Origin of the sequence: Dehalobacter sp., assembly GCF_030063005.1 — a bacterium.
GTDB classification, from domain to species: Bacteria; Bacillota; Desulfitobacteriia; order Desulfitobacteriales; family Syntrophobotulaceae; genus Dehalobacter; species Dehalobacter restrictus.
Genome location: NZ_JAPDHR010000026.1, coordinates 1 through 57671, shown reverse-complemented (window position 1 = coordinate 57671; position 57671 = coordinate 1). Strand labels below are relative to the sequence as shown.

Below are 57671 nucleotides of genomic sequence, written 5' to 3'. Positions count from 1 at the left end.
GTATGGCCTGCCTCGGGTAGAATATTGATCTTACCCTGCGGAACCAATGTTTCCATCCGCCGAGCAGTCTTCGCCGAATGAAGCATGATATCTTTGCCGCCGACAAATAAAACTACCGGCATCGTCAAGGACTTCAGTTCCTGATCGGGAAAAATGGGTATCATTTCACGGCGAAAGTTGAAACTCTTGCCAATCAGCAATTGATAATCCAGCACGATATCGGGGATAGGCTGATTACCATTCACTTTATAGAAAAGTTTTTTTAGTCCGCGATCTCCAAAACACATATAGAACATCGCTGTAAAAAGGAAAGAACCCTTTTGCGGTCCGACGCCGGATGGGCAAAGCAAAACAAGCTTTTCTACTTTTTCCGGCCGGAAAACAGCATACTTGATCGCGAGCCAGGCACCTAAAGAAATCCCGATTATACTTGCTTTATTGATCGCTAACGCTCCAAAGACATCATCAAGCCACTCCGCATAAGCAGAACTGTCGAAAGGCAGCTGTTCTTCGGCACTTTTCCCAGGTTCCCCTGGAATATCGACGGCCGCGAAAATGCTTCGTATAGGTCGGCATATCACCCAGCCACATCACGGAATTCATCCCGCTGCCATGGAGAAGAATCAGCGGCGGCGCGTTCGGATCGCCTCCTGCTAAAACAAACGTTTTGCCATACCGGGTAGTCAGATGGATCATCTCATATTGCGTTGACCATTGTTCCAATAAAGCATCATATATCCTGAGAACTTCTTTTTTCCCTTCCGGAGTACGGAAGGCCATTCTGTTTTTCATAGCTTTCCCTCCATTCGATATTCATCTGCCATTTTCTTCTTGTCGTGTATTCATTGCTGGAAATCGCTGCCGAGCTTATTCCGGACCGTTTCCAGCCAGCTCAGTTCACTTTCATAGGATGAAATGATATTCTCTTGAATCATCCCCCACATAGTAAGTTCCCTTCTGCTTCTGGCTGGTGAAAACCTGCCTCTGCGGCTTTTCTCTTTTTCCAGGATGATCTGCATTTTTATTTGCTCTTCATATGCCAACAACAAATTTTTCAATTCCTCATCATTCAGGAGATCCGACCAGGCAAGCTGTATCAGAAATGTTTTTTTGATTTCCGCGATTTCCGGCGTTGAAAGCACCCATTTTTTCAATTCTACGATCCCCTCTGCCGTGATCGTATAGATTTTTTTGGCAGGTGAACTTTCCTGCATCTGGATTTCATTGGTCACAAAACCCAGGTTCAGTAGTTCAACCAAGGCTTTATAGATCTGATTGTTATTGCCGGACCAATACATAAACGATGAATCCTGAATAATTTTTTTCAGATCATACCCCGTCAGAGACTGCGTACTGAGAATTCCCAGAATCGCATAATTAATGGACATCATCATGGACATCATTTGTTCGTCTTCACTTCCATTTTAAAAAATACAGTAACATATGTTATTAATAACATATGTTACTGTATTTGTAAAGTGCTATCCCATTTATAAAGAGTTTTAATATCAAATCAGGTCTAATGCCTAATGCTTGTGATGCATATCCGGTGCATGATGATGCGCATGTTGTATGGTTTCATGTTCGTGCGGATGACTGTGCTCCCCTGTCGTAAAATCAGCGTGAACATGGCTATGATGGCCGTCACCATGATGATGGCGATGGTCATGACACAACGCTTCATGACGATGTTGATGGTCATGTTTCTCCCTAGCCGCATAATAGGCCCCGAATATCATTAGAATGGCTGCAATGATAAAATTACTTGTTATGGGTTCTTTGGCGACAATAAAAGATAAGCCAACGCCAATAAACGGTGCAACAGCATAATAGGCGCTTGTTCTAGCCGCCCCGAGGTCTCTCTGGGCTCTGACATAGAAAAGGATACTGAGGCCATAAGCAAAGAATCCCAGTATCAGCGTAAAAAGAATATAGCTGTAATCGGCTGTCATTTGTTTGGTGACAAAGGCAATAAGCAAGGAGCCAGCTCCAGATCCCAATCCTTTAATGACGACAATCTGCATAGGATCTTTCAGCGAAAGCATTTTCGTAAAATTATTCTCTAATCCCCAGCAGAGACAGGCCAGTAATACAAATATTGAGCCTGCGGAGAATGACAGTCCTTGAAGATCTTTTAGTGATAAGAGTATGCTGGAAGCAGTAATGAGAATGATTGCCGTCCAGAGCCTTGGCCCGATTGTCTCCTTAAAGAGCCACAAGGCAAGAAATGCCGTCGCCGCGATTTCAAAATTGCTCAATAGAGATACATTAGCAGCCGCAGTCGTAGTCAATCCGACCAGGAGCAGGATAGGCGCACTCATATCCAAAAGAACCATTCCAATTGTAAAGGGCAGATCCTTCCTGGCAATACCTGCTTCTTTAGATAACGGCTTATTTACTTTAATTATCAATCGCAGCACCAACATGCCGCTCCCTGCACCCAGATAGAGAAGCGCAGCCATCATGATCGGTGATAAATGGGACAATAGCAATTTGGACAATGGCGTGCTTATCCCGAAAAGTGCGGCTGCCAGGAGTGCCTGGAATACTGCAAACTTTTGTTTCTGCATCGAAAACTCCCTGCCTTACCTTGTCATAATCTCCGCGTTACGTGATGACATTTTGAAGTCAGTTAATACAGGTCCGACCTTCTCTGGGCAAGAAGCGGCAATTCACGGCGTACTTTTGTAACTTCAGCCAGGTCCAGATCCTGCATAATAAAACCTTCCCGTTCATCCATTTGCTGCAAGACATTCCCCCATGGTCCGACCATGATCGTGTGCCCCCAGGACGTATATCTGGCTTCCGGATCACGGGCTGGAGCAGCGCCCACCGTAAAAACCTGATTATCCACTGACCGGGTACGGAAAAGGATCTCCCAGTGGGCCGGACCGGTCGTCATATTAAAGGCTCCCGGCACAATAATGATCTTCGCACCCTGATCAACCATAAGCCTCGCCAGTTCCGGAAAGCGTAAGTCATAGCAAATACAGACTCCAATCGTTCCGAATTCCGTGTCAAATACAGTGGCCTTGTTTCCAGGGCTTAAGGTATCCGATTCCCGAAATTGCTGTCCGCCCTCAATCTCGATATCAAAGAGGTGAACTTTGCGGTGTTTGCCTATTTGCCGGCCTTGGCGGTCAAACACGTACGATGTATTATATATCTTGTTCTCCGGATCTCTTTCCGGCATCGAACCTGCAACGAGGTACATTTTATACTGTGCCGCCAGAGATGAAAGCTTCTGCCAGCATGCCCCGCCCTCTTCCTCTGCATAATCAGGAAATAAAGACGTCTGATACGGACAGTTAAACATTTCCGGAAAAATGACCAGATCGACATTCCCTTTAGCCAGGCTGTCCAAATGTTGTTGGAGACGGTTGAAGTTCTCCATTTTGTCTGGAGATACTTGTAACTGAAGCGCTGCAGCTCGAACAATAGACAAGAAGATCCATCCTTTACACGTTTTTTATTCTTATACATTCTCAATTTATCAAGCTGAACAATCATCAAAATAATATAGCACAAAAAAAATCCTAAAATACTTCTATTTAGGATTTTTATCTGCTTACTATCCATTATCATACACGTCCGGAAAAAGTCAACTGGTACCTTGTCAACTCTAACTTTACTTCATCCGGTCCAGCGCTTTCAAGATGCCGTAAATGATGGCCTGAGGCCTCGGTGGGCAGCCAGGGATATAGACATCCACCGGTACAAGTGAATCTATGCCGTTGCTGGTGGCATAGGAATCCTTGAAAATGCCGCCGCTGCAGGCGCAGGCACCTACTGCTACGACCAGTTTTGGATCAGGTGCTGCATGATACGTCTTCACCAGCGCCAGCTGCATATTTCTCGTCGCGGTGCCAGTCACCAAAAGCATATCGGCATGTCTTGGCGACGCCACAAAACTGATCCCGAGCCTTTCAATATCGTTGACAGGATTGTTCAGCGCATTTATTTCATAATCACAGCCGTTGCAGGAGCCAGAATCCACCTCTCTGATCTGCAGGCTCCGGCCGAACATTTTTTTAATCTTTGCTTCCAGGTCCATGCAGACCGCTTTGTAGGAGGTGTCAGGCAGGTTGTTTTCATCAATAATCAGCGTTTGATTTTTGACAGCCACTGTTTTATCCACGTGGAGCATTGCTTTATCCTTTTCAGCCAGCTCAAATTGATTGGTGGTCGTTACTGCGCCTGTCGGACAGACTTCTTCACACAGCACACAGAAGATGCACGCGTCATAGTTAATCCCAATGATTCCTGCTTCCTTAGCCATCACGATTGCCTGAGATGGACAGCGCAGGACACATTCCCCGCAAAAATTGCACTTTTCAGGATTGATTTCGGTCTGCCCCAGGAACGGACCTCCACTGGCGGGTACTTTGGGATATTCCTGGGTAAGCCTTGGATATTGAATGATCTTTTTTAGCGTCTTAAACATTTTTCGTCTTCCTTGCTCGTACCGTATATTTTGTTATCTGGGGTATGTCTGCATGCCACAATACCGCTTTCGGCCTTTTGTGCCATGGATGGCACAAAAGGCCGGAAAGTGGTATTGTGGCCCTCAGACCTGCCCTAGATAATGGTTTTTGATATATATAATAGAGGATGTGCCAAGAATCTGTATAGGTAATTTAAGAACGTGGTACTCATACATAGTACGCCGCTTGCTTTAGAGATCGTTCCCTGCGTAGGAAAGGTTAAAGCTTTTATTGATCAGCGGAAAGTCCGGCACAATATTGCCTTTGACGGCATGACAGAGGGCCGGCCAGTTGCAGAAAGACGGCGTCCGTATTTTATAGCGGTACACAGTATTGTTCTCGCCTGTCATCAGCCAGTGGATGTTCTCGCCGCGCGGGGCTTCGGTCAAGCCGAAAGCAAAGCGATACGGTTCAACAGCCTCAACAAGTTCCAGTACTTTCCCTGAAGGCATTTGATTGATCGCTTGGATCATCAGGTTAATGGATTCAAAGCATTCCTCAATTTTGGTATTCAGCCGGCAGTTGATATCGCCGTTGTAATGTTTCGGGATATTAAAATTGAGCTGCGGATAAGCTGCGTACGGGAAAGATTTCCGGACATCATAGCGCAGTCCTGAAGCCCGGCCACCTGGGCCGACCGCGTTTAGATCGGCCGCAATTTCCAGCGTAAGGATACCGGTATTTTCAATCCTGTCAATAAACAAGCTGTTGGCTTTGATAATCTCGACAGTTTCCTCAAGCTCGCGGCGGATTTTATTCAGCTGGCCAATCAGACTGGTTTCCTTTCCTGCCACAAAGTCTTTTCTAATCCCGCCCGGCTTATTGACACTTCGCAGGAAACGCATGCCGCACAGTTCATCAGCTAAGGCGTAGGCCCAGCCTCTGATCATCCGAAACTGGAACGTTGCAAACCCATAAGCAGCGTCAAGACAAACACCGCCGAGATCGCCCAAATGGCTGGTCAGTCTCTCCAGCTCGGCAAAAATGACCCGGGTGTAGGCTGCCCTGATCGGAGCCTCGATTCCGGCAATTTTTTCGATGGCTTGACAGTACGCCAGGGAATTTGCAAAGGTCTCATCTCCGGAAATCCGTTCTGAAATATACAGGCATTTCTCAATGCTTTGCTGTTCGGCCAGTTTCTCTATTCCTTTATGGACAAAGTACAATTGCGCTTCAAGATTAATGATCGGTTCTCCGGCCACACTGAAACGGAAATGGCCCGGTTCAATGATTCCGGCATGGACAGGTCCGACCGGAATTTCATAGACCCCTTCCCCTTCAACTTTGCGAAAGCTGATTTCTTCTGCAGCCCGCTGTGGTCTGTACCCTGCTGGAAAAGCTTTGTGCAGTGGATAAACCCCGTTCGGCCAGTTGCTATGAAAAACCAGTCTTTTGGCATCCGGATGGCCTATTGGGATGATTCCGAATAGATCCTTAATTTCACGCTCATACGTTGCCGCAGCCTGGATGACATGACTGATTGACGGTATTTCCATTTTGTCAGGACTGACCAACGTTTTTATCACCGGAAGCAACGTATCCTGTCTGTCCGCAAAAACGTAATAAACGCCGAAGCAAGAATTCTGGCTTTGCTCATCATTGGCAAACATCAGAACGAGCGGATAACCCAGTTCTTTATTTAAGTAAGCGCATATTCCAGGAATACTTTCCGAAGCTATTTTTAGGTAAAGCTCATGCTCCCGGCCCTTCCTGTTTCTCCCGCCAATATCGGCCAACTCTGCAACGAAGAACTTTTCTGCGATTATTTGTTTTAATTCAGATGCCTTCATCATCTCTACCTCTATTTTCAGCAATATTTCATTGACTAGTACAACGTTCTCAAATTCCCTGCTCAAATAATTCATCCAAGCTTGATTAGCCAAAATTAGGTCTGGGGGTCACAATGTTGCTATCTTTAAACCATTTTGTTCTAACAGGATTTACGAATCCCTTCCTTAGATTGTACCCAGGACAATGCTCTGGGCCTGAATGATCAGCTCCCGGACTGTTTCCGGCAGATAGATCCCGCCGGCTGCAACGGCTGTCAGTAAAACAACCAGGCAGACTGTTCCGGGAATGTTGATTTCTCCTGTCCTAGGATCAGCAGCCTCCGTACTGTCCGGCTGACCATAAAACATTTTAAACAGCGTCACAGCGATTCCGGCAAAGACAGCCGCCAGAAGCAGAATGAACACAATTCCGACCCAGAGGTTTAATTGGTTGAAGATTGCGGCGGTAATGCTGAACTCACTCGCAAATACGCTGAAGGGTGGTGTTCCGGCAATTGCAAACAGACCTAGCAGAAAGACCGTTCCGGAAATAGGCAGCGTTTTCAAAATCCCTTTGATCTTGAAAATCTGTTTGGTGTCATATTTCTGCATGATATTACCGGCAGATAAAAACAGCATGGATTTGGTCAGCGAGTGATTGATCATATGCAGCAACCCGCCAAAAATAGACAGCGGTGTAAAGATCCCGATAGCAACAGCGATAATTCCCATATGTTCAATACTGGAATAAGCCAGAAGCCGTTTATAATCCTTCTGCGTCAGAATAAATACAGCCGCGGTAGCAATCGATAAAATCCCGATCCCGATGAGGAGCCTCCCGGTAAAGCTACTGCTCCCCTGATTGTGATTCACAATGGCCGTCGTCCGGATAATGCCATACATCGCGCTGTTCAAAAGAACACCGGACAGCATGGCACTAATCGGAGAAGGGGCCTGACTATGCGCATCAGGCAGCCAGGTATGCATCGGAGCAAGGCCGGCTTTCGTCCCGAATCCGACCAAAATAAAGATAAACGCCAGGCGCAGAACGGAACTTTTTAAGGATGCCGCGTTGGCGTACAGCGCAGTCCAGTCCAAAAATGAGCCGTTCTCCAATATTCCGGCCGAAGAAAGGTGTAGTAAAATGATGCCGAGTAGGGCAACTGCAATACCGACAGAACAGATAATCACATACTTCCAGGCAGCTTCCAGCGCATAACGATTGTTATAAAAGCCGACTAAAAAGGCCGAGGCCAGCGTTGTCGCTTCAATCGCAATCCACATCAGACCCATGTTTTTGACTGTCAGCGCCAGTACCATCGTAAAAATAAAGGTCACCATCAGCATATAGTACAGCCGGATTTTTTTGGCCGGCAGCTTACCCTGTTTGACTTCTTCCTCAAGATAACCGATCGAAAAGATGGCCGCCATCAAACCTATCATCAGGACAATATCCAGAATCATCATGCTCAGGGCATCGAGATAGAAAAATCCGCCCAGCGAAGAATAAGCAATCGCTCCATACAGTATGACTTTATAGGTCAGGACAGCTGCGATGATCAGCAGCAGCACAGCAGATGAGACGCTGACGAGGTGCAGCAGCCGCTTCGGTTTAAGTATAAAGAGCAGCAGTAAGGCAATGATTGGAATGACCAGAAGTAAAAAGCCCATATCGTTGTATCTTATCCTTTCAGATTATTGAGTTGATCCGTATCAATGGAGTCGAATTGGTCATTAATTCGAAACGTCAGCATACCCATGATCAGAACGAAGGTCACCAGGTCAATGAATATCCCAAGGTCCACAATGAAAGGCATTCCCTGCGTTGCGAGCATGGCCGTGATATACAGACCGTTTTCAATGACCAGAAAGCCAATGATTTGTCCAAGCGCTTTTTTACGGCTGATCATAAAGAAAAGGCCGATCCAGATCACGGAAACCGAGTTGACGAGCTGCATATTGGACATCCCCTGGCTGCTGCCGTCAATCGTTGCCAGCGTGAAGTAAGAAAAAACAACCAGTCCGCAACAGACCAGAACCAGAATTGGAATATTTAAGATAAAGTCTTTTTCAACTTTGTACCTTACAGAGGCATATGTCCTGTTCAGAAGACCTGGAATGTAGATGACTTTCAGAACAACAATCAGGATACAGACAATCAAAATATCCCAGCGTCCTTCGTCCGACAGGCTTCTGACTCCCATGACCCCGGCAGCCAGAGCAATCAGCATGGACTGAATCCGGAAAGACTTGATATAGGAACTGATTCGTTTATTGGCCATAAGCACAAAAGAAGAAAGTAAAATCAGCACAGATAAGGTTTCCAAAAGATTTTCAGACATGATAACCTCCCAGGATAAAGAATTGTAAAATTCCCAGAAAAGCGAGAATAAAAGATAAGGCAGCTAGATTCGGGATACTGAAAAGCTTAAACTTAACTGTATTGACTTCAATCAACGCGATGACCAGCGCCATAAGGGCCACTTTGAGCAAATAAAGCAGAAGTGACAAAATAACAGCGCCGAAGCCCATAAACGGAATCAGCTGGTCATGCGGAATGAAGATATTCACAAACAGGGTGATAAAAACCAACTGTTTCACGGCTGCACCGTATTCCAGTAAAGCCAGGTGCCGGCCTGAATACTCCAGGATCATCGCCTCATGCACCATCGTTAATTCCAGATGGGTGGACGGATCATCGACCGGAATTCTGGATGTCTCCGCAATGATAACGATCAGCAGCGCCAGCCCCACCATCATATAAACCGGATGAGCCAAAGGAAACCCTGTAACCTGTACGGTCTGCATAATGCGAGGCAGTGAAGTGGACCCGGAAAGGAGGCCTACCGTAAACAGGGTCACAAGGATGGATGGTTCAATCAGTGAAGAAATCATGGCCTCCCTGCTGCTTCCCATCCCACCGAAGGTACTCCCCGTATCCAGGGCTGCAGCCATCATAAAAAACCTGCCGAGTGCCAGGATGGAAACGAGCATAATAAAATCACCCGGAATCAGCACCGGTACAATCTTGGTTGACACAGGAACCAGTAGCGCGGCAGTCAGAGCTGTCGCAAAAACGATATACGGAGCTACCTTATAAATCCACGAAGATACCTCTGAAACGACAGAGGTCTTTTGCAGCAGTTTATAAAGATCAAAATACATCTGCAAGACAGGCGCACCTTTGCGCTTTTGGGTCAAAGCTTTGACCTTTTTGATCAGGCCGCTCACAAACGGTGCAGCCAAAAGAGTAACACTCAGTTGAATTAAAATATAGGTGATGCTGTTCATTGCTTCATTTCCTATCCTTCCCGGTGTACAGTCTTTCATTAAACTTCTGCCTCGAATGCAAATCCCTCAGTCAAATTGTTTAAGCCAAACGGTTATAGAGCATCAGTAAGAGAACTGCCGCAAATATATAGATCAAATAACTATGGATGCTGCCGGTTTGAATTTTATACTTTGTTCTTTGGGAAAACTTTTGAAGTCTTTTGATGACAGGATGATAGAGGTAATCTTCAAATATCGAGGCGACCGTCGTCGCATATTCGATTGACTCCGGATAATAGAAGGAGTCCCCCTCTGTCGTAATTTTCCTGGTTGGTCTAAACAGGATCCTGAAAACAATCTTGATCGGTTTGGAAAAACCGGTTGCGCTGTACTGCATGCGGGCATTCAGCGCTTCAAAGCCGCAGTCCCACGTTCCGTATTTCCGCTCGATATATTTACCACCAACGATCCGGATGACCAGAAGTGCCAACAGGATGATTCCGGCCAAGGCCAGGATCAGCGCAACTGGAGATATGCTGCCCGGGGAAACCGTCAGCGGATAATAAACCAGCATAAAGCCTCCCTGAAGCTGACTGAAGACCGAGCCGCCGCCGAGGCTGCCAACGACCGGATCCAGTAGCTTTAAGATCGTTAACGGAAAAAGTCCGATCCCGAGGCAGATCAACGCAAGAATGCCCATACCGATATTCATAGTTTTGGGAACCTCCTGCGCATTCGCGGCTTGTTCGCTTCGCGGAAGGCCTAGAAAGGATATCCCGAACAGCTTCACAAAACAGGCTGCAGCCAAAGCTCCGGTCAAAGCCAGCGCTGCCACGGCGACCGCCGAAAAGAAGTTTAAGCCGAACTGTCCGGGCAGTATATTGGCAAATAAGGACTGATATGTCAGCCATTCACTGATAAAGCCATTAAACGGTACAATGGCCGATATGGCCAAAGAAAAGCATAGGATCATGAAACCGGTAACGGGCATCTTTTTCAGAAGTCCGCCAAGTTTTTCAATATCTTTGGTATGTACAGCATATTGAATTGCTCCGGCTCCGAGAAACAGCCCCCCTTTAAACAGAGTATGGTTGAACGTATGCAGCAACGCTGCTGTTAAGGCCAGGCCGCCGATGAGCAAATGGTTCTGGGCAAAGGCGATATACGAGACCCCTAAGCCAATCAGGATAATCCCGATATTTTCTACGCTGTGAAAGGCCAGCAGTCTTTTAATATTATGTTCCATCAAAGCATAGGCAACCCCAAGTACAGCTGACAGCATGCCCAGAACAAGAATGACAATTCCCCACCAGGTATTCTGCACCCCTAAATAGCAAAGCACAAAACGGATCAGTCCGTAGATGGCCGTCTTGATCATGATTCCCGACATCAGAGCCGAGACATTGCTCGGGGCAGCCGGGTGAGCGTAAGGCAGCCAGATATGCAGCGGGATAACGCCTGCTTTTGTGCCAAAGCCAATCAAAAATAAGATGAAGGCAATGTTTCTGGCCACTTCGGGGATCGCTGCGCCATTTTGAGCTATCGTCAGGTCAAAAGAATGTGTGTAGTGATACATGATCATAAATCCAATTAAAAGACAAGCCGTTGCCAGATGGGTCATTACAATATATAACGTTCCAGCTTGCTGATTTTCTTCTTTTTCCGATTCGAATACCACCAGGAAATAAGACAGCAAAGACATTGCTTCCCAGGAGATATAGAAAAATACGGCATTGGCCGAGGTTAGTACAAAAAACATTGAAATAATAAACATTACATATAGAAAGTTAAACAGGCCGATGTTCCTTTTCCCGTTGTAATGGGAAATATAGCCGATCGAGTAGATCGAAACACAAAAGACCAGGATCGACAGCGCCAGAACAAAGAAAGCAGAAAGATTGTCAATACTGATATTTAGGGTAATGAACGGAATCGCGGATTGTAGCGAAAAAATGTTCAGCGTTCCAACGCCCGAGAAAATCTTTCCGACTGAAGCTGCCGCTGCGGCTGCGGAAGCCAAGATACATAGCGCATTGACAATCACATTGCCGGTATTTTGTTTTTTGACGAAGAGATATCCAAGGGAAATAACAGCTCCGAGCAGATAGCCAAATATTGAGACTAGATATAAATGATGCAGTAAAAGCTCCATGAAACATTCGTCCTCCATATGTGAAATCAACGTTTAACCATTTGAACAGATCCCCCGCCAGAAATTCTCCCAAATCTCCTCAAAATGGACAGTCACATCTTCAGGTTGATAAATGAGGATGCTTGACAGCAGCCCGTGCGTCATGGCCGTATAGGATATTGCCACGGATTCGGGATCCTGGCATCGGATAATCCCTTTATCCATATTGGTTTGAATAATATCTTTAACCATCTGGAACCGCTCTTCTGATAAGCAGTGGATTTTTGCAATCAGCGTTTCAGCGAAAGCTTTAGGTGGAAAAAGCAACAGCCTCTTCCAGAAATACAGTTTGGTCAGCGACTTGTCATAGTAATCGAAAATCATAACAAACATGCTTTTCAGATCATCACAATGCTCGTTGATCTCGAGAAAGTACTGGTTAATTTCCCGATTGATGACCGCATACAATAAATCTTCTTTACTGGAAAAGTGGGCATATATCGATGCTTTTTGGATGCCAACTTCACTGGCAACTTCGGTTAGGGAAAACTCTGTCCCTTTGTCTGCAAACAATCTGAAAGCCGAGTCCATCAGCTTTTGCTTCGTTTCCACCGTCGTGTTCCTCCAAAAAACAAAATGCCTACCTAACGTTAGGTAGCCTCAATAAATTATAGGATTGACCCAATAACTTGTCAAGCTCTTTAGAAAAGTTCATAAAGTATCTTGCGCCGGAAAATAATAGACTTAGATCAAAAAGAAAAAAGTGAGGCGTCACCATTGAAAAAACTCCATTTCAGAAACATAGGGGCCTTCAGTATTTTGCTCTCACTTTTATTATTCTGTTCAGGATGCTGGAGCAATAAGGAAGTCGAAACGCTAGCTTTTGTCACGCTAAGCAGCTTTGATTATACCCAAATTAACGGTCAGGATGTTTGGACTGCGGCCACGCTGATCCTGAAGCCTCAAAGCAGTCAGGGACAGGACCAAGGAAATAAGTCCGGTTCAAACAATAATATGGAACAGCTTATCACCGGTCAGGGACCAACAATGCAGACTGCAATTAGAAATTATTCCGCAAAATTGTCAACTGTCCCTTTTTATGGTTACGCTACAGGCTTTATTCTTGGAGAAGAGGCTGCCAAAGAAAAGGCACCTGAGATTATCGAACATTATGCCCGCTTCCCGCAGACCAGGCCACGCGATATTATTTTGGTGGCCAAAGGTGAAGCCAAGGAAATACTTAAGACGGGAGGCACAATGAACCAGTTGTTTTCTGAGGAGACATCCCAGTTTATCGATTTGAAAGCCACAAACACCGGCAAATCTTACGGTATGTATTTCTATAAGTTTGTATCCTGGCTGACAAGCACTGACCGTGATGCCGTTTTACCACAAATTAAGATTATGCCCTTGGAATCGGATAACAAAGAATCCGAAGCTAATCCCAAAACTGAAGGAAGCATTATCGAAGGCCTGGGTGTTTTTCAGTCTGGCCATTTGGTGGGCTGGCTTGATGAGGAACAAACGCTTGGTTTTCTGCTGCTGACGCAAAAAATAAACAAAGGCCCTATTTCCATCCCCGTTCAGAAGGACGGAACCATGTTTAACTATTTTCTAAGCAGTTCAACGTATAAAGTAAAACCAGTCGTCACCAACGGAGAGATATCTTACCAGGTTACAATTCAGACGAAAGGAGAAATTGATGAAAATAACGGTTTAATGCTGACTAAAGAAGATATTGAACAATTAGAATCTGTTGCTAGTGAAAAAGTAAAAAAAATAGCCACTGCAACAGTTAACCAGGCCAAAACCTACAAGGCTGATTTTTTGGGGTTCTCCGAAAAGCTGCATCATAAAGATCCCAAAACATTTCATGCTTTGGGATCGGAATGGCGGGAAGCTTTTGTGAACGCTAATGTTGAAATTACTGTGAAAGCAAAAATCATTAGCACCGGCAGACTAAAAGAAAAATTAGAAGTGAATCCTCCAAATGAATAAAATTCCTTTTAGAAAAGTTCATATATTTTCCTGTTCTGGGAAATAATATACAAATATTGTTTTAGATAGGATGAGGCCAACAAAAGATGTTTATAAATCGACTGACAAGAACCTTAAAAAGCTGGACAAATAAAGCACCTGAACCCACCGCTGCCCCTGAGCCTCCCAAAAAACAGCCGTTGTCCAGAAATTATGAGGATAACATAAAAAAACTGCAGCAGCTTTTTGCCAATTGTTCGGATGTCCAGTTCCATCCATTTCAAATTAATTTGGAAGAACCGGTAAGGGCTTTCATTATCTATGCCACAACTATCACGGATAATCAAGTGATCAGTGATTCTATACTGAAAACCCTGTTGGAAGAGACGCGCAAACTGCAGCAATTGACGAAGGGAGGCAACGCAAACCTGCTGCAGATCATTCAGGACAGCCTGCTGAATCTTACCGAAACCAGCATGGTTTCTAATCTGGATGAAGTCGAACGAAAAGTGTTTGCAGGCAATGCGGTTCTGATCATCGACGGTTCGTCTTCAGCCCTGGCTGCCGGGGTACGAGGCGGCGAAAATAGGTCCATTGTTGAGTCTGATACCGAACCAGGTGTGCGCGGGCCAAAGGATGGGTTCATTGAGTCCATTGATACAAACATGAGCCTCATCAGAAGACGTTTAAAAACCAGCAGACTTAAGCTGGAAACTTTAGAAGTTGGTGAGCTGACCCATACAAAAATTGCAATCTGCTATATTCAGGGGATCGTGAATGAACAACTGCTGCAGGAAGTGAAGCAGCGGATTGGCAGAATCAAAACGGACAGTATCCTGGAAGGCAGTTACATCGAAGAACTGATTATGGATGAGCAATATTCCCTGTTTCCGCTGGTACAATACACGGAAAGGCCTGATAAGGTCACTGCTTCGCTGTTGGAAGGCAGAATCGCGATTCTGGTAGATAATTCTCCGATGCCACTGCTCATTCCGGCGACATTTGTAACCATGCTGCAGGCAGCCGAGGATTATTATCACGGTTCAGTATTTGCGACGTTTACAAGGATTCTGCGCTTGATTGCCTTAAATTTGGCCTTGTTGCTGCCGTCAGTCACCGTTGCCGTTTTCTCTTTTCACCAGGAATTGTTGCCGACGCATCTCGTCAGTTCTGTGGCAGGAACGAGGCAGGGTTTACCGTTGCCAATTGCTTTGGAGATCCTTGTCATCGAGTTTACATTTGAACTTTTGCGGGAAGCCGGTATCCGGCTGCCGAAAACTATCGGTCAGGCTATCAGCACTGTCGGCGGTCTAGTTATCGGCCAGGCAGCTGTCAATGCAGGCCTGGTCTCCCCAATCTCCGTTATTGTCGTAGCGACCACGGCAATCGCGTCTTTTTCGATTCCAAATTATGATGCCGGCTATGCGCTCAGGATACTGCGGTTTATGTTGATTTTACTGGCCAGCATTCTGGGAGGAGTCGGTATCATGTTCGGCCTGATGATCATCCTGATCCATCTCTGCAGCCTACGTTCTTTCGGTGTCCCCTATTTGATTCCGTTTGCTCCTTTAAGCCTTGGCGAAATCAAGGATATCCTAGTCAGGGCTCCATGGTGGGCTATGTCCAAACGGCCAAAGTCGTTCCGTACGGTGGATCCTATCCGGCAGAAAGACAACCAGGGTCCGTCGAAACCAAAGTATAGGAGGAAAAGGTCATAAATTCAGAAAAGATATCCGGTGTCCAACTTGCTTCTTTGATGTTTATGATTGTCATATCCACTGCGCTCCTGTTAATCCCCGGCATAACAGCGGAAAAAGCCGCAGAATCAGCCTGGCTTTCCGTCCTGATTGCGCTTGCTGTCGGGATCGTTAACCTCATGCTGATTTATTATCTGGGAAAGCGGTTTCCGAAGCTGACGCTGCCCGAATATGCCGAAATCCTGCTCGGCAAAACCCTCGGGAAGGTCCTGACTTTCTGCTATGTATTATTCTTTTTGATCATAAGTATTACGGTATTAAGAGAATTTACTGATTTTTTGAATATGAACCTTATGCCCGAAACTCCGCCTTATGTTTTTCAAACGGGTTTGATGATTGTGGCTGCCTATGCGGTTGTTAAAGGAATCGAAGTGATTGTGCGGGTCAACCAGTTTATTCTGCCTTTGTTTATACTGTCTCTGGCGATCTTGCTGGCGTTAGCCGTCAGAGATATGGATCTGAGCAATCTGCAGCCTTTTCTGGATAAGGGCGTCCTGTCCGTTGTGGATGCTTCCCTTGTTCCTATAGCCTGGTTTGGCCAGATTGTTATACTCGTATTTTTATTTCCAAAAGTAAACCAGGCAGAGGATATTTTAAAAAATGGCATTTTCGGAATTATCGCTGCCGGTATCCTGCTGACTTTCATTACTGTTGCCACCCTTACTGTTTTTGGGCCGGAATATACGGGTGATATGTACTTTGCTTTTCTATATTTAGCTAAATATATCAAATTCATTACAATTCAAAGGCTTGAATTCCTTGTTATATTTATCTGGGTATCCGGTATCGTCGTCAAAGTAGCCGTCATGTATTACCTGGAGACAATGACCTTAGTCCGGATGTTTTCTCTCCAAAGCAAGAAGTATGTTCTCCTGGGGCTTGCTCTACCAAATATTATTCTGCCAAACTTATTATTTGAGAGTCCTGTTGATGTCGGCCATTTTCTTAAGAATATATGGCCATTTATTGGTTTAACGTTTGAGCTGCTGATCCCTGGTCTGCTGTTGCTGCTGACTGTCATCAAAAAGAAAAAAGTGGGGCGTACCATTGAAAAAACTACTGAAAAAACTCCGTTTTAGATACATAGGGACCTTCAGCGTTTTGCTCTTACTTGTATTATTATGTTCAGGATGCTGGAGCAGCAAGGAGGTTGAAACGCTAGCTTTTGTCACGCTAAGCAGCTATGATTATACCCAAATTAATGGTCAGGATGTTTGGACTGCGGCCACGCTGATCCTGAAGCCGCAAGGCAGTCAGGGACAAGATGAAGGAAAGAAGTCCAGTTTGAGCGGCAATGCAGAACAGCTTGTTACCGGTCAGGGACCAACAATGCAGGATGCAATTAGAAATTATTCCGCAAAATTGTCAACCGTCCCTTTTTATGGTTACGCTACAGGCATGATTATTGGGGAAGAGGCCGCCAAAAAAAAGGCACCTGAGATGGTCGAACATCGTGCCCGCTTCCCGCAGACCCGGCCACGCGATATCTTTTTAGTGGCCAAAGGTGAAGCCAAGGAAATACTTAAGACGAGAGGCACGATGAACCAGTTGTTTTCTGCGGAGGTATCCCAGTTTATCGATTTAAAAGCCACAAACATCGGCAAATCTTATGGTATGTATTTCTATAAGTTTGTATCCTGGCTGACAAGCAATGACCGTGATGCCGTTTTACCACAAATTAAGATTATACCCTTGGAATCGGATAACAAAGAATCCGGAGATAATCCCAAAACTGAAGGAAGCATTATTGAAGGCCTGGGTGTTTTTCAGGCTGGCCATTTGGTGGGCTGGCTTGATCAGGAACAAACCCTTGGTTTTCTGCTGCTGACGCAAAAAATTAACAAAGGCCCGATTTCCATCCCCGTTCAGAAGGACGGAACCATGTTTAACTATTTTCTAAGCAGTTCAACGTATAAAGTAAAACCAGTTGTCTCCAACGAAGAAATATCTTATCAGGTTACAATTCAGACGAAAGGAGAAATCGATGAAAATAACAGTTTAAGGCTAACTAAAGAAGATATTGAGCAATTAGAACCTGTCATTAGTGAGAAACTAAAAAAAGTAGCCACCGCAACAGTTAACCAGGCCAAAACCTACAAGGCTGATTTTTTGGGTTTCTCCGAAAAGCTGCATCACAAAGATCCCAAAACATTTCATGCTTTGGGATCGGAATGGCGGGAAGCTTTTGTGAACGCTCAAGTTGAAATTAATGTGAAAGCAAAAATCATTAGCACCGGCAGACTAAAAGAAAAATTAGAAGTGAATCCTCAGAATGAATGAAATCCACATCAGACAAATTCGCGCAGGACACCGGCAAGGCTTTGCAGTCCTTCTTCAATTTTATCGTCAGGCATATTCGAAAAATTGATCCGGAAAGTATTTTCCCTGCCGCCGTTCGGGAAGAATGAACCGCCGGGTACAAACGCGACGTTCTGTTCCAGGCTTTTGATCAGCACATCCCTGGCATTGATATCCGTCGGAAGCTCAATCCAGGCAAAGAGCCCTCCTTTGGGTCTGGTAAAGGTGACTCCCTCGGGGAAATGATCCTCCATCAATTTTATCGTCAGATTGCGGCGTCTTTTATAGACTTTGCGAATTTTTTCAATATGTTCATCGATATTATATAATTCAAGGTATTTGGCAATTTCTCTCTGCGCCAGGGTGTTGCACTGCAAATCCGTTCCCTGTTTTACAAGGACATATTTTTCAACAACCTTCTGATCACCGGCAACCCAGCCGATCCGGTAACCCGGGCAGAATATTTTGGAGAACGTTCCGAGGCTTAAAACACAGCCCTCGTGATCAAAAGCCTGCAGGGACGGAAGCGGTTCATCCTCAAAACGCAATTCACCATAAGGATTATCTTCAATGATCATAACCTGATGTTTTCTGGCCGCCTTAACCAAATGTTCCCTTCTGGAAAGACTCCAGGTCCTGCCTGTCGGGTTTTGAAAGTCGGGAATCACATAAATGAGTTTAACATTGGACGTACTGTCCAGTATCCTGTCCAGTTCCGCAGGGATCATGCCATCCTCATCCGTCGGCACTTCTTTGAATTCGCAGCCATAAGCTTTGAACGCACTGATAGCAGCAAGATACGTCGGACTTTCGCACAGCACGACATCTCCTTCATCAAGAAAGACCTTTCCGGAAAGATCCAGGGCCTGTTGTGAACCGTGGGTCAAAAGGATATTATCCGGCTCAAATTTGGTGCCCAGCCGGTTATTCATACGTGCTGCAATCCATTTCCGCAAAGGAAGATAGCCTTCAGTGGTCGTATACTGTAAAGCTTCCGTCCCTTCTTCTTCCAGCACGATCCTGCTGACTTCCATGATTTCGTCGAGTGGAAACAGCTCCGGTGCCGGGAGTCCGCCTGCAAAGGAGATTATTTCCGGATTTTCCGTGACTTTTAGTATTTCCCTGATTTCTGAGGCTTTTAAATGACTGATTCTTTTTGCATAGTTGTATTCCATGACGCTCTCTTTTTCCTGCCTTTTCGCACAAATTCACATATTTATTAGTATCCCACATTTGATAGGAAGATTAAAGTCCTAATCTAGTAGATCGATTCGTAAATCCCATAACAACAAAGGTACCTTGGTTTGCCCGGATTAGCCTCCAGCTTTTGTAAATTAATTTTGCGAGAGAAAAATGTTATAATAAGTAGCGAGGTGATAGGAATGCAGATTCTTAAAAATGACTGGCATGATTTGCTTCATGCCGAATTCGATAAAGAATACTATCAGAAGCTTCGGAAGTTTCTAATCGATGAGTACCGATCCCGAACCATCTACCCGGACAAATTCGACATCTACAATGCCTTGCATTATACGGCGTATCAGGATGTAAAAGTGGTCATTCTGGGCCAGGATCCTTATCATGGCCCTCAACAAGCCCATGGTTTAAGCTTTTCTGTCCAGCCTGGTGTCCAGGCCCCGCCGTCCCTGATGAATATCTTTAAGGAACTGCACGATGATTTGGGATGTTATATTCCAAACAACGGTTATTTAAAGAAATGGGCCGACCAGGGCGTCTTGCTGCTCAATGCTTCGCTGACCGTCCGGTCCGGCCAGGCCAATTCCCACAGTAGCATAGGCTGGTCCAAGTTTACCGATAAAATCATCGAGCTCTTAAATGAGCGGGAAGACCCTGTTGTTTTTATTCTCTGGGGAAAAAATGCCCAGTCGAAACTGAGCATTCTCAATCCATCCAGGCATTGTATCATCAAATCTGTTCATCCCAGTCCGCTGTCTGCCCATGCCGGTTTCTTCGGCAGCAGACCGTTTTCCAAAGCCAATCAATTTTTGGTCTCGATTGGCAAGAAGCCAATTGACTGGCAAATAGAAAATCTGCCTGCCTCATCTACCACATTAGCCGGATCGCATCGTCCGTGATTTGGACTGCGCCTTCTTTGAGCAGCCTGCCTAACGCCCGCTTGAAAGCGGATTTGCTCATTTGCAGTTCCGACTTGATTTTTTCAGGAGAACTGCTGTCATTGAGCTTAAGCACACCGCCGTTTGCTTTTAACTTCTCTAAAATGACCCGGGCATCCGTCTCTATTTGCTGCGCGATCTCTTGTCTTAAACTTAATTCCAGCTTGCCATCCTGTCTTACCTTCTTGATTCGGATGTTGACCTTATCACCGATCGCGATGCTGCCACACAATTCCTTATTTGGAATCATACCGTGATATTGATTATCCACGGCGACAAACGCACCAAACTCAGGATTAAAGTTATAGACAGTGCCATGGGCATTGTCATTTTCTTTATAAGGAGAGTTTATTTTGAGCAAATCATATATTTTCATTGTAGCATATAATTGATGGCTGTTATTGAGCGCTAATCCCACCAGGTAGGTACCGCCTTTTTTGACCTCACTGACTTGCTCTTTAAGCGGCAGCAATAAGTCTTTCTCCAAACCCCAGTCTAAAAAAGCGCCAAATTCTGTCGTATCGACGACAGTTAAAGCAGCCGTTTCACCAAGTACCAGCCTTGGTTTTTTTATGGAGGCCATGATCCTTTCTTTCGTATCCTTATACACAAATACTTCGATTTTATCACCTATTCTGATATCCTTTGGAGCCAGGCTTATCGGTAATAATACACTATTTTGCGTATCGTTCTTTGCATTCAGGATATACCAATTTTGAGATGTTTTCACGACTTTTAATTCCTGCATTTTGCCATATTCAATCATCCAAATTTCCTCTTTATTTCATATATCTGATATCAGCTCTTAGTATTTCCTATTATATCTTTATTTAGAAGATTGTACTACTATCGGTCATTTTTATACTAAAATCCAGGAAATCATACGATCTTTGACTCCCTGGATCAAACGATATCCAAGTCTTGATTCGCAGTTAATTCACAAGTTCAAATTCACTATTATGCCGATTGTAGCGGAAGACCTCACCCGTTTCAATAATATAGTACCAGCCTTCGATTGTCAGCGTCTGATTCAGGACTCTTTCCTTGATAAACGGATATGTTAACAAATGTTTGAGCTGCTCCACAATGTTGATTTGTTCAGTCATCCATTCCCTTTTCGCCATTTCCGATTCTGGAATATTCATTGCTGTGATCTTTTCTTTAACATTCCCTGCCAATTCCAGCCATTTTCGGGTGTGCGGAATCGATTGCATTTCTTTCTCCGAGGCATATAGCGATTTGCACCCTCCGCAATTGGAATGGCCGCAGACTACGATATGCTGAATGCCAAGAATATTGACGGCATATTCAATTGCAGAAGTCGTGGCCAAATACTCTTCTATATTACGGTAAGGCGGTACAATGTTGGCGATATTCCGGATAACAAACAGTTCTCCGGGTAAAGTTCCGGTGATTAAATTGGGTACCAGTCTCGAATCCGAACAGCCGATGAATAACGTATGCGGGCTTTGAGAATTCCCTAATTCTTCAAAAAGCTGCCTGTGCTCCTGGAAATCCGTTTCTTTAAATTGAATAAGGCCCTGCAGTAATTTCTCCATATTTTACATCCTTGCTTCTTTTTATACCTCGATAATGTCCGTTCCTCCGCCCGTGAGACATCTGCCGCCGGCAGCACTTACCACATAGGTGTCTTCCACGCCCACCATGCCAATGTTGGGCAGACCCTTTTTCGGTTCGAGCGCGATGACCATATTCTCAGTGAGTTCCGCTAGAAAACCATTCGTAATCACAGGCAGTTCATCGACATGAAGCCCAACGCCGTGTCCGAGAAACTTAACTTGCCGTTCCCCATACCCCATAAAGTTCCGTCTGAAGTCTTCACTGAGCGTGCTCATTACCGATTGATAGATTTCCGACGGTATCGCCCCTGGAATCAGTTTTTCTGCCAGACGCTGCTCAATTTCCATACAGGCGCGATGCGCCTTCACAACATCGGCATCAGGCTTGGCTCCAAAAATATAGACCTGGGTTTTATCGGAATGATAGCCATTGCAGCCAAAACCGACATCGACAAAAACCAAATCCCCTTTTTTCAGCTTTCTTTCCCGGCTGCCTAACAAAGGAACGGCAGGACACATACCATAGGCCCCACCGGGGCCGTCAAAGCTGGTTGGGTAAAGAGAGCTTTCGCCAAAACCAATCTGTCCGGCAACCATTTCCGTCTGAAACATGGAAAAACGGCTGACACCATGATGTCCAATCTTGATCATGGCGGCATAAAGTTCCGCTACAAAATCAGCCTCGCTCATACCTTCCCTGAGCAGCGGCGGAACAAGTTCTCGCAGCAGCCTGCAATGGTTTTTTCCTGCTTGTTCCACCCATTCCAGCTCGTACGGCGATTTGACCGCTCTGACCGACAGCACCGGCTTGTCTACTGAATGAATGCTTGTCATCGTGAAGTACTTCTTCAGCCGCTGCAGCATGGCGAGCGGCACAATCTCTGTTTCAAGATACGTATTCCCTAGCCCAGGTCCGATCATCCCGGCCGCATCACGGTAACTTTCCATCGGATAGATCGTTGTCAGAGGCGATTCAGCTTTGGCGCGATCATAACTTCGGCGCACAAAATAGTGCCGGGTCCGGTCTTTTTGAATTACAAGCATGCCGTCCTGCATTGTTCCTGTAAAATAATACTGATTCACTTTACCAAGTATAAGGATAGCATCCCATTCAAGATAGGTCTGATCCATGAGGTCGCACAAGTGATTCAGTCTCCGGTCAAGCTCGTTTATCATAAGTGTCATAGACAGTTCCTCCGTTAGACAATGTATCGCGTACTTCTCTAGAGTTTACCATACTTTGCGTTTTTTCAAAATGGTGCAATTCCCTGACTTTGAAGTTTTACATTTTCTTGACAAAAAGTTAATTTCAAGCTAAGATTTAAGCAATATTTGATACTGTTAAACCGCAGAATGAGAGTAGTAACATGATGTTTGCTGTTTCAAGAGAGCCGCAGCCGGTGGAAAAGCGGTAACAGCACTGATGTGAATGGACTCATGAGGGCCGTGCAGAGATTACAAAGAATGATTGATGTAAGCGTATGCAGGCCGGGAACTCCGCCCGTTATGAATGGAGCGTATGTCCGTCATACGTTTTAAGCGGCGTGTAAACGCAAGTTGGGTGGTACCGCAGAGATCAAAGTCTTTGTCCGATAGTTTGGACAAGGCTTTTTTTTAATAGATTTTCGTTTATTCAACGAAGATTAATCAAAAGATAGTTAATAATAATCTGGAAAGGAATGAAGACCATGACAAGCATACCTTACAAAATCTATTTACCTGAAGAAGAGATGCCCAAGTACTGGTATAATGTAAAAGCTGTTATGAAAGAGCTCCCGCCGCCCTTTATTCATCCGGGCACGATGAAGCCCTGCACCGCAGATGATCTGCGGCCGATCTTCTGTGACGAACTGATTGAACAGGAACTGAACAACACGGACGAATATATCGAAATTCCTGAGGAAGTTCGTGAATACTACAGGATGTACCGTCCTTCCCCGCTCGTGAGAGCCTATAATCTCGAAAAGCTGCTGGATACACCAGCAGAGATCTATTTCAAATTTGAAGGCACGAATACTTCAGGTTCCCACAAATTAAACTCTGCAGCTGCCCAGGTTTATTATGCCAAAAAACAGGGTCTATCTTCGCTGACAACGGAAACCGGTGCAGGACAATGGGGTACGGCCTTATCGATGGCCTGTGCGTTTTATGATATTCCATTAACGGTCTATATGGTGAAGGTGTCTGCAGAACAGAAGCCTTACCGGAAAGCCGTCATTGAAACCTATGGCGGAAAAGTCATTCCATCTCCTTCCGACACGACGGAAATCGGCCGGAAGATTCTGGCTGAAAACCCCGGCACAGGTGGTTCTCTTGGCTGCGCGATTTCGGAAGCGATTGAAACATCTGTCAAAACCGAAAACTGCCGTTATGTACTTGGCAGCGTACTCGACCATGTCCTGCTGCACCAGTCCGTGATCGGCGAAGAAACCAAGCTTGCCTGTGACAAGTACGACATTGAGCCTGAAATGATTATTGGCTGTATCGGCGGCGGTTCGAACTTTGGCGGTCTGGTTGCACCTTTCATGGGTGACAAGATCCGCGGCAAAAACAATATCGAGTTTATTGGTGTTGAACCGGCCTCCTGCCCTTCTCTGACCCGCGGCAAATATGCGTTTGATTTTGGGGATACAGGAAAAACGACGCCCCTGATCAAAATGTATACGCTCGGATCAGGGTTCATTCCCTCTCCGAATCACGCCGGAGGCCTCAGGTATCACGGTATGAGCGGAATCGTTTCCAAACTGTACAATGACGGCTATATGACAGCCCGGGCAGTTGAACAGTCCAAGGTATTTGAAGCAGCTACAGCCTTTGCGCGCTGTGAAGGCATCCTGCCTGCTCCAGAATCCGCACATGCTTTGCGGGTTGCAATGGATGAAGCGCTCAAGTGCAAGGAAACCGGTCAAAAGAAGACCATCCTGTTTGGCCTGACTGGCACCGGATATTTTGATATGGCTGCTTATATGAGCTATAACGCCGGCACAATGACAGACTATATTCCGACCGATGCTGATCTGGAAAAAGGCTTTGCTACGCTGCCAAAAGTGGATCTATAGAATCAGCATTCCTAACAGACTTCGTGATAAGGGAATGTATCTAAACACAGCCTATGAAGGGCGCTTCAAATATAAATTGAGGCGTCCTTCCTTTATATCTCTTGGGCGTTGTAGCTTTGCACAGCGTTATAAAATTTTCGTTCCGAGGCAGGATATTTAAATTATGTGTCGAAATATTACAAAATTGCGTATTATAATATGAACTAAATAAAGAGCTGAATCCAGGCCAGCCTGGAGCGGGGGAACTTCTTTTTCTGGGGTGAATCGCATTTTGCGTAGGGCCTATACCTTTGGTCCGAATCCGTCAACTAACCTCGTAAGCAAAGAAAGGTGAAAATTTGATGCATTTTAAGCAGATCATTTGCGTTACCTTGGCCTGCCTTAAAAAAATATCATGGAAATCACCGCGCCTGCTCGGTGGTTTATTTATTACTATGATATTAATCGGGTCGTTTGCCTGTTACCTTGCCGCTCCAATGAATGCCATCGCTGTCTCAGTCAACGGGAAACAACTTGGACTCGTCTTTAACCAGAATACCGCAGATACACTTATGGCGTCTGCAGCCAAAGAAAAACCTTACGAGATGGCCTATACCAATATCACCGTCAGCAATGCCGATTATCTTCGTTCTGCGCTGCGGCCAAACAATGTTGAAGAAAAAATTAATCAACCCTACGATGCCTATCAGTTCGCCATTAATGGTACTGTGATTGCCGTTTTGCCGGACGCGGAAGATATTGATCAGGTCTTAAAAGAATTTCTGGCGTATTACGTGAAACCCACGAAAGATAATGTCGTGACTTCCGTTAAGATCGCCGAAGACGTCATATCCTCCAAAACAACGGCCGGGCTTTCTCAAATTCAATCACCTGAACAGGTTTTGAAATCTCTGATTGACCATAACTCCCTTACGGTCATCTGTCAGGGAAAATATACGGAAACGCAGAAAATCCAATATGATACCATCACCAAGAAGGATTATAAGCTCGGCTTTGGTAAAAATGAAGTGATTACGGCAGGCAGTAACGGATTGAAGTCCGTAACCTATTCTTATGTCCAGAGTAACGGCAAGTATTCGGAAAAGCAGGTTGTCAAGGAAACGATTCTCCAGGACGCTGTGACTGAAGTCATTGCCGAAGGCCCGACTGCCAAGCCGATCCTGGTTGCTTCCAGATCCAATAGCTATTCAAATGTTGTCGATTATGCACTGGGTTATGTCGGATGCCCGTATGTTTATGGCGGAATAAGTCCCGGCGGGTTTGACTGTTCCGGATTTACCCGCTATGTATACGCTGCGGCCGGTGTCTCCCTTCCCCATTCCTCTTTCGCGCAGTATGCTTCCGGTACCCCGGTTGGCAGGGATGAGCTGCAGCCGGGAGACCTTGTCTTTTTCTCGACCTATGCCCGGGGCGCCTCACACGTCGGTATTTATATTGGCGGAGGACAATATGTACACGCCTTTAATTATTCAACCGGCGTTGTCGTATCCAATCTAAGCGCGCATTCGTCCAGTTATCTTGGTGCCCGCAGATATTAACAACTTTGCTGGCAAGAGTTATCAAAACGAACACGATGATGCTAATAGTTTACTTTTAGCATCATTTTTATTTGCGAATCTCTTCCTAATCTCAGCTGATCGTAACCGGCATTGCCAGATTGACACTCTCTGTCATAACCGAGCTGTTTGCATTAAAAAATTGAATTTTTTTTTCCAATCCAGTATATTTATACGGGTAAGCAGCAAATTCATTGGTTATTATCATAGAACATATGAATGATCCTATTTAAAAATGGAGGGAAGAAAGAATGGATACGATTGCTTTAATCATTGCTGTTGTTCTCTTTATTGCGGGTATTGTTGGAACTGTTCTTCCCGTTTTGCCCGGCGTCATTTTAATCTATGCAGGAATGCTGGTGTATGGCTTCATGACAGGCTTCGCAACGTTAAATACCTACTTTTTCATCCTGCAGGCCCTGGTCATAATCCTGCTGTTCTTTGTGGATTATTTTGCCTCGGCTATCGGAACGAAACGCTTCGGCGGAAGCAAGCAGGCAGCCTGGGGCGCAGTGATCGGCACCATTCTGGGTTTGATCGTTCTTGGACCGCTTGGTATCATTCTCGGTCCGTTTTTGGGGGCGATTGCAGCCGAACTGATCCGTGGTACGGAATTAAAGAAGACAATCCAAATTGGTTTAGGTACACTGCTCGGTGTCCTTGGCGGTACTGCTGTCAAGATCGGTGCCGAAATCATTATGATTGTCTATTTTTTCGTGCGCATCTATTAATGACTTTGCATAAATATTCTATAGAAAGCACATTTCCCCTTTGATTTCTGACAGAAATATTAATTTCATTGTTTTCATAGAATGGAATTTATCCACCTGATTTTTTAATTTTAATGAAATATGCTATACTGTTCCGAGAAAAGAGTAAGATTCCTGCAAGTATTTGCAGGCTTTATTTTTAGAAAGCGTGGCTCTGCAGCATGAATATCCTGAACCGTTTTGTTCGTTATTATAAGCCTTACCGCCTGTTGTTTTATACGGATATGCTTTGTGCAGTGATTGTCTCCGTCGTCGATCTGTCCTTCCCTCAAATCCTAAATCACTTAAGCAAAAATGTTTTTACACAAGGCAGAGAAGTGATCCTGCACAGTATCAGCTTTTTCGGCGCAGCATTGCTGACACTCTACATAATCCGCTACTTTTGCCAGTATTTTATCACTTGCTGGGGCCATATCATGGGAGCCCGGATGGAAGCCGACATGCGCAGAGATTTATTCACGCACTTTCAGCGTCTGTCTTTCTCTTACTACGACCAAAACAATACCGGTGAGCTGATGTCCAGACTCGTCAATGACCTTTTTGACATTTCCGAACTGGCGCATCACGGACCGGAGAATATCTTTATTTCCTTCCTGAAAATCATAGGGTCATTTGTTTTGCTGATGCTGCTGAATGTGCCAATGACTCTTATCCTGCTCGCTGTCACAGCAATTATGGTGATTTTCAGTATTCAGCGTAACCTCAAGATGAAAGCGGTCTTCCTGGATAACCGAGTCAAAATTGCCAAAGTCAACACAAGCCTTCAGGATAGTCTGGCCGGAATCCGGGTGGTCAAATCCTTTGCCAACGAAGAAGCAGAAAAAATGAAATTCTGGAAAAGTAATCAGGACTTTCTGGCATCCAAAGCCAGCAGCTATAAAATAATGGGAGGTTATTTTGCCTGGAATTCCTTCTTTTCCGGGCTGCTTTATATAGTTGTCATTATCTCCGGCGGCCTGTCCATTGCCGGTGGATCACTAACGCTTACGGAACTTGTCATTTACCTGCTTTACATCAATATCTTTGTTCAACCATTGGAAGTACTGATTAATTTTACCGAACAGTTTCAAAAGGGTTTTGCCGGGTTTAAACGCTTTGAGGAAATTATGGAGACAAAACCTGATATTATGGAAAAACCAAACGCCCTGCCTCTGGAAAATGTCAAAGGTGAAATAGAATTTTCCAATGTTTCTTTTCGATACAACCTCGATGATGATGTCCTCCAGAATGTCAGCATCCGAATTCCTACCGGAAGGAAAGTTGCTCTGGTCGGTCCCTCTGGCGGCGGAAAAACAACACTGTGCTCCCTACTCCCCCGTTTCTATGACGTTACCGAAGGAACCATTACGATTGACGGTAACGATATCCGGGATATCACGCTGGAATCCTTAAGAAATGCGATCGGGATCGTGCAGCAGGATGTCTATATGTTCAGCGGTACGATCAAGGAGAATATTGCCTACGGCAAAGCGAATGCCTCCGACCAGGAAATCATCGAGGCTGCCCGCAGTGCCAACATTCATGAATTCATCATGTCTTTGGGACTTGGTTATGACACGTTCGTCGGTGAACGGGGCGTCCGGCTTTCGGGAGGACAAAAACAGCGACTTTCGATAGCAAGGGTATTTTTGAAGAACCCGCCGATATTAATCCTGGATGAAGCGACTTCGGCACTGGATAATGAAAGTGAACGCTATATTCAGGAGTCTCTGTCCAAGCTATCGCATAACCGGACGACGATTATTATTGCCCATCGTCTGAGTACCATTAAAAATGCTGACGAAATCATTGTCATTACAGATGAGGGCATTCAAGAAAGAGGCACTCACCGCCAGTTGATTAATCTTGACGGGATCTATGCCCGGTATTACAACATGCAGTTTGAGGGAATCGATACACAAGTACGTCAGCCGGAGTAAAGCAGATCAACGCAAACGTATTCAAAGTAATTATTGTCCATAAGCACTAATGATCGGTATTATTTTGCCGAAAATTTTTTGCAGAAAAATTTAACTTAATAATATTTTTGTTATTTGACAAAAATAAGTTAGGTCATAATTGCTTATGGAGGTAAAGATAAAATGGATGAAAAAAACAAGACCATCTTAGCTTCTGCCAAAAAAGATATGGAAGTTAGTGAGGAAATCGGCGATCTGAGAAGCCAGTTATCCGCAATGGAAAACACCATGAATCAGTTGAAACAAGTATCATTCAGTAACTTTTCTTCTCAGGGTAGTACAGTAAATCAGAACGAAATCATTCAGCAGAGCCAGCAGGCAGCCAATCAGCTTCAGCAGCAAATTCAGGGCTTCCGCAACCAGACCCAGCAGCAGAAACAGCAGGCAGATCAACAGCTGCGACAAGCTATCCAAACGGCGATGACCGCTTTGACACAGGCCAATCAGCAGATCCAGGCTCACCAAGTACTGGAACAGATGGGTCAACTTATTGATCAGACTCAGGGCCAGTTATTTCAGATGAGCCAGCAGGGCCAAAGCCAGCAGCCTTCTCAGTATGGGCAAAGCATTCAGGGTCAGGGTATGCAGGGACAGAGCAGACCGAGTCATTAATCTCAATTTATCAATACCCAGTATTTGCATACTGGGTATTTTTACATATTATATCCATATATTGGTATTCTATTAAGGAGGAAAGAAGATGTTATTATTTAACAGAAATGCCTCATACTCTTATTATCAAAGTATGCAGCAATCAACCTGGGATAAATCAATAACCGATACTGGGACATCAGCGGCGACATCAATAGAGACTGAGACTGAGACTGAAACTAGAACAAAGACTGAAGCTGATTCAGCACTTGCAACAGAAGAAAATAAATCTCATACCGGGTCTGTCTCCGTTGGTACCGGTAACGAAGATCTTGATGAAATCATTGAAATTGCCGGTTATTCCTATGATGCGCGACAGGATATTTTTATCTCGAATATGAAGCCCTGGCAAAGGTATATCGGTTACTGCCGGCTTTTTGATGAGGCTGCCGCACCGCTTGGCATGATCATCGACTGTGAACCCATAACCTTTGATTACCTCAACGAAAAGTGGATGGTTGGCCTTTGGAAAGGTCAGTATGATTTGGTCAACGGCGGTGAAATCGGCCTGTATAAGTCAAACGGTCTTGTTTACCAGTCCGTCAACGATAAGGAGCTTCTGGACATGTCGTATACCATCAAGAAGAATGGAAAAAAACTTTTCTCCAGAAAAGCAAAACATTGGTGGCTGACCGGTTTCAAACTCGGAGAATTTGCTGAGCCGAATGAGCTGACGATGGATATCTGCCTCACGTTGAAAGACGTTAATATGAGGAATGCTTTTCTTGCAGGAATGCGTAAAGTCGGCTACAACGAGCACGAATTAGCCGTAGAGGATAACAGCGTAAGCTTCACGTTCGATATCCCCAAGACGGCCCAGCCCTGGACCCGCACACGATTGACTGATCAGTTGATCCAGCGCAAAAATAAATTCTTATGTGAAAAATATCAGGAAATAACCGGCTCTGAGGGTACCGTCCAGGAACGGCTCAAATTGTTGGAAAAACAAGATCCCGGAATGTACAAGAAAGTGAAAAAAATTGGCAAACGCACCCCTTCCCTGGAAGCCTGGATGGAAGTATTGATGACAGCTCTGATTATTATCATCTTTTTAAGAGTCAATACAGTCAGATTACAACGTTTAAGTATTGAATCCTAAAATTCTATTCATTAAAAATTTTATTTGTCACGGACAAACCTGTTCCAGAGTTTGTCCTTTTTACATAAAATATTATTGTCAAATATTCTAAAAATTAAATCTGTTAAGGGGCGAATCCAATGTTATTTCACAAATCCAACGCTTTCATTCGCTATCCTATTCAAACCGGAATCTCCAATCCTGAAATTATGGAACGTCTTGCGGTTCCCGCCCAAGGTACCGGTGACCCCGATTTGGATCAGGTGATTGAAAATGCCGGTTATCGGTATGATCCAGGACAGGATATTTTTTACGCGACTTTAAATCCATGGCAAAGAAATGCCGGGTATTGCCGAATTTATGATGAGGTATCAGCCCCGACGGGTATGATTATTGATTGTGAACCGGTTTATTTTGAATATGACGGCAAGAAATGGATGATTGGCTTCTGGAAAGGTCAGTACGATCTGGTAACCGGCGGAGAAATCGGGATTTATACCGGAGCATTTCATTTTACGCTTCCGGGAATTTTTAGCGGAATGTTTTATAAATCCGTAGACAACGATGAATTACTGCCGATGTCCTTCGTATTAAGAAAGAATGGAAGCGTGCTCTTTACCAGATCAGAAAAACACTGGTGGCTGACAGGTTTTAAATTAGGCGAATTTTCTGATCCTTCGGAATTAACGATGGATATTGATCTTGCTTTTCCGAATACAGCAATGCGGGACGCTTTTCTAAACGGTTTACGAGATGCCGGATACAATGACCAGGAATTTTATTTTTCCGGAAATAACGTATCTTTCACTTTTGCCAAGCCGCATACCGTCCAGCCAAGAACGCGGAAACCCAGTACAGACCGGATCATTCAGGCTAAAAACAAATTGTTATGTGACAAATATCAGGAAATCACGGGTCCTTACAGCACAATGCAGGATAAAATGAAAGCGATTGAGAGCCTAGCCCCGCAGTTATATCAAACCGTCTTAAGACTCGGAAAGAGCAAGGAATTTTATGAATTGTGGATGAAGGTTCTGATCCTGGGCTTAGTTGGTCTTTTTGGTTACAGAAGAAGCAGAGAACTTTTCGAACATCAAAGAATCAGTGAATAGCAGCAATTTTTGGGACAAAAGGTCCTTTTTTTTTGCCTATTTTTTACGATCCCCTCCCAAACCTACCTCTTTGTTCTCTTCGTTATTTAGGAATAAACAGTTTGTTTTGATGACAGCATTCAAAGAATCTTTTTTTATACCACTTGACCGCCTGATAAAAATGGTACCAGTCGGATTCTGCAAAATGATCAGCAAGAATCACATTTTCTACTCTCCTGTTATTAAAGGTTTGGGGATTAAAATTTTGAAACGCTTTTCTCAGCCATTCACTCTCCTGATAGACAATGCCAGACCATTCATTTTTCTGAAACATCCCGTATTTAAGCATGAAGGCAATCCAGTTTTCTTCCCTGTTTCTATCCGAATCTTTATTAATCAGCTGGCTCATAAGTTTAGGGGTATCATCGAATTGATAATTTGAATCCCGGAATTCAGGATGTTTTTTTAAATAAATCTCAAGGTACCCTTTTATTTTGGCCAAAGCTCGCTGATACCTTTCTTTATTGTCAATCTCCACAACGGTGTATCTGCCCTCGAAGGTATCGCTGCTGTCATACCGATAGGACCAAACAAGGTAAGGCAGATCAGGAAAGGTCAACGCCTGCCCGTGGCCATAAGCGGGCACAATACGGTCAAACATTTCGTCATATTTTTCTCCGCATAACTGTTTAAACAAATACAAAATCAGATCAGGTATTCCTAAGTAGACTTCATTGCGCGCTCCGCAATGATTAATATCATTCACTTTGCTGAGCATGCCGCTGAAACCCTGATGTGAAAAAGTATCGGCATAAGCATGCAGAACAATCCCAAATTTAATCAGATTATTGTCGTCCAGGGCCTCATTTAAAAGCACCAGGGCCACTGGCGACTCCTCTTTACAGCGGAGTTTCTTCGTGAAGTTTTCTCCTTTGCAGCCAGGAACAAAATGAAAGGCACAGGTATTGTTGATCATTGCCTCGTAATTAAACGTTTTTATTTTAAAATAGGAATGACAGGTTGCCATATTTAAAAAAACGGCACGGTTATCAGAGCGGTCAACACTGACTTCCGGTGCCGGATTTTGGATCGTCATCAGATTAATTCTGGCATCATCCACATACTGCGAAGCATAGGCAATTTTTCTGGAGCTTTCCTTGTTGAACCCACATGACCTGCAAAATGCCAAAAGCGCATAATAATGAATATCTCTTTTCAATAGAAGGCTCCTCCTTTGCCATGTCCATCTTGATCTTATACAAACCTTCAAGATAATATATGGAAATGGCAAAACGGAAGTGAACCTTTTTCTATTCGTTCATCCCGGTATAAATAAGAATCGCATCCCGTAAAAAGGCTGCTGTCCCAGGATGCTTCTTATCATAGTAGGCTGTAAACCTCGGGTCATCAGCATACATCTGTCCCAGACCGGCATGTGCTTCTTTGCTGTATTCCTTCCAAAAATAGCTCAGCCAGTTACGGTGCAGCTCTGTGGTTTCCTGAGCAAGTCCGGAGGCAGGATCACCTGTTTGGAAAGCTGCTTCAAGCTTTTCCGTAATCATGGCAGAAAGCCTAGTCATTTCTTCATACTCCTCAGGTTTCATGCCCTGAAATTTTTGATTGGACTGATCGACAACATCGTCTCCATATTTTTGGCGGATTTCCTCGCCATAAGTTGTTTCATTTTCTTGAATCATTTTTTTCTTAAATCCTTCAAATTTTTCTTGGTCAGACATGGTAATTCTCCCTTCATAAGACGCAATCGTTTTCTCAATATTCACGATAAGGCTTTCAAGCTGCGCTTTTTTTTCCAGCAGCTGTGAACGGTGCTCCCGGAAAGCTTTTAGTTCATTAAAAGACGGTGAATTGATCACTTCCTTAATTGTTTCCAGCCCCATACCCAGTTCACGATAAAGCAAGATCTGCTGCAGCCTGTTTACTTCCGCCTGTCCGTATAGGCGATAGCCTGAAGAATTAATCCTGGCCGGCTTTAGAAGCCCCATCTGATCATAATACCTTATTGTTCTGGGACTGATGCCTGCCAACCGGCTAAGTTTCTGTACAGAATATTCCACACCACTCACCTCAAAACTAGGATACACCTTGACGTCGCGTCAATGTCAAGAAAAATATTTCCGATACTTTGGGACAAAATAAGATATAATATTACAATTATAGGCTATTTATGGTAATATTATGAAAGTGGAGAATGATAAGGAGGGATTTATATGACATCGCAAGACAATATGAAAGAATCTTTTGCTGGCGAATCTCAGGCTAACCGAAAATATACCGCTTTCGCTCAGAAAGCTGAAGAAGAAGGATATAACGGCGCTGCCAAGCTATTTCGGGCAGCAGCTGAAGCTGAAGCCCTGCATGCGTTAAGCCAGATGAAAGTGCTGGGTATGCTGAAATCAACAGAAGAGAATCTCAAATCGGGGATTGATGGTGAAACCTTTGAGTTTACGAAAATGTATCCGCGTTTTCTGGAGAATGCAAAAGACGAAGGTAATTCTGAAGCACAAAGAGTTTTTCATTTAGCCAACGAGGCTGAGAAATCGCATGCCGCCTTATACAAAGACGCACTTAAAGATTTAACGGCAGACAATGACTATTATTACTGCCAGGTATGTGGCTATATCCATAAAAACGAAGCACCGGAAAAATGCCCCGTTTGTGGTGCCCCCTCTTCAAAATTCAAGAATGTGCAATAAAAAGCCCAATCAAGAGCACTGTTACAACGCTGCCGACAATTTTGCCGGCAGCGTTTTTATTGTTTAATAGTAAACTCTGGGTTTACATCATGTAGCCTAACTGCTCTTCGGCTATTGCGCCATCCATGGCGCAAATAGCCGCGCTCCGCATCGTGCTCCGCTTGGCCGCAGATAGACTACATGACGTTATATTTCGGGTTCATTAAGCCATTATATAAAGGTCTCTCGTCGCTTATTTGCTGTTCTGAATGCTTTAAAATGGAATTAATGTTTATTATATCAATGCCAGACACTTCATACTGCTGAATTCTTCAAATATTGTAGCCTTACACAGATATGGAGTCGAGCGTTAAGTGTCAGTGGCGTTAAGCGAGCAAAAACCGCAGCGTCAAGACATGCCAACGGTGAACATTCTAAAAAGCCCAGAGGTTTTGGCATGTTAGCGAGGATTTGTGCGAGTAGCCACGAAAACGTGCGAGTGGAATATCTGTGTAAGGCTACAATTACCCAAGAATATAAAAAGAAGCAACTCAAAATATTAATTCTATACATTTGCGGCTTGTGTTTAGCTCTATCCTTGCTTATTGACCGGTTTTCTTCGATAGAAGCACAGGAAGATCAAGCCAATCAGAGAAGAAATCGTAACTGTCAGATACACCTGCTTAAATCCGCTGTTTAAGGTTTTTTGGAATTCTGATTCAATGGCTGTACTTCTCTGATCAATCTCCGCGAGATAATTTTGTTTAGCTGTGTCAAAAGCTCCCGGGACGGCATCTTTTAAGACCGTCATTTTTTCTATCGTATCCCGGAAGGATACGCTTGACTGGGGCATCGATTCCACAACCGTAAGCTCATCAATTCCGTTTTGAATCCCGGTTTGAATATTCGAAATCATATCCGGAGCCATGCCAGCAAAGAAGCTCCCTGCAATCAATTTGCTGTTCTCCGTGATGGTCGTAACGTCAGAAGATTTTATTTTGTCCATCAGCTCGTCAGGAATTTGATAGTCACTGCTGCTGTTCATATTGATTTCAATCTTTTCCAGATAGGAAAAGTTGGGCATATCGACGGTTGCCAGAACATTTTTCATCATTGGATCGCTTTTCATCTCATTGATTTCTGTTGTAAGTTCCTGTGCATACGGCAGTTTCGGCATGGAGACTTCTTTGGGCAGCAGGTTCATCACATTATTCTGAACCGCCACTCCGGCATGCGCCAGAAAACCAACCATGACTGCCGGCGCAATCGCCGTTCCGATCGATCGAACAAGAGACAAGGCGGCGAGTGCCGAATTGGACTCTTCATCTTTGGCATTTTCCAGCATCATATAATTTAATGGTGTGCCCATCGTAAAGCCCATACCAAGACCCATGAGAACCAGACTGATGTTTACCGTCAGCATACTGGGCTGGTCAGCTGCGACAAAGATCAGAAACAGCGAACCAAGCAAAGATATCAGAAAACCTAGACCTAGAATCATTTTAGGTCCGTATTTATCGATCAGCTTTCCGGATAAAGGAGCGCCAACCCCTGCAAACAAACCGAGAATGATAACAAAATAGCCGCCGCTTCCGGAAGCAATTTTCAGTGAGTTTTCGGCAAACTGCGGTACAAAAATCATCCCCATTAACACAATTCCGGTAATAAAGGCAATGATAAAGGTGATCATGATCCTCGAGTTTGTAAAATACGATAAATTCATCACCGGATCCTCTGCTTTTTTCTCAGCCAGGATAAAGAAAGGAATAAGAATCCCAAACAGGGTCAGGAAAGGATAAACACTCGTACTGATTAAAGTTGACTTGAAATCAAAGAAGTCAATATTTTTAAGTCCATACATTAAAGCGAGAATCATCACGGTCAGAATCAGGATTCCACCGATATCAATCTTTTTGACATTGTCATTTCTGTTGTTTGGCAGACAGAGGAAGCCGGCGATCAGGATAAACAGCGTGATCGGCAGATTCACATAAAAGATAAACTGCCAGTTACTGCTGCCAAAGATATCCAGAATTGCACTGCCTGCCGAAGCACCGAAAATATTGGCAATCCCGTATACTCCCCCAACCAGTCCCAGGGCCATCCCCCGTTTTTCCGGAGGAAAAGTCGTGCCAAATTCAGCAGTCGCAACCGGAAGGATTCCGCCTCCACCAAGCGCCTGGACAATTCTGGCTGCGAGCAGGACCGTAAAGCTGTTAAACTCCTGGGCTAAACCGCAAAATAAAGAACCCAGACCAAAGAGAAAGATACTGGCAAGATAAATGTACTTGCGTCCGAACATATCAGCAAGTTTACCCATGATCGGAATACTGGCCGCATAAGCCAGTGTATAAATCGTAATCATCCAGATCCCGGTTTTTTCATCGACCAGCAAATTATTTTGAATAACTGTTCTGGCTGGTGTGACAATTCCCGTGTCAATCGCACCCATAAAAATACCGAGCAGATATAGAATCATAACGAGAACAAAGCTCTTTTTCGTATTTGATTTGTTCAACTTGCTTAACTCCAATCTTTAGATTTTTGATTGGTCTAAATTTTCTCGCATTCATTGACGGCTTTCATGCTATTGGCGGCAATGACCGACATTATTTTTTGGAACTGTGCGATGTCTTCTTCGTCAAGCCCTTCATAGATGGCTGTATGCCAGTCAGTCAGGATTTCCTGCATGTTGTCCATGATTTCCAATCCTCTTGGCGTTAGGGTTATTATTTTCTCGCGGTGGTTTTCAGGGTTTATCATTCGATTGACATACCCTTTTTCTTCGAGCTTGCTTAAGCTTTTGGCAACCGCTCCCTTGTCAATGACAAAAAAAGTAGCAATCATATCTTGATTTACCTGATCGTTTTTAGATAAAAACATCAGAATTTCTTGTTCAGAATGCCCCAAATGATATTTACTCAACCTTCTCATTGAATAAATGCGATTAAACCGAAATATGACCGACAGGTCTTTCATCAGCAACACGAATCACCCCCTTTACATATAGTTGTATTTGCAACTGTTGTACTAACAACTATCTTATTCGTTTTCTTTATGTCTGTCAACAGACGACATCAACCCATCCATATAAAAATATCTGATAGCGTGGATAAGTACGATCTAAAGAATAACCATAGAATAACAAAATAACAAAAATCCGTTGAAAAAATATTTCAACGGCGGTGCATCAGTCAATATATTCAGTAAATATACCCGAAGCAAGGATTTCTAAACAAATTTTTCTTTTTGCAGTTTATAGAGAAAATGCAACAGTATTTTTTGCGGCAGGATTTTCGTAAGGGCAAAGGCAGCCTTCATCAATATCCCGGGAATAATCATCCTTTTATGTTTGAGCATCCGGTCAATCGTATACCTGGCTACATAAGGGCTGTCCAGTGCTTTTACCCCAAACGTGATCCTGGCATTTTGTTCAAACTCGGTATGCACCGGCCCTGGACACAGTACGCCTACATACACTTTGCTGTTCGTTTTTTGCAGCTCCTTATGTACAGCTTCCGTCAGTCTCAGTACATAGGCTTTCGAAGCATAGTAAGCAGCCATCAAAGGCCCGGGTAAAAAGGCAGCCGAAGAAGCCACATTTAATATATACCCTCGGTTACGCCGCTTGAAGTCCTGCAGAAACAGTTTCATTAAGATATGAACTGCTTTGATATTGGTATGAATCAATTCCAATTCTCTGGTAAGATCCGTCTGATCAAATTCGCCGTATACAGCAAACCCGGCATTATTGATCAGCATATCAATCTCCTGATTTTTAACCAGGTCATAGAGTCGGAAACAGGATTCCTCCTGTGCAAGATCGAGGCTGATCGTCTGGACATTGCAGGAAAGCTCTTTCTTTAATTCTTCCAGCCTGTCAAGACGCCGTGCAACCAGGATTAAATCATAGCCTTTCGTGCTCAGCACTCTGGCAATATCCCGGCCAATACCTGAACTGGCCCCGGTGATTAAGGCTTTCATATCCTGTACTGTTCCTTTCTACCTTGTGGCATCCTTCAGCGTCTCCAGTTCCTCTCTCGAAAATAGGTAGGTCTCGTTGCAAAAATGGCACTGGGCTTCCGCCTGGCCATCGGTTTGAATGATCTCTTCGATTTCCTCTTTGCCTAAGCTGCTCATCGCATTGCCGATCCGCTCCTTGGAACACTGGCATTGAAATTTTACCGGCATTTTTGCCAGTACCTGAACATTATTTTTGCCTAAGATTTCTTCCAACATCTCCTCTGGTGTAAATCCATGCTGAATCATCGTTGAGACCGGCGTAATTGTCTTAAGATGTTCTTCGATTTCAGAAATAGTCTCTTCAGACGTTCCGGGCAATAGCTGGATAATAAAACCGCCGGAAGCTTGAATTGTATGATCCGGTGCAACCAAGACACCGAGTCCGACCGAAGAAGGAATCTGTTCGGATTTGACGAGATAATAGGTAAAGTCTTCCCCGATTTCTCCGGAATATAACGGAACCTGCCCGGTAAAGTAATCCCGCATACCCAGGTCCTTAACAACAGACAATGTGCCTGCAGAACCTACAGCTCCGCTGACGTCTAATTTCCCGATTCGATTTAGATCCAAATGCGTTTGAGGATTGGTGACATAGCCCCTGACTTCCCCGTACGCATTGGCGTCAACCAGAATAATACCCAACGGGCCGTTGCCTTCAATCTTGACAGTCAGTTGTTCATCGCCTTTGAGCATTGCCCCGAGCATTAGACCGGCGGTCAGTGTGCGGCCGAGTGCCGCCGATGCTGTCGGCCAGGTCTGATGCCTGCGCTGGGCTTCACCGACGGTTTCCGTCGTCAAAGCTGCGTAAGCGCGTACCTTGCCGTCATAACCCAAAGCCTTAACTAAATAATCGTTCATTTCAATCTCCTTATCTATCGCTGAAATTGATCTTCAAGGACAAACAAAAGGCTGAAGAAATCTGTCATCAGCCTTAGAAAAAGCTTTTTTAACACCGTCATTATTAGATCATAATTAGCACAAAAGTTCAATATTCTTCGAAAAAAATCAACGAAATAGATTGATAAAACGCTCCCAGAAAGATAGCCTTTCTGGCTCCGTGAGTGCACTCTTTTCATCTGCTGCAGCTTTCAAATCTGGAGTCCGGATAACAAACTGAACACTTTTCGGGGAAATCTTCGAGGACACAAAAGATACCGGCTTTGTCTCTTCCCCGCTGCCAAATGAAAGTGTTTCCAGCAATCCGGAAGCTTCGTCAATACCGTTTTTAAATTGTTTTTGCCCGTCTATCAATTTTTGAACCTGATTAGGCAAAACCGCTGCACTGGATGCCAACTGGTTTAAGCCGCTGGTCAGCGCTGTTGAACTGTTGGCCAGTGAGACTGAACCTGATTTTAATTCCGTCCCCTGCTGTGCAAATTGATCCAAACCTGTTGAAAATTCTGTGATTCCCTGGGCAGACTGGGCTACGCCTGTTGTATAGCTGGACAGGCCGGTGCCATACTGGGATAGCTGAGCCTTCATGGTTCCAATCTGCTGAAGATAAGCCTGTCTTTGTTCAGCTGGTAGAGAATCTAGCAGCGGCGTTAATTGATTCATCATTGCTGTTACGCCAGAGGAAAGGCTGGTATACTGGGCTGAAAGTCCCTGTCCCTGCTGGGAAAGCTGAGCAGTGCCACCGCTGATCTGTTTAAACTGCGCCGCGAGACTTGATGCTCCGGCTGAATATTCTTCAATCCCTTGACGCATCGTGCCGGCTCCCTGCTGTAGTTTGGCAGAGCCCGAAGCAATACTTGCTATGCCTTTATTCAATTCGATTAAACCGGCCTTCAGCTTCTCCGTACCGGAAACGATTTGCCCGGCTCCGCGTGACATTTGTGTTATACTTCCGGTATCCATGTTAAGATTCAGGAAATTGGAACTGTCAAAACAGGTGCAGGTCATCGTCATGGACGCCATCTGAAATTCTTCAGTATCATAAACCACCGTATACTGCGCATTTTTCTGGGGTAACACCATGTAGGCCAGTGTTAGGGTCTTGCCGGAAATCATGGTGGAGGCTCCTGATGAAGAAAGAACCGTATTTTCGTCCAAATCCAGCGGCAGCTGGACCTGACAAAAATAGTTTTCTCTGTAATACGCTTTGGCTTCAGCATTTGGCTGAACTTTGAGCGTGATTTCAATCCTTCCTTCTTTGCCGATAATGTCTTCGGGCTTAACCTTCTGGCCGTTCAGCCGATAGGTAATACGAAACGCAAACGGCAGTTCTCCCTTCGTCAGTTTGCCCTGATAGTAGAAACCTTTGTCCCGCGCCGGCAGCTGCCAGGAAATTTTGCCACCTTCAAGTACTGGGGTTTCACTGCCGGAAAGGTTGGTAATCGAATCGTAGACACCGTAGTCAAGGTAAATGCCGGACACAGGCGTATCAATCCTATTGACGACTGTAATACCGGAAATACTTCCATCCGTTTTCAGGTCTGCATAAACGGTCTCATCTTTGACAACGGTCATATTTTGGTTGCTTGCCGTACTCTCCGTATCTGAAGCAGATGCGGATAAAGATAATACGGGAATCAGCAGTATTACAGTCAGAAAGCATGCGATTAGTTTTTTCATCGGATTGTCTCCTCCCTCCCACTTTCTTTCGCAGACAAAGTGGTTTTCATGATGATTTTATCAAACGTCATCAGCAGCACCGGCAGTAAAACAAGGACCATCAGTCCTGACAGTGCAGCACCCCTGCCCAGCAAAATACCAATATCACTGATAGCTTTAATTTGGGAAAGAAGTCCTTCCGCAAAACCCGCCACGGCAAGAATCAATGCTGAGATCATCACGGTGTTCCCGGCAGTATTCAACGCAGACAGTACTGCGTCTCTGGGTTTTTGTGTCTTCCTGAATTCGAGATAGCGGTTGGACATCAGAATCCCATAATCAATCGTTGCGCCAAGCTGGATGGAACTCACAACCAAATAACCGATAAACACCAGACTTGATCCCTGAAAATAGGGTATCCCCATATTGATCCAGATAGAAGACTCAATGACTGCGATCAGTAGCACCGGAACAGATATGGAACGGAACGTCAGCAGAATAATCAGACCCACAGACAGAATTGAAAACAGGTTAACTGTACGCGTGTCCTGTTCAACAGTATTTTTGATATCGGCGATACTGGTGGCATTCCCCGCGGCATACCATTCACCAGGGTAATACTTTTGCACCGACTGTTCGAGTTCTGCAACGGCTTCAAAAGTCTCGGGCGTTTCACCGGCAATGTTCATAAGAACGATCATACGGGTATAATGTTCCGACAGGAACATATCCCTGACGCTTTGCGGCAGTAAAGAACGTGGGATTGCAGGATCTGCCAGCGTGACCAGAGTCTGAACATCGCGGATATATTTCTGTTCCTCCAGTTCCTGGGCCAGCTGTATTTCAGCAGCAATATCGTCATTTGGAACTAAAACCACAACAGGATTATAGACACCGAAGCGGCTTTCAATGTTATTTCTTTCCTCGACAATGGTTCCCTCACTGGAACTTCCGGAAGTATTCCCATATAAAAAGTCAGTATTCTTTTGTGCCAGGAAAGACGGAATAACAATCATCACAACCAGGGCAAACAATAGATATCTTACTTTGATTGTGCCCCGGCCTATCTTCATAAAAGGCGGAACGAGGGGCCTGTGCCGGGTTTTGTCAATCGTTTTATGGAAGATCGCAATCAGAATCGGCAGCAAAATGATCACACTGATATAGCTCAGACAGATTCCCTTAACCAATACCAGTCCAAGATCCTTACCGATCCCGTACTGCATAAACAGCAGGGCTAAAAAACCAGCTATAATCGTCAGCGCGCTCGCCGAAATAGATGAAAGTGTATTTTTTACTGCTTTAACAATTGCAGAAAGAACCTCGGCCCCGGCATCCTTTTCCTCAAGATAGCGGTGGCAAAGAAACAACGAAAAATCCATCGAAATGGCGAATTGCAGCACCGCAGCAATTGAATTGGTGATGAAAGATATGTTATGGAAAAAGGCATTCGTTCCGGCATTGATAATCACAGAAACCCCTATAACGCTTAAATACAGCAGCGGTTCTATCCAGGAGTAACATGCCAACATCAGGATGAGGACACAGAGCGGAATAACGATGATCATAATCTTGGACATTTCCGAGCCAAGCACTTCCCGCATATGACTCGAATCTTCAGCTTCTCCCGTGATACTGACATTTTCGCCTAACGAAGCCCGGATCGCCTTCAGGGCATCCCCTGTTCCCATGGAATAATCCCCCTGAGCAAATTCAACTTGAAACAAGGCAGCTCCATCTTTATAGTAACTATCCAGAACGTTTTGGGAAATAAAGGCCTCCGGAACCGTAATATCTGTGACATCGTCCAGCCAAATCACATTTTTTACACCCGGAACCTCTTTGATTTTTTCCTTAGCTTCAAGGGCTTCCCGTATAGAAATGCCTTCCACCATGACCTGAGCAGTTCCCGGATAACCAAACTCCTGATCCACAAGCGTAATCGCCTGCTTGGTCATGGAGTGTTCCGGCAGATATTCCGCTAAATCATAGTTAACTGTAATACGGGGCACAAGCGCAATACTGGTAATAATGACTGCCAAATAGATTAGTAAAACGACCCGTTTATGGACAATAAGGCCTTTCACAAACTTTTCTATAAACAGCTGCATATCTTTATCATCCTTTACCGATCTTTATCATCCGTTACCGTTTCTTTTAAAGTCTCTTTTGGATATCTCCGATAATCAATAAAAGAAATTTGTTCAATAGATTGGCAAGACGCACTTCATCTCCGCCATACTTATTAAAAATATTAATGATTCCTTCAATAAGAGCCAAGGCCAAGGAGTCGGCAAGCAGCATATCACTTCCAGGCTTGGAACTGCTTAGGAACAAATCGTTCTCCAGACGCTGCTTGACAAGCTCAATCAGTTCCACCTTTATATTTTCGTATTTGGAGCCCTCGACACTTTTCATTAGGATTAAAAACTGCGTTCTGTTATCCAGAAACACCTTGGTTATCACTTCTGTGATATAGGTGATGCTTTGCATCGACAGGCTGCTTTTATCGCATATGTCAATGAATACCAGCTTTCGTAGCTGCTCTATAGTTGACTGAAGGATATTATCGAGCAGGTCATCCTTACCTGAAAAATAGGAGTAAATATTCCCTACAGTAATCCCGGCTTGCTGCGCAATACTCCGCATTGAGGAATGACGGTAGCCTGAGACTAGAAACTCCTCTTCCGCAGCCTCGATAATTCTTTTTTTAATCTCTTCTTTTGGTACTTGCATAAATAAACACCCATTCATTATTCTTATTTTCAGTATATCGCGGCCGAAATCCAGTTGTCAATATTAAACATGAGTTCATTTATACTGCAATACTCTTATTCTATGCGGCCATATTCCGAATATGTATCCGTTTGCTCATCACGCTTCCCTCAGATTCCACCTCACATTGGACACTCTTGCTCTGGGCTGATATTTGGCAACTGCCAGCCCCCATAGTAGACTTTCACCGCTTAGTTACGCTCCATGCATGGCGCACGACAAAAAAACAACCGGATTAATGAACTGCCCCCTGTCAAGTAGACACCCAAAAAAACTAAAAACTTTATGCTGCTAAGGTCTGATTTCGATACTCTATCGGAGTCAGGCCTTTTAGTTTTTTCTGTAATCTTCTCGTGTTATAGAAATCAATGTATTGATCAATCGCTAGTTCTAATTCCTCATAGGTATGGAACTTCTGCAAATAGTACATCTCAGATTTGATGATTCCCCAAAAGCCTTCCATAGGGCCATTATCAATACATCTACTGACACGGGACATACTTTGCGTACCACAAACGCTATCAATCTTATTTTTGAACTGTCTATTGGTATATTGAAAGCCTCGATCGCTATGGAATAGTGGCTTTGCATCTGGATTGGCGGCTACTGCTAGGTCAAAGGTTTCAAAGACGAGCTGATTGTTATTGGAACGCCCGAGGACATAAGAAACAATTCTTCTGTCTCCCAGATCCAGTATCGCACTCAGATAAGCTTTCAGCCCATTTGTGAGTTTGAATTCCGTGACATCAGTCAACCATTTTTGATTCGGCTTATCTGCATGGAAGTTCCTGTTCAGTATATTTTCAGCGGTTATCTGAGGTGTACTTGGGATATAGTTCTTCCGCTTCTTGCGAATGACAGACTTTATATTGACAGATTTCATCAATCGATATATGCGTTTGTGATTGTACTGTTGGCTCATGATCCTGTTGATATTCATCGTCATGCGCCGGTATCCGTAAATACCATGAACTTCTGTGTATAGCCGAATCATCTCTTCCAGTATCAGTGTATTCCTTCTGTCTGTTTCACTTTCCGGCCGATTAATCCATTTATAGTATGAAGAGCGTGCGATATCAGCAAAATTACATAATTCTGCTATGGTATATTGCTCTTCTTCATGAAGTTCTTTTATCGCTAGATATTTGTGTTCTTGGCGTACTCGGTTGCTTACCGCCTCCTTTCCACCTCGTCCAATTTTTTTAAGAAATCAATCTCCATTTTTAAATGTTTATTCTCAGCCTCAACAAGCTTTAATTGTGCAGCGAGCTTTTCTGTCTCACTCAATTCTTCAGTGTTTTTACGTATGCCACGGCGGTCAAGCAGCGCTTCATACCCCTGATCTTTGTACTTTTTCACCCATGTATAAACCTGTTGATAGGAAACTTGAAATCGGTCAGAAGTAATCTGGTAATTGTCATTGTTTTCAACACAGAAGGCAACAATCTCTGTTCTTTCCTCGTAAGTAGTTTTTCTTCCTTTGGTCATAAATCTATCTCCCAGTGCATTGTAAGTTTTAAATGTTTCATGACCATTATACTTATTTACCCAACTTAGAAGAAGCCCGTGACTCGAAATACAATATTTACTGCTTATCTGGTTAAGAGAGCCTTCACCATTATTATAATCTGTAACTGCCTGCAATTTTATTGTATCAGGATAACATTTATTAGCTCTTAAAGTCTGTAGTCCTTGTTTTCCTTCTATTTGATATTTGCGAAGCCAGGCTTGAAAGGAGCTCTTATGAATTTGTAATTCGTAACAGATTTGAGATGTCCCTCTTTTGCCAGAAAGATAATCTTCGATTGCTCTCAATTTTTCCCCTATTGGAACTTTTGTTTTCCGTCCCATAAAAAATATGCTCCCTTCATAGAAACAGTTTTATTATTTTAACTGTCTACTACGAAGGGAGCATATCATAAGCTCGGTTGTTTTGTTTCGTTTTTACTTAGTTTTGCTTAGTCTTCCTTATTTTTGTTTAAAAGAACGCCAGGAAAATTCCATAATCTTTTCTAAACGATGGCCAGTAAAATTTATCAAAATCTGCTGTTTTCAGCATCGTAGGTAAATGTTATGCATTTGCTGCCGTCCTTACAGCGTTATTGTTCGCTTATATCCCGTAAAGTTCCTGATAGTCCTGTTCTGCTGCCCTTATTTCACCTTGAGCCTTATCGCATTGCGGATACAAAAGAGAGCAGTTTTTATGGCAACCGTTACAGTGCAGCTGGGACAAGTATTCATCAAGACTGATTTTTTCTTCCGGACCGGTGGTATCCCCAACAGTTGCATCCGTAGCGGCATCATTTGCCGAAACAATAGTATCAGCGTCTTCTGAATCATCATTGTCAGATACTGAACCCTCCGAATAGGTTATGTTTTCATTATATTGACTTTCCGTTGGGGAGTCAGTCCTGTTTTGGGATGTACTTGGTGATGTCGTAATCTGGGTCTCTGTAATTTTGCCTAATTGATTCTCATCGCTTGCCGAAACTGTTGAAAGAACTCGGGTATACAACATGACGACCAGTAGGCACGCCGCACCAAGGCGAACCAATGTTTTTCTGACATTACGCTCTTTCAGGTTTATGATGATCCTGCCGACTGATTTCACAAAATAGCTGGCATGAATCACCAGATGCGTGATCAAGAAGCCCAGACAGATGTACGATGTCCATTTATGGACCAGATAGATCCATTCACCATGAGTCGTATCCGAAGGAAACAAAACCTTCGATATCAGAACTCCCGTAATCACGATAATCGAAATACTGATGAAGATTGCAAGGTTTAAAGCATATTTCATCTTCACGGAAACTGCGGTCCGATTTTTAAGCTTGCTTTGCAGTAGATTCAACGTTGTATTTTTTACCCAGGACCAGTTTAACAGAATATGGATACTAAAAAGAGCAAAAATAAATAACCCTGCAATCTCATGAAAAGCTAACCCGGTTCCAAAAGCATCCAGCAGGAACACAAAAAGTATGCTCATCGCAATATCCAATACAATCTTTGTCACTAATTTGCTGCTCATTCAACCCTCACCTAACCGTTATGTATTTGTATAAATTTCTAATACTAATCATTTCTTATCTTGCTATGTATTCTATACGGCTCCTGTGTTGGTTCTATGGCAGAAAGATGACAATTTTATGAACAATGCGCCTGTACAGGAATAATACCGCCGAGTACAGTACTTACAGAATGGCTATTTAATTAAAACTGCCATAATACTGGCACACAAATAAACGGCCTCTTCGCATTACTGCGAAGAGGCCTTAAGTGTATAACCCGCAAAATTCCTCATGGACACAAACAGATAATTTTACTCGAGTCACCTACTTTAACCCAAATACATGGAATCACAAATGGAACTTACGCTACTTTCTCTACGCCTTTCTTGAGAATCACCCGGATAACGGAGTCTAGAAATGGAGCCTGGTGAAAACCTAAGGTCAAGGTAACAAACTGATCTACTGAAACAACATACTTGTGAACCTGAACGTTAACTGGAAATCGATGGACCTCAAACACGAATCTTAACGGAAAACTGAGAAATTTTGCGGGAAACTGATCTGAATAAATAAAGCCAACCCTAAAGGTGGCTTTGAATCCGTCCGGCAACATCCCATACATCCCTCTGACCTGTGCCCCGAATTCCAACCTGACCTGTCAGCAAAAGGTAACACTGTATGTTTTTAACCATCATGTATTATATTTTCTGATTTTAGTATAAAGGGGGGACCGGATTTTTGTCAAGATGAAATCAAGGCTGTAAAATATTACCGCTCAATGCCGAGGCGCGCTTTGATCCCTTTATCATAAGGATGTTTAACTTTCTTGACCTCAGAGACATAGTCTGCAAGATCAAGCAGTTCTTCCGCAGGCCCCCGTCCGGTCATCACAACCTCAAGCCCTTCAGGTTTCGTACGCAAAAATTCAAGCAGAAGCGAACGGTCAATGAGGTCATAATTATAGGAGGCTACTGCTTCATCTAGAATCAGCAAATCGACCTGACCTTCACAGCACGCTGAAATCGCCTGCTGCAGGATCTTATTATAAATGATCCTGCGTTGCTCCTTCTGCTCATTTGTTTCCTGATTATAGAAACCGAAGGACTCTTCGCCGCGCAAAAACATTATCCCCGGAATTTTCTCCAGGGTGTGCAGTTCTCCTGTATCCTGGCTTTTTAAGAACTGAACAATTAATACCCTACGCCCTCTGCCTGCACACCTGACTGCCAGACCGAGAGAAGCGGTCGTCTTTCCTTTGCCGTCCCCGCAGTAAATATGGATAAGACCCTTTTTCATCAATTATACACCTGCCTCCAAAATATTCATGATTGCAGCCATGTCGACGTGTTTCCGAATTTCATCAGCTAATCGGTCGTACTGCTGCTCTTTATATTGTTTATAGCTTAACCGTTTGAGGCTGGTTGAATCCAACCCCTTTTTATTCAACAGACATTCGGCAATCGCTACAGAGACCCCTTCTTCATCAAATATTCCATGAACATAGCTGCCCATAACATTCCGCTTTCGGGCGCCTTCCGTCTTTTGCACCTGAAGGCCTGACTCTATGTCGATATGCGTCAGAGGCTCGGTATCCCCTGTTTCTGTTACGCCCATATGAATTTCATAACCGTGAAAACGGATCGAGGATAATCCGGAAAGAACACCATCAAGCTGACTGAACCGGCCTTCCACCTGCGTCCTGGTCTTCTGTTTGGAGAATATTGTTTTCATATCCAGCAGACCCATTCCCGTGAGACTTCCGCCCTCTTCTACGCTAAAAGGATCTTCCAACGTTTCTCCAAGCATCTGGTAGCCTCCGCATACGCCAAATACGATTGTTTCCCCGTCAGCAGCCTGCTTTTTAATCTTTGCTTCCAGACCGCTCTGACGCAGCCACAACAAGTCAGCCATCGTATTTTTCGTCCCTGGCAGGATGATCATATCCGGATTCTTCAGCTCAGCCATGGATTTTACATAGCGCAAGGAAACTCCGGGAATCAGTTCAAAAACGTTAAAATCAGTAAAATTGGACATCCTTGGCAGCCGGATCACTGCAATATCTACTGCTTGCACTGTTTTGTCCACAGCAATTCTTTCGGATAAACTGTCTTCATCTTCAATGTCGATATTCAGATATGGAACGACACCGATGACCGGAATATTGACTTTTTCTTCGATCATCCGCAGCCCGGGCTTCAGAATTTCTACATCTCCGCGAAATTTATTGATCACAATTCCTTTGATCATTTCCCTTTCATCTTCACTTAAGAGCATCACCGTGCCGTAAATAGATGCAAAAACGCCGCCCCTGTCAATGTCAGCAACAAGCAGGACAGGAGCTTTAGCCATTTTGGCCATCCCCATATTGACGATATCATCCTCCTGCAAGTTAATCTCTGCGGGACTGCCTGCTCCTTCGATGACAATAACGTCATTTTTCTGGTCAAGCGTCTGGTAGGACTCCATAATGTTTGGAATGAGCCTGGTCTTATATTTAAAATAGTCTGCTGCATTCATATTACCCAACACTTCACCGTTGACAATGACCTGCGATCCCTGATCATTCGTCGGTTTCAGAAGGATTGGATTCATCAGGACACTGGGTTCCTGCCCGGCAGCTTCTGCCTGGACAACCTGTGCTCTGCCCATCTCCAGCCCTTCTTTGGTAATATAGGAGTTCAACGCCATGTTCTGGGATTTGAAGGGCGCTACCTTATAACCTGCCTGTTTAAAAACACGGCACAGACCTGCCGTGAACAAGCTTTTCCCGGCATTAGACATTGTTCCCTGAACCATGATTGATTTGGCCATCGTGTGACACCCGCTTTCCTGTTTGTTCTGTTATTATTTACTCTGAAATCAGATACTTCAAGGCCTTATTCGCTTCTAAATCCCCCGGCGGAAAGGTTTCCCCGGCTTTTCGGAGGATATACGGAACGTCCAAGGCCGAATGCTTGCCGCTGACAGGGCTGGTAGCATGATCGGCACAGACAAGGATCCTGGTTTCATTTGCCAGGTTCTGACGCAGAAAGGCAAAAAACTCCCGGTCAATTCTTTCAATAAATTCAATTTTTTCCCGATAATCATGCCGGTGAGCGGCTTCATCTGCTCCATTGATATGCACAAGCACAAAATCATGACCGGACAACAGGCGGCAGGCTGTTTGAGCCTTAAGGGCCAGATCTGTATCCGTATCTCCAGTTGCTTCTTCTAGTTCAGGAACATCCATCTTCAAGGCCAAAGCAATCCCTTTGGCAATTTCTGCACCGCAGACTGCCGCTGCCTTTTTGCTATACAATTCTGCAAACGCAGGTAAACAGCTTTTCCCGGATATTCCCCACGGATAAAACATCAATTGCTGTTCTTGGCTGCTTAGGTGTTTTAACCTGTCTTTTCCCTCAGAAACAAATTTTTGTAGTATTGGGGCTGACGCGTAGATGTCCGCTAATAAAGCATCTGAATCACCGCCCAAAAATTCATGCGGCGGATAAGTCTTACAATCCAGCGTTTGAAAGTAATGGTTTTTGACAATGATCAGGTTCCTATATCCGGATAAATGCAGCACCTTGATATTTGGATCGATATCGGCCGCTATCTTCGCTGCTTCCTCCATATCCGGACCGGTCAAGTTCCCGCCGTTAAAAGAGCTTAGTATTCCGTGACTGTCAAGGGCGGCAAGATTGCAGCGCAGAACGACTTCATCCTGTTCCAGGCAGTAGCCGTTGGCAAGCAGTTCGAGTGATGCCCTGCTTTGTGGAAAATAAGCAGGCTCAATACCTAAAAGATTGAGGATACACGGCATGCTTTCCGGCAGGTAACCCTGCGGGCAGGAACTAAACCAGCCGCTATAACCTCCGGCGGCAATTTGGTCAAGTTCAGGATGACGGGCAGCCTCAAACGTGGTTTGCCAGCCTAATTCTTCAATTTTTTCATCCGCAAGTCCGTCAACAATGACCATGACTGCTTTCATCAAATATCACATCCCTGAGTGCGGCGCTGAGTTTTAAATTATCTTCGCGGCTTTTTACAGCAACCCTGAAGTATTCATCATTCAAATTGACATAGTTGGAGCATGGACGTACCATAATCCCTCTCTTGATCAGCTTTTCAGTTAGGTCTGTATGCTGAGTCTGGAAAAATATGTAGTTTGCTCTGGAGCCGATGACCTGGAGACCAAGGCCCAATAACGAATCAATCAGAAATCTTCTTTCTGTTTGAATCAGCTGCTTCGTTTGCTGCAGATAGGCTGTTTCTTTCAAAGCAGCGATGCCAGCCATTTGGGCCGGCGTTGAAACACTCCAGTCCTGACCGGCGGACCTCATTTGTTCGAGCAATTTTTTGTTGGATGTCAAAGCGTAGCCAAGTCTAAAACCCGGCATCGCAAATATCTTGGTAAAAGCTTTCAGAATAACAAGATTTTTATACTGTTCAATACAGTTTTGCACAGAAAATTGTTCTTTATCTTCGACGAAGTCCATAAAGCATTCATCAATCATCACAATTGCACCGATCTCCTGGCTCTTGGCAAGCACCTTTTGCAAAAATGCACGTGAACACAATTGACCGGTAGGATTATTGGGGTTACAGATGATCATGAGGTCCAGGCCTGGGCTTATTTGATCCAGCAGGTCCTCACGGGCTGAAAAATCGTGCTCTGGCCGTAAAAAATAATATTCTACCGAGCAATCCACCGTATGCAGCGCTTTTTCATAGTCTGCAAACGTCGGAGCAAAGATCAGCGCCTTTTTCGGTTTCAAAGCCAGCGCCAGTCTGAAAATAATCTCTGCAGCCCCATTGGCGGCAAGAATATATTCAGGATCCGTATACTCATAGTTAGCCAGAGCCGCAACAAGATCCCGGCAAAACGGATCAGGATAGTTCGTACATTCATCAAGCGACCGGATCACGGCTTCTTTCACAGACTCCGGCAGCCCAAGTGGATTGACGTTGGAAGAAAAATCAAGAATTTCCTGCCTTCCCGTCAGTTTTTTTACCGAATAAATATCACCGCCGTGGATATATTGATACATCTGCTCTCACCTGTCTCTGTAGTATTTGTAGCCTAAGCATGTTTAAAGTTTGGGATTATTCTTGGGGTGAATATGTAGGTTCTAATCTATAGATTCTTTTCTGCGGTTGGCGCCTCTTCGTAACCGCCTTTTCGGCTATTGCGCCATCCATGGCGCAAATAGCCGCGCTCCACATCCATGTTCCGCTTGTCAGGTCGGTTACGAAGAGACGCTAATCTGTAGAAAGTTTTGTAGAAAATTCAGGAAGGATAGCAAATACATTAAGTCCCCTTATCCTGTCTAAGCCGGTATTCCTCACTTTGTTGGCAAACACAAGTCTAAAATCCTAATTACCGCCATGTGAAGCACGATGTAGAGCGTTGCGCTCAGAAGTAACAATGCTTAGAAGGTACTGATACAAGGAGCAAGTCATAAAGAAGCTAGTTACGGAAGGCAAAGTAAACCTGCTTATTAAACTTGATAGTGCTTCTTGAGCCGCTAAAGTCTCCCATCCTGAAGATCAGTCTGGGAGTCACAGTTCCGCGCTAAGCGGAGCACGAGGCGGAGCGCGGCTTTTTGTGCCACGGAGGGCACAATAGCCGAAAAGCGGTATTGTGACTCACAGACCTGCCCCAAAGAGTATTTCTCTTCTTACAGGCTGGCGTAACAGCAGCAATATTCTTATGCCCCTGCTAAACAAAAATACTATCATCCAAACTGCACAATAACGGCTCTGACAGCGGACCCTAAAATCAGGCCGACAAGCGACGTCGCAACCATCAGCTTGTTGGCGCGGCGGATATCTTCAGCCTCGATCTCCCGGATCGGATCACCGATCGTTGGCTTGACCACCAGCTTGCCAAAGTAAGAATTGCTTCCGGCAAGCTGAATATTCAGGGCTCCGGCACAGACGGCTTCAGTGTGGGCGGAATTCGGACTGGTATGATTATGACGGTCACGCCGGTAGATTCTAAAAGCGTTTTTAAAATCATAACGGGTCAGAAAAACTGCCAGGAGCATCAAATAGGCAGAAATTCTAGCCGGCAGATAATTTACGACATCATCCAGTTTGGCAGCAAACCGGCCAAAATAAAGATATTTGTCATTTTTATAGCCAATCATCGAGTCCAGGGTATTGACCGCTTTATACAAAAAGCCCAAAGGGGCTCCGCCAACCAGAATGAAAATCATCGGGGCGATGACGCCGTCGGAAAGATTTTCAGCCACGGTTTCCACAGCGCCTTTCGCTACCTGGGAGCTGTTCAGGTTCTCCGTGTCCCGTCCGACAATCCACGATAATTGATAACGCGCTTCCATAATATCGTTCTTCTGCAGAGCATCATATACCTTCATGCTCTCAGCTTTCAGCGACTTGGTAGCCAGAATCTGATAACACATTAAGGCCTCGACAATAAACCCTAGCAGCGGACTGATGCTTTTGAGCAAATACAGCAGGCCTAACGGCACGAGAAATGTTATCGTGACAATGAAAGCAGTCAGCAGTACCCCGCACCAATACTGGCTTCGGTCCGTCCTGCAACTAATCCGGTGCAGATATTTATCTCCTCCGGCAATCAGCGAACCGATCCAGCGAACCGGATGAGGCAGCCAGGAAGGATCACCAAAAATTAAATCCAAAATATAACCTGTAATTAAAGCATAAAGTGTAATCATTCAATACCAACTTCTTTATCATTTCGTCATTCACCAAAAAACAAGCGGGTGATCAAATTCGGACCTTTATATCCTTATCCTCTAAATCTTCGCTATCGCCGCCAGCTTTCTGTTTTCGGCCCATAGATCCTGATCAATGGTCAGTTGATAGCCTTCGCCGTTCTTTATCTGCCAATGGTAAAAATCAAATATTTCCGGAGAAAATGCCTCAAGCAGCATCATGATCGTACCGCCGTGAATAATCAGTCCGGCCTGTTCTATTCCGGCTTCATCTACTTTCTGAATAACGCGGCTAAAACCCTCCAGGCAGCGGGACTTGAACATTTCCGGCTGATCTCCCCCCGGGATTTGCTGTTTCCCGCCGCTGTCAATCCAGCTTTGGTACTCGGCAAGGTCCTTCAGCTGTTCATACGATTTGTTCTCAAATATACCGAAGCTGCATTCCGCAAGTTCAGGAATTATACTGTAAGGGACATTCGGATAAATCAGCTCCTTGGTCTGAAGGCAGCGGAGCATCGGACTGACAAAAACATGTTCAACTGCCGTATAGCGGCCGGCAGCAATATGCTGGCGGAGTTCGAAGATCCCCTGTTCAGATAAAGGCTCATCCGTAATTCCGATATACCTGCTTCTCAAATTGCCCTCCGTCTTGGCATGCCGGATCAGGTAAAGGAACTTATTCATGCTCTTCACCTTTAATCAGAACAGGAATGGAGCAGAAGACGCGATAGACCTTAGCCGCTTTCTGGGCGGCTGCACAAAGGATCCTCCCGGTCGTTTCCTGCATTTCCCGGTCATCTTTCAAAACCGGCACCACAGCTGAGCTTAATTCATCACAAATCAGAATCATGTCGGGGTGCTGCTCGATTCCGTCAGCGATAAATTTCCGTGCATCAAGGTCGGCTCCCTGCAAACGTCGGATCAGCAGATGCAGATGGTCAAGCACCGGACGCTGAAAAGCCTCTTCGAAGCTGCAAGTCCCTCCATCCGTAATGTTTGCCGAAGCGATATCCCATCTGCTCCTGACAAATTCCAATTTCCCCTGACTGCCGCCTCCGATCACCAAAATCATAGCATAACGCCTCCTGCTATTACTGAAATTAGGAGTATTCCTGTTTCACTTACCACAATATAAAAGCCTGCCAGATCACCGGTTATACCCCCAAAATACTTTTGGGCCATCAGGTAAAATAAGTAAAAGGACAGCACAATAAATAGAACTGCAATGCTTCCGACAATCACACTCACGTACAGCATTGCCGCAACACATAATAAAGCGATCAAGCAAATGATGGTTCTTACCGTTTTCTTCGAGGCATAACCTGCAAAGATTGAAGCAAGTCCTGTATTTCTGACACACGGAAAGCAGACGACTGCCAAAGCGGCCATCGATCGTGACAGGATAAACGAAACAAGAATGAGAAAGAAAAAGTCCGGTGTCAAATACGTCTCATACCACGCCGCAAACTGCAGCAGCAGGACAACTGACGTATAGATGAGCGCGAACGCTCCAACATTAGGATCCTTAAGGATTCGAAGCTTTTCCTCTTGGTCCTTATGGGAATTCAAGGCATCTGTCGTGTCACAATAACCGTCAAGGTGAATTCCGCCAGTGATCATGACGTTAATAAATACAGCTGCAGCAGCAAAAAAGACGGGACTGAACCCGAGATATTGCAACAATAAAAACAAGAGACAGATAACAAAGGCAATGACAGCCCCGACTCCAGGAAAGAAGATAAAAGAATAACGCATGTTCTTCTCGTTCCAGTCGATTTGAGGCATCGGAATCTTAGAGAACATCGAAAAGGCTGCAACAAACGATTCAAACAAGATTTTCATAACCGAAAAGCTCCTTCATTCCTTTATGGATAAGCGGGATTGCGCAGACTGATTCAATCACTACATCTGCAGCAGCGGCAATTGCTGAATTTATTTCAGCCAGTACACGGATATAGCCGGCTGTAAAATCATCATAGGTTTTGAAATCCTCAAATATCGTACTGGTTACGATAACAGTGTTCGGTACGGTCACCGATAGCAACCGGATATCATTGATGATGCAGTCAATGGTATCCTGTGGGCTGCGCTCCTGCAGATACATTTCGTTGGCAATCAGGTTGCCCATGCACTCGAGTAAAGCGGTATGGCAGCCGCTGAGAACAGGGATCTTATCGAAAAGTCCGTAAGAAAACTCAAAGGTATCGAATCCTTTGCCGTCCCGCATTCGACGGTGCTTGACCACCCGGTTGCAGCACTCTTCATCTGAGGCAGCCATTGTTGCAATATAGGCCATTTTTCCTTTATTCAAACTGACAGCTAAGTTTTCTGCTATTTCAGACTTTCCGCTGGCAACGCCTCCGCTGACCAAAGCCAACATTTACTCACCGCCTCTTTCCTTTCACAAAAATATTCCTTTATCTATTATTATCTATCATCTATCGATCATCAAGTGATTCAAACTTTTCCAGCTTATACACGCCTGACTAACCCATCCTAGCGGTTTGAAAGCTGCGGCATTTCCGGATAAACGAGCGAGCAAACTCCGGATTCCCCCAGAGATGAAGGTGGGGATAGCCGGCAACGAGGTTCTCATCGGCATGGATGCAGTCCCACGTTTTGCTGCCGGATGAATTTACTGCCGTAAAACTGCTGCCGTTGGCCGTTGAATCAGAGTAATGAAATTCATGCGCATTGATCTCGCCGCCTTTGTCGCACAGCAAGTTGTCCTTTTGCGCCGTCAGTGAAATATAACCGAAACGGTTCAGTTTATCCGTCAGTACAGCATCCCCTTCTAAATGTCCTGCCATTGGATAAGGTTTGCCGTCCTTGTCAGCAATACGTTCCAATAAATACATGAACCCGCCGCACTCAGCTATACAGGGAGTATTATTGGAGAGAACATGCCTGATGCTTGCCAGCATCGATGTATTGCTGGCCAGCTGTCCGGTATATAATTCCGGATAACCGCCGCCGAGAATCAGTCCGTCACATTCCGGTACAGCTTGATCATCAAGCGGACTAAAATACTGCAGTTCCGCTCCCAATGTTTCCAAAAGGTCGAGGCTGTCCTGGTAATAAAAACAAAAGGCTTTATCTCTGGCTACGGCGACTTTAACAGCAGAGATTCTCTCGATCCCGGCCTCATGATAGTCTATTTCCGCGGCCCCTCCCGCAATACGCAGCAGCTGTTTCAGATCAATGGATTCTCTGGCCTGTATGGCCAGTAATTTCATTTTTTGCTGTAGGTCTTCCACTTCGGATGCTGTAATTAATCCAAGATGCCTGCTTTCCAGCGCGCATTCTTTGAGCTTCGGAAAGTAGCCGACCACCTGGATATCCGTCTCTTTTTCGATCATTTCCTTATACTGCGGGTATAGGGAAGGTGTAAGATTATTCAGAATAACGCCCTTGATCCCGTTGTCCGGTCTAAAATGGCAGAATCCTTGGATCAAGGCTGCAATTGAGATAGCTGAACCGGCACAATTGGCAATAAGGATAACAGGCGTTTGCGTTACTGCAGCCAAATGGTAAGAACTTGCCACGGTACTGCCAATGCCTAGCCCGTCATAATAACCCATTACTCCTTCTAAAACAGCGATTTGCGACTGTTCGGAATTCTTGACCAGCAAATACCGGCATACCTCTTCCGATAGCATAAACAAATCCAGATTCCGTGATTTTGTCCCAATGACTTCGGTATGAAACATCGGATCAATATAGTCCGGCCCACATTTAAACGCAGCAGGATTAACTCCTTGCTCCAGAAGGGCTTGTAATACCGCACAAGTAATTGTGGTTTTGCCGCTGCTGCTGCCTGCAGCCGCAAACATAATACGTGGAATAACTGCTTTCATGACTTGTTCTCCATTTCTATTGAAGCTCTCCATGGACATCAAAAAACCTCTCTAACCGGAGGTTGGAAGAGGTTTTACTTACACAATCTGCAAACAGTCTCAAACACTTCTGCACGATTCGTATGCTACACCTTTCATCTTCCGTGAAAACAGTGCATAATAGCTCAGGCAGGTCTTCCGACTTGGTTTCAAAGCAAATTCAGCCTTCCCATTGTAAACAGTGGCAACTTTGAATCTGCTCCACCTTACGGCGGCGGGACCGTACAGGCATTTCACCTGTTTCCCTATTATTGCAAAATTATGCAACCTAAGCGACTATATTATATCAGATGACGCACAACGTGTCCACCCGCAATCTGCGGGACAGCATATAGCCTTCTCCTCCCCTCAATTGACTTTGTAAATGCAACCTATACATTACTGGGTGATTGCATTTAAATCTTCAAACAGGATAGTGGCATTAAGTCTTACAATCGAAAGTCTCCTTTTTCTTCACTCCCCCATGGGGGAGT

49 protein-coding genes, 1 pseudogene and 2 riboswitches (1 of these 52 running past the window's edge) are annotated in these 57671 nt (G+C 44.5%); of the genes and pseudogenes, 13 read left to right on the top strand and 37 right to left on the bottom strand.

The window, feature by feature from the left end:
* From OKX56_RS08420 to OKX56_RS08365, 11 genes and pseudogenes are all read right to left on the bottom strand, one after another.
* Positions 1-792, bottom strand: a pseudogene (locus OKX56_RS08420) (alpha/beta fold hydrolase) (it extends 49 nt beyond the left edge of the window).
* A 50-nt stretch (positions 793-842) separates the two neighbouring features.
* On the bottom strand, positions 843-1403 hold the full coding sequence (locus OKX56_RS08410) for a PadR family transcriptional regulator (RefSeq protein ID WP_019226106.1): 561 nt from the start codon (positions 1401-1403) through the stop codon (positions 843-845).
* 123 nt (positions 1404-1526) lie between these two features.
* A complete protein-coding gene (locus OKX56_RS08405) occupies positions 1527-2570 on the bottom strand; it encodes a DMT family transporter (protein WP_019226105.1) in 1044 nt (347 codons plus the stop codon).
* A 62-nt stretch (positions 2571-2632) separates the two neighbouring features.
* Positions 2633-3445, bottom strand: a complete 813-nt coding sequence (locus tag OKX56_RS08400) for a carbon-nitrogen hydrolase family protein (RefSeq protein WP_025205727.1) — start codon at positions 3443-3445, stop codon at positions 2633-2635.
* 183 nt (positions 3446-3628) lie between these two features.
* Complete coding sequence (locus OKX56_RS08395) at positions 3629-4444, bottom strand: NADH-quinone oxidoreductase subunit B family protein (RefSeq protein WP_019226104.1); 816 nt, start codon at positions 4442-4444, stop codon at positions 3629-3631.
* Positions 4445-4675: 231 nt separating this feature from the next.
* The gene (locus OKX56_RS08390; RefSeq protein WP_019226103.1) at positions 4676-6349 is read right to left on the bottom strand and encodes a hydrogenase large subunit; all 1674 of its coding nucleotides are present in this window, start codon (positions 6347-6349) and stop codon (positions 4676-4678) included.
* 90 nt (positions 6350-6439) lie between these two features.
* Positions 6440-7924, bottom strand: coding sequence for a hydrogenase 4 subunit F (locus OKX56_RS08385; protein ID WP_019226102.1), 1485 nt, complete (start codon positions 7922-7924; stop codon positions 6440-6442).
* Positions 7925-7935: 11 nt separating this feature from the next.
* Complete coding sequence (locus OKX56_RS08380) at positions 7936-8595, bottom strand: NADH-quinone oxidoreductase subunit K (protein WP_019226101.1); 660 nt, start codon at positions 8593-8595, stop codon at positions 7936-7938.
* A complete protein-coding gene (locus OKX56_RS08375) occupies positions 8588-9583 on the bottom strand; it encodes a respiratory chain complex I subunit 1 family protein (RefSeq protein WP_287896167.1) in 996 nt (331 codons plus the stop codon). Before OKX56_RS08375 ends, OKX56_RS08380 begins: the two co-directional genes overlap by 8 nt.
* Positions 9584-9623: 40 nt before the next feature.
* Positions 9624-11675: a proton-conducting transporter transmembrane domain-containing protein gene (locus OKX56_RS08370; RefSeq protein ID WP_287896165.1), complete on the bottom strand. Its 2052-nt coding sequence runs from the start codon at positions 11673-11675 to the stop codon at positions 9624-9626.
* A gap of 33 nt (positions 11676-11708) precedes the next feature.
* A complete protein-coding gene (locus OKX56_RS08365; RefSeq protein WP_287896164.1) occupies positions 11709-12266 on the bottom strand; it encodes a TetR/AcrR family transcriptional regulator in 558 nt (185 codons plus the stop codon).
* A gap of 165 nt (positions 12267-12431) precedes the next feature.
* Here OKX56_RS08365 and OKX56_RS08360 point away from each other — a divergent pair, with 165 nt between their 5' ends.
* The 4 genes from OKX56_RS08360 (at position 12432) to OKX56_RS08345 (ending at position 17668) form a co-directional block, all read left to right on the top strand.
* Entirely contained in the window at positions 12432-13652 is a 1221-nt protein-coding gene (locus OKX56_RS08360) for a Ger(x)C family spore germination protein (RefSeq protein WP_287896163.1), read from the top strand.
* Positions 13653-13738: 86 nt separating this feature from the next.
* Entirely contained in the window at positions 13739-15349 is a 1611-nt protein-coding gene (locus OKX56_RS08355; protein WP_287896161.1) for a spore germination protein, read from the top strand.
* Positions 15346-16467, top strand: coding sequence for a GerAB/ArcD/ProY family transporter (locus tag OKX56_RS08350; RefSeq protein ID WP_353737767.1), 1122 nt, complete (start codon positions 15346-15348; stop codon positions 16465-16467). The genes OKX56_RS08355 and OKX56_RS08350 overlap by 4 nt, the downstream gene beginning before the upstream one ends.
* Positions 16436-17668: a Ger(x)C family spore germination protein gene (locus OKX56_RS08345; protein ID WP_287896160.1), complete on the top strand. Its 1233-nt coding sequence runs from the start codon at positions 16436-16438 to the stop codon at positions 17666-17668. Before OKX56_RS08350 ends, OKX56_RS08345 begins: the two co-directional genes overlap by 32 nt.
* Positions 17669-17676: 8 nt before the next feature.
* Here the strand turns inward: OKX56_RS08345 and OKX56_RS08340 are convergent, their stop codons facing one another.
* Complete coding sequence (locus OKX56_RS08340; RefSeq protein ID WP_287896159.1) at positions 17677-18861, bottom strand: aminotransferase-like domain-containing protein; 1185 nt, start codon at positions 18859-18861, stop codon at positions 17677-17679.
* Positions 18862-19068: 207 nt separating this feature from the next.
* On the opposite strand from OKX56_RS08340, the gene OKX56_RS08335 reads away from it, so the two are divergent.
* A complete protein-coding gene (locus OKX56_RS08335; protein ID WP_287896158.1) occupies positions 19069-19782 on the top strand; it encodes a uracil-DNA glycosylase in 714 nt (237 codons plus the stop codon).
* Here the strand turns inward: OKX56_RS08335 and OKX56_RS08330 are convergent.
* The 3 genes from OKX56_RS08330 to OKX56_RS08320 form a co-directional block, all read right to left on the bottom strand.
* Positions 19751-20587: a CvfB family protein gene (locus tag OKX56_RS08330; RefSeq protein ID WP_287896157.1), complete on the bottom strand. Its 837-nt coding sequence runs from the start codon at positions 20585-20587 to the stop codon at positions 19751-19753. The two genes, OKX56_RS08335 and OKX56_RS08330, sit on opposite strands and share 32 nt — an antisense overlap.
* Positions 20588-20753: 166 nt before the next feature.
* On the bottom strand, positions 20754-21380 hold the full coding sequence (locus OKX56_RS08325) for a carbonic anhydrase (protein ID WP_287896156.1): 627 nt from the start codon (positions 21378-21380) through the stop codon (positions 20754-20756).
* A 21-nt stretch (positions 21381-21401) separates the two neighbouring features.
* Positions 21402-22586, bottom strand: coding sequence for a M24 family metallopeptidase (locus OKX56_RS08320; protein ID WP_287896155.1), 1185 nt, complete (start codon positions 22584-22586; stop codon positions 21402-21404).
* A 503-nt stretch (positions 22587-23089) separates the two neighbouring features.
* Here OKX56_RS08320 and OKX56_RS08315 point away from each other — a divergent pair.
* From OKX56_RS08315 to OKX56_RS08285, 7 genes are all read left to right on the top strand, one after another.
* A complete protein-coding gene (locus OKX56_RS08315) occupies positions 23090-24460 on the top strand; it encodes a TrpB-like pyridoxal phosphate-dependent enzyme (protein ID WP_287896154.1) in 1371 nt (456 codons plus the stop codon).
* Positions 24461-24663: 203 nt separating this feature from the next.
* Positions 24664-24798, top strand: a riboswitch (cyclic di-AMP (ydaO/yuaA leader).
* A 3-nt stretch (positions 24799-24801) separates the two neighbouring features.
* Positions 24802-25998, top strand: a complete 1197-nt coding sequence (locus OKX56_RS08310) for an NlpC/P60 family protein (protein WP_287896153.1) — start codon at positions 24802-24804, stop codon at positions 25996-25998.
* A 269-nt stretch (positions 25999-26267) separates the two neighbouring features.
* Complete coding sequence (locus OKX56_RS08305; RefSeq protein WP_287896152.1) at positions 26268-26747, top strand: DUF456 domain-containing protein; 480 nt, start codon at positions 26268-26270, stop codon at positions 26745-26747.
* Between the two features lie 200 nt (positions 26748-26947).
* A complete protein-coding gene (locus tag OKX56_RS08300; RefSeq protein WP_287896151.1) occupies positions 26948-28705 on the top strand; it encodes an ABC transporter ATP-binding protein in 1758 nt (585 codons plus the stop codon).
* A 162-nt stretch (positions 28706-28867) separates the two neighbouring features.
* Entirely contained in the window at positions 28868-29356 is a 489-nt protein-coding gene (locus OKX56_RS08295) for a hypothetical protein (protein WP_287896150.1), read from the top strand.
* 88 nt (positions 29357-29444) lie between these two features.
* Entirely contained in the window at positions 29445-30494 is a 1050-nt protein-coding gene (locus OKX56_RS08290; protein ID WP_287896149.1) for a DUF4474 domain-containing protein, read from the top strand.
* A 119-nt stretch (positions 30495-30613) separates the two neighbouring features.
* Positions 30614-31585 carry a DUF4474 domain-containing protein gene (locus tag OKX56_RS08285; RefSeq protein ID WP_287896148.1) on the top strand — a complete coding sequence of 324 codons (972 nt, stop codon included), beginning with the start codon at positions 30614-30616 and terminating at the stop codon, positions 31583-31585.
* 82 nt (positions 31586-31667) lie between these two features.
* On the opposite strand, the gene OKX56_RS08280 is transcribed toward OKX56_RS08285, so the two are convergent.
* Both OKX56_RS08280 and OKX56_RS08275 read right to left on the bottom strand, forming a co-directional pair.
* On the bottom strand, positions 31668-32783 hold the full coding sequence (locus tag OKX56_RS08280; RefSeq protein WP_287896147.1) for a DUF6765 family protein: 1116 nt from the start codon (positions 32781-32783) through the stop codon (positions 31668-31670).
* Between the two features lie 91 nt (positions 32784-32874).
* Entirely contained in the window at positions 32875-33639 is a 765-nt protein-coding gene (locus tag OKX56_RS08275; RefSeq protein WP_287896146.1) for a MerR family transcriptional regulator, read from the bottom strand.
* Positions 33640-33792: 153 nt separating this feature from the next.
* Between OKX56_RS08275 and OKX56_RS08270 the strand changes: the two genes are divergently transcribed.
* Positions 33793-34278, top strand: coding sequence for a rubrerythrin family protein (locus OKX56_RS08270; protein ID WP_287896145.1), 486 nt, complete (start codon positions 33793-33795; stop codon positions 34276-34278).
* Positions 34279-34849: 571 nt separating this feature from the next.
* Here OKX56_RS08270 and OKX56_RS08265 read toward each other — a convergent pair.
* From OKX56_RS08265 to OKX56_RS08170, 20 genes are all read right to left on the bottom strand, one after another.
* Positions 34850-36775, bottom strand: coding sequence for an MFS transporter (locus OKX56_RS08265; RefSeq protein ID WP_287896144.1), 1926 nt, complete (start codon positions 36773-36775; stop codon positions 34850-34852).
* A gap of 35 nt (positions 36776-36810) precedes the next feature.
* Positions 36811-37236 (bottom strand): MarR family winged helix-turn-helix transcriptional regulator, encoded by a 426-nt coding sequence (locus OKX56_RS08260; protein ID WP_287896170.1) that lies wholly within the window; start codon positions 37234-37236, stop codon positions 36811-36813.
* A 252-nt stretch (positions 37237-37488) separates the two neighbouring features.
* Positions 37489-38241 (bottom strand): SDR family NAD(P)-dependent oxidoreductase, encoded by a 753-nt coding sequence (locus tag OKX56_RS08255; RefSeq protein ID WP_287896143.1) that lies wholly within the window; start codon positions 38239-38241, stop codon positions 37489-37491.
* An 18-nt stretch (positions 38242-38259) separates the two neighbouring features.
* A complete protein-coding gene (hslO, locus tag OKX56_RS08250) occupies positions 38260-39138 on the bottom strand; it encodes an Hsp33 family molecular chaperone HslO (protein WP_287896142.1) in 879 nt (292 codons plus the stop codon).
* 147 nt (positions 39139-39285) lie between these two features.
* Positions 39286-40854: a hypothetical protein gene (locus OKX56_RS08245; RefSeq protein WP_287896140.1), complete on the bottom strand. Its 1569-nt coding sequence runs from the start codon at positions 40852-40854 to the stop codon at positions 39286-39288.
* Positions 40851-42944 carry an efflux RND transporter permease subunit gene (locus tag OKX56_RS08240; RefSeq protein WP_287896139.1) on the bottom strand — a complete coding sequence of 698 codons (2094 nt, stop codon included), beginning with the start codon at positions 42942-42944 and terminating at the stop codon, positions 40851-40853. Before OKX56_RS08240 ends, OKX56_RS08245 begins: the two co-directional genes overlap by 4 nt.
* A 46-nt stretch (positions 42945-42990) precedes the next feature.
* Complete coding sequence (locus OKX56_RS08235; protein WP_015042807.1) at positions 42991-43569, bottom strand: TetR/AcrR family transcriptional regulator; 579 nt, start codon at positions 43567-43569, stop codon at positions 42991-42993.
* A 322-nt stretch (positions 43570-43891) separates the two neighbouring features.
* Positions 43892-44743, bottom strand: a complete 852-nt coding sequence (locus OKX56_RS08230) for an IS3 family transposase (RefSeq protein WP_287896169.1) — start codon at positions 44741-44743, stop codon at positions 43892-43894.
* Positions 44744-44778: 35 nt separating this feature from the next.
* Positions 44779-45459 (bottom strand): helix-turn-helix domain-containing protein, encoded by a 681-nt coding sequence (locus tag OKX56_RS08225; protein WP_287896137.1) that lies wholly within the window; start codon positions 45457-45459, stop codon positions 44779-44781.
* A 259-nt stretch (positions 45460-45718) separates the two neighbouring features.
* Positions 45719-46639, bottom strand: coding sequence for a ferric reductase-like transmembrane domain-containing protein (locus OKX56_RS08220; RefSeq protein WP_287896135.1), 921 nt, complete (start codon positions 46637-46639; stop codon positions 45719-45721).
* 748 nt (positions 46640-47387) lie between these two features.
* A complete protein-coding gene (locus tag OKX56_RS08215; protein WP_502851029.1) occupies positions 47388-47915 on the bottom strand; it encodes a cob(I)yrinic acid a,c-diamide adenosyltransferase in 528 nt (175 codons plus the stop codon).
* Positions 47916-47918: 3 nt separating this feature from the next.
* Complete coding sequence (locus OKX56_RS08210; protein ID WP_287896133.1) at positions 47919-49430, bottom strand: cobyric acid synthase; 1512 nt, start codon at positions 49428-49430, stop codon at positions 47919-47921.
* A gap of 37 nt (positions 49431-49467) precedes the next feature.
* Positions 49468-50589, bottom strand: coding sequence for an alkaline phosphatase family protein (locus OKX56_RS08205; RefSeq protein ID WP_287896131.1), 1122 nt, complete (start codon positions 50587-50589; stop codon positions 49468-49470).
* Positions 50564-51649, bottom strand: coding sequence for a threonine-phosphate decarboxylase CobD (cobD, locus tag OKX56_RS08200; RefSeq protein ID WP_287896130.1), 1086 nt, complete (start codon positions 51647-51649; stop codon positions 50564-50566). The genes OKX56_RS08205 and cobD overlap by 26 nt, the downstream gene beginning before the upstream one ends.
* 687 nt (positions 51650-52336) lie before the next feature.
* Entirely contained in the window at positions 52337-53302 is a 966-nt protein-coding gene (gene cbiB, locus OKX56_RS08195) for an adenosylcobinamide-phosphate synthase CbiB (RefSeq protein ID WP_287896128.1), read from the bottom strand.
* 81 nt (positions 53303-53383) lie between these two features.
* A complete protein-coding gene (locus OKX56_RS08190; protein ID WP_287896127.1) occupies positions 53384-53986 on the bottom strand; it encodes a histidine phosphatase family protein in 603 nt (200 codons plus the stop codon).
* Positions 53979-54374 (bottom strand): hypothetical protein, encoded by a 396-nt coding sequence (locus OKX56_RS08185; protein WP_019226061.1) that lies wholly within the window; start codon positions 54372-54374, stop codon positions 53979-53981. The genes OKX56_RS08190 and OKX56_RS08185 overlap by 8 nt, the downstream gene beginning before the upstream one ends.
* Positions 54371-55144 (bottom strand): adenosylcobinamide-GDP ribazoletransferase, encoded by a 774-nt coding sequence (cobS, locus tag OKX56_RS08180; protein ID WP_287896126.1) that lies wholly within the window; start codon positions 55142-55144, stop codon positions 54371-54373. Before cobS ends, OKX56_RS08185 begins: the two co-directional genes overlap by 4 nt.
* Positions 55128-55682 (bottom strand): bifunctional adenosylcobinamide kinase/adenosylcobinamide-phosphate guanylyltransferase, encoded by a 555-nt coding sequence (locus tag OKX56_RS08175; RefSeq protein WP_287896125.1) that lies wholly within the window; start codon positions 55680-55682, stop codon positions 55128-55130. The genes cobS and OKX56_RS08175 overlap by 17 nt, the downstream gene beginning before the upstream one ends.
* Positions 55683-55788: 106 nt before the next feature.
* Positions 55789-57159 carry a cobyrinic acid a,c-diamide synthase CobB gene (locus tag OKX56_RS08170; protein ID WP_287896124.1) on the bottom strand — a complete coding sequence of 457 codons (1371 nt, stop codon included), beginning with the start codon at positions 57157-57159 and terminating at the stop codon, positions 55789-55791.
* A gap of 150 nt (positions 57160-57309) precedes the next feature.
* Positions 57310-57485, bottom strand: a riboswitch (cobalamin riboswitch).
* Positions 57486-57671: the final 186 nt, after the last annotated feature.

What these genes read in the sequence shown, in the direction of transcription:
- OKX56_RS08410 (WP_019226106.1), bottom strand. Translation starts at nt 1,403, where the DNA reads ATGATGTCCATGATGATGTCCATTAATTATGCGATTCTGGGAATTCTC.
- OKX56_RS08405 (WP_019226105.1), bottom strand. Translation starts at nt 2,570, where the DNA reads ATGCAGAAACAAAAGTTTGCAGTATTCCAGGCACTCCTGGCAGCCGCA.
- OKX56_RS08395 (WP_019226104.1), bottom strand. Translation starts at nt 4,444, where the DNA reads ATGTTTAAGACGCTAAAAAAGATCATTCAATATCCAAGGCTTACCCAG.
- OKX56_RS08390 (WP_019226103.1), bottom strand. Translation starts at nt 6,349, where the DNA reads ATGAATTATTTGAGCAGGGAATTTGAGAACGTTGTACTAGTCAATGAA.
- OKX56_RS08385 (WP_019226102.1), bottom strand. Translation starts at nt 7,924, where the DNA reads ATGGGCTTTTTACTTCTGGTCATTCCAATCATTGCCTTACTGCTGCTC.
- OKX56_RS08380 (WP_019226101.1), bottom strand. Translation starts at nt 8,595, where the DNA reads ATGTCTGAAAATCTTTTGGAAACCTTATCTGTGCTGATTTTACTTTCT.
- OKX56_RS08375 (WP_287896167.1), bottom strand. Translation starts at nt 9,583, where the DNA reads ATGAAAGACTGTACACCGGGAAGGATAGGAAATGAAGCAATGAACAGC.
- OKX56_RS08370 (WP_287896165.1), bottom strand. Translation starts at nt 11,675, where the DNA reads ATGGAGCTTTTACTGCATCATTTATATCTAGTCTCAATATTTGGCTAT.
- OKX56_RS08355 (WP_287896161.1), top strand. Translation starts at nt 13,739, where the DNA reads ATGTTTATAAATCGACTGACAAGAACCTTAAAAAGCTGGACAAATAAA.
- OKX56_RS08340 (WP_287896159.1), bottom strand. Translation starts at nt 18,861, where the DNA reads ATGGAATACAACTATGCAAAAAGAATCAGTCATTTAAAAGCCTCAGAA.
- OKX56_RS08335 (WP_287896158.1), top strand. Translation starts at nt 19,069, where the DNA reads ATGCAGATTCTTAAAAATGACTGGCATGATTTGCTTCATGCCGAATTC.
- OKX56_RS08330 (WP_287896157.1), bottom strand. Translation starts at nt 20,587, where the DNA reads ATGATTGAATATGGCAAAATGCAGGAATTAAAAGTCGTGAAAACATCT.
- OKX56_RS08325 (WP_287896156.1), bottom strand. Translation starts at nt 21,380, where the DNA reads ATGGAGAAATTACTGCAGGGCCTTATTCAATTTAAAGAAACGGATTTC.
- OKX56_RS08320 (WP_287896155.1), bottom strand. Translation starts at nt 22,586, where the DNA reads ATGACACTTATGATAAACGAGCTTGACCGGAGACTGAATCACTTGTGC.
- OKX56_RS08315 (WP_287896154.1), top strand. Translation starts at nt 23,090, where the DNA reads ATGACAAGCATACCTTACAAAATCTATTTACCTGAAGAAGAGATGCCC.
- OKX56_RS08310 (WP_287896153.1), top strand. Translation starts at nt 24,802, where the DNA reads ATGCATTTTAAGCAGATCATTTGCGTTACCTTGGCCTGCCTTAAAAAA.
- OKX56_RS08305 (WP_287896152.1), top strand. Translation starts at nt 26,268, where the DNA reads ATGGATACGATTGCTTTAATCATTGCTGTTGTTCTCTTTATTGCGGGT.
- OKX56_RS08300 (WP_287896151.1), top strand. Translation starts at nt 26,948, where the DNA reads ATGAATATCCTGAACCGTTTTGTTCGTTATTATAAGCCTTACCGCCTG.
- OKX56_RS08295 (WP_287896150.1), top strand. Translation starts at nt 28,868, where the DNA reads ATGGATGAAAAAAACAAGACCATCTTAGCTTCTGCCAAAAAAGATATG.
- OKX56_RS08290 (WP_287896149.1), top strand. Translation starts at nt 29,445, where the DNA reads ATGTTATTATTTAACAGAAATGCCTCATACTCTTATTATCAAAGTATG.
- OKX56_RS08285 (WP_287896148.1), top strand. Translation starts at nt 30,614, where the DNA reads ATGTTATTTCACAAATCCAACGCTTTCATTCGCTATCCTATTCAAACC.
- OKX56_RS08270 (WP_287896145.1), top strand. Translation starts at nt 33,793, where the DNA reads ATGACATCGCAAGACAATATGAAAGAATCTTTTGCTGGCGAATCTCAG.
- OKX56_RS08260 (WP_287896170.1), bottom strand. Translation starts at nt 37,236, where the DNA reads ATGAAAGACCTGTCGGTCATATTTCGGTTTAATCGCATTTATTCAATG.
- OKX56_RS08255 (WP_287896143.1), bottom strand. Translation starts at nt 38,241, where the DNA reads ATGAAAGCCTTAATCACCGGGGCCAGTTCAGGTATTGGCCGGGATATT.
- hslO (WP_287896142.1), bottom strand. Translation starts at nt 39,138, where the DNA reads ATGAACGATTATTTAGTTAAGGCTTTGGGTTATGACGGCAAGGTACGC.
- OKX56_RS08245 (WP_287896140.1), bottom strand. Translation starts at nt 40,854, where the DNA reads ATGAAAAAACTAATCGCATGCTTTCTGACTGTAATACTGCTGATTCCC.
- OKX56_RS08240 (WP_287896139.1), bottom strand. Translation starts at nt 42,944, where the DNA reads ATGCAGCTGTTTATAGAAAAGTTTGTGAAAGGCCTTATTGTCCATAAA.
- OKX56_RS08235 (WP_015042807.1), bottom strand. Translation starts at nt 43,569, where the DNA reads ATGCAAGTACCAAAAGAAGAGATTAAAAAAAGAATTATCGAGGCTGCG.
- OKX56_RS08225 (WP_287896137.1), bottom strand. Translation starts at nt 45,459, where the DNA reads ATGGGACGGAAAACAAAAGTTCCAATAGGGGAAAAATTGAGAGCAATC.
- OKX56_RS08220 (WP_287896135.1), bottom strand. Translation starts at nt 46,639, where the DNA reads ATGAGCAGCAAATTAGTGACAAAGATTGTATTGGATATTGCGATGAGC.
- OKX56_RS08215 (WP_502851029.1), bottom strand. Translation starts at nt 47,915, where the DNA reads ATGAAAAAGGGTCTTATCCATATTTACTGCGGGGACGGCAAAGGAAAG.
- OKX56_RS08210 (WP_287896133.1), bottom strand. Translation starts at nt 49,430, where the DNA reads ATGGCCAAATCAATCATGGTTCAGGGAACAATGTCTAATGCCGGGAAA.
- OKX56_RS08205 (WP_287896131.1), bottom strand. Translation starts at nt 50,589, where the DNA reads ATGAAAGCAGTCATGGTCATTGTTGACGGACTTGCGGATGAAAAAATT.
- cobD (WP_287896130.1), bottom strand. Translation starts at nt 51,649, where the DNA reads ATGTATCAATATATCCACGGCGGTGATATTTATTCGGTAAAAAAACTG.
- cbiB (WP_287896128.1), bottom strand. Translation starts at nt 53,302, where the DNA reads ATGATTACACTTTATGCTTTAATTACAGGTTATATTTTGGATTTAATT.
- OKX56_RS08190 (WP_287896127.1), bottom strand. Translation starts at nt 53,986, where the DNA reads ATGAATAAGTTCCTTTACCTGATCCGGCATGCCAAGACGGAGGGCAAT.
- OKX56_RS08185 (WP_019226061.1), bottom strand. Translation starts at nt 54,374, where the DNA reads ATGATTTTGGTGATCGGAGGCGGCAGTCAGGGGAAATTGGAATTTGTC.
- cobS (WP_287896126.1), bottom strand. Translation starts at nt 55,144, where the DNA reads ATGAAAATCTTGTTTGAATCGTTTGTTGCAGCCTTTTCGATGTTCTCT.
- OKX56_RS08175 (WP_287896125.1), bottom strand. Translation starts at nt 55,682, where the DNA reads ATGTTGGCTTTGGTCAGCGGAGGCGTTGCCAGCGGAAAGTCTGAAATA.
- OKX56_RS08170 (WP_287896124.1), bottom strand. Translation starts at nt 57,159, where the DNA reads ATGAAAGCAGTTATTCCACGTATTATGTTTGCGGCTGCAGGCAGCAGC.